General features: G+C 62.7%; 53 protein-coding genes and 1 pseudogene (2 of these 54 cut by a window edge). 33 read left to right on the top strand and 21 right to left on the bottom strand.

Annotation, left to right across the window (positions count from 1 at the left end; genetic code table 11):
• On the bottom strand, window positions 1-698 hold the 5' portion of the coding sequence (tpiA, locus tag H7R73_RS12750; RefSeq protein WP_029314576.1) for a triose-phosphate isomerase. Its footprint begins 58 nt before the window's first position; the window shows 698 of its 756 coding nt (coding positions 1-698); it begins with the start codon at window positions 696-698; the stop codon falls past the left edge of the window.
• A 135-nt stretch (window positions 699-833) separates the two neighbouring features.
• Entirely contained in the window at window positions 834-1,619 is a 786-nt protein-coding gene (gene elyC, locus H7R73_RS12745) for an envelope biogenesis factor ElyC (RefSeq protein WP_103260207.1), read from the bottom strand.
• 128 nt (window positions 1,620-1,747) lie between these two features.
• Between elyC and cmoM the strand changes: the two genes are divergently transcribed.
• The 10 genes and pseudogenes from cmoM (at window position 1,748) to H7R73_RS12695 (ending at window position 13,543) form a co-directional block, all read left to right on the top strand.
• Window positions 1,748-2,524, top strand: a complete 777-nt coding sequence (gene cmoM, locus H7R73_RS12740) for a tRNA uridine 5-oxyacetic acid(34) methyltransferase CmoM (RefSeq protein WP_039040723.1) — start codon at window positions 1,748-1,750, stop codon at window positions 2,522-2,524.
• Between the two features lie 114 nt (window positions 2,525-2,638).
• Window positions 2,639-3,958: a chromosome partition protein MukF gene (mukF, locus tag H7R73_RS12735; protein ID WP_042863922.1), complete on the top strand. Its 1,320-nt coding sequence runs from the start codon at window positions 2,639-2,641 to the stop codon at window positions 3,956-3,958.
• Complete coding sequence (gene mukE, locus H7R73_RS12730; protein WP_029314572.1) at window positions 3,939-4,676, top strand: chromosome partition protein MukE; 738 nt, start codon at window positions 3,939-3,941, stop codon at window positions 4,674-4,676. The genes mukF and mukE overlap by 20 nt, the downstream gene beginning before the upstream one ends.
• 45 nt (window positions 4,677-4,721) lie before the next feature.
• Window positions 4,722-9,149, top strand: a complete 4,428-nt coding sequence (gene mukB, locus H7R73_RS12725; protein WP_103260206.1) for a chromosome partition protein MukB — start codon at window positions 4,722-4,724, stop codon at window positions 9,147-9,149.
• Between the two features lie 438 nt (window positions 9,150-9,587).
• Window positions 9,588-10,004, top strand: a pseudogene (locus tag H7R73_RS12720) (septal ring lytic transglycosylase RlpA family protein).
• Between the two features lie 104 nt (window positions 10,005-10,108).
• Complete coding sequence (locus tag H7R73_RS12715) at window positions 10,109-10,699, top strand: hypothetical protein (RefSeq protein WP_103260205.1); 591 nt, start codon at window positions 10,109-10,111, stop codon at window positions 10,697-10,699.
• A 621-nt stretch (window positions 10,700-11,320) separates the two neighbouring features.
• Window positions 11,321-11,707: a septal ring lytic transglycosylase RlpA family protein gene (locus H7R73_RS12710; protein WP_042863918.1), complete on the top strand. Its 387-nt coding sequence runs from the start codon at window positions 11,321-11,323 to the stop codon at window positions 11,705-11,707.
• Between the two features lie 286 nt (window positions 11,708-11,993).
• Complete coding sequence (locus H7R73_RS12705; protein WP_039040728.1) at window positions 11,994-12,467, top strand: cupin domain-containing protein; 474 nt, start codon at window positions 11,994-11,996, stop codon at window positions 12,465-12,467.
• 17 nt (window positions 12,468-12,484) lie between these two features.
• Window positions 12,485-12,970: a GNAT family N-acetyltransferase gene (locus H7R73_RS12700; RefSeq protein WP_103243077.1), complete on the top strand. Its 486-nt coding sequence runs from the start codon at window positions 12,485-12,487 to the stop codon at window positions 12,968-12,970.
• Window positions 12,971-13,234: 264 nt separating this feature from the next.
• The gene (locus H7R73_RS12695; protein WP_039040730.1) at window positions 13,235-13,543 is read left to right on the top strand and encodes a putative quinol monooxygenase; all 309 of its coding nucleotides are present in this window, start codon (window positions 13,235-13,237) and stop codon (window positions 13,541-13,543) included.
• 45 nt (window positions 13,544-13,588) lie between these two features.
• Here H7R73_RS12695 and H7R73_RS12690 read toward each other — a convergent pair whose 3' ends face one another.
• Window positions 13,589-14,527: a LysR family transcriptional regulator gene (locus tag H7R73_RS12690; protein ID WP_042863915.1), complete on the bottom strand. Its 939-nt coding sequence runs from the start codon at window positions 14,525-14,527 to the stop codon at window positions 13,589-13,591.
• Between the two features lie 308 nt (window positions 14,528-14,835).
• Here H7R73_RS12690 and xapA point away from each other — a divergent pair, with 308 nt between their 5' ends.
• The 5 genes from xapA (at window position 14,836) to H7R73_RS12665 (ending at window position 19,309) form a co-directional block, all read left to right on the top strand.
• On the top strand, window positions 14,836-15,663 hold the full coding sequence (gene xapA / locus H7R73_RS12685; protein WP_103260204.1) for a xanthosine phosphorylase: 828 nt from the start codon (window positions 14,836-14,838) through the stop codon (window positions 15,661-15,663).
• A gap of 25 nt (window positions 15,664-15,688) precedes the next feature.
• On the top strand, window positions 15,689-16,948 hold the full coding sequence (locus H7R73_RS12680; RefSeq protein ID WP_103260203.1) for a NupC/NupG family nucleoside CNT transporter: 1,260 nt from the start codon (window positions 15,689-15,691) through the stop codon (window positions 16,946-16,948).
• A 62-nt stretch (window positions 16,949-17,010) separates the two neighbouring features.
• Window positions 17,011-17,817, top strand: a complete 807-nt coding sequence (gene deoC / locus H7R73_RS12675) for a deoxyribose-phosphate aldolase (protein ID WP_103260202.1) — start codon at window positions 17,011-17,013, stop codon at window positions 17,815-17,817.
• Window positions 17,818-17,864: 47 nt separating this feature from the next.
• The gene (locus H7R73_RS12670; RefSeq protein ID WP_048207779.1) at window positions 17,865-18,779 is read left to right on the top strand and encodes a DMT family transporter; all 915 of its coding nucleotides are present in this window, start codon (window positions 17,865-17,867) and stop codon (window positions 18,777-18,779) included.
• 38 nt (window positions 18,780-18,817) lie between these two features.
• Complete coding sequence (locus H7R73_RS12665) at window positions 18,818-19,309, top strand: SixA phosphatase family protein (RefSeq protein ID WP_103260201.1); 492 nt, start codon at window positions 18,818-18,820, stop codon at window positions 19,307-19,309.
• 66 nt (window positions 19,310-19,375) lie between these two features.
• Here H7R73_RS12665 and H7R73_RS12660 read toward each other — a convergent pair whose 3' ends face one another.
• The 4 genes from H7R73_RS12660 to H7R73_RS12645 form a co-directional block, all read right to left on the bottom strand.
• On the bottom strand, window positions 19,376-19,966 hold the full coding sequence (locus H7R73_RS12660; RefSeq protein WP_103261136.1) for a hypothetical protein: 591 nt from the start codon (window positions 19,964-19,966) through the stop codon (window positions 19,376-19,378).
• 121 nt (window positions 19,967-20,087) lie between these two features.
• Window positions 20,088-20,291, bottom strand: coding sequence for a hypothetical protein (locus H7R73_RS12655; protein WP_039040737.1), 204 nt, complete (start codon window positions 20,289-20,291; stop codon window positions 20,088-20,090).
• 123 nt (window positions 20,292-20,414) lie between these two features.
• Window positions 20,415-21,050 carry a LysE family translocator gene (locus tag H7R73_RS12650; RefSeq protein WP_041215106.1) on the bottom strand — a complete coding sequence of 212 codons (636 nt, stop codon included), beginning with the start codon at window positions 21,048-21,050 and terminating at the stop codon, window positions 20,415-20,417.
• A 522-nt stretch (window positions 21,051-21,572) separates the two neighbouring features.
• Window positions 21,573-22,151 carry a PhnA domain-containing protein gene (locus H7R73_RS12645; RefSeq protein ID WP_042017138.1) on the bottom strand — a complete coding sequence of 193 codons (579 nt, stop codon included), beginning with the start codon at window positions 22,149-22,151 and terminating at the stop codon, window positions 21,573-21,575.
• A 179-nt stretch (window positions 22,152-22,330) separates the two neighbouring features.
• On the opposite strand from H7R73_RS12645, the gene H7R73_RS12640 reads away from it, so the two are divergent.
• The 6 genes from H7R73_RS12640 (at window position 22,331) to H7R73_RS12615 (ending at window position 26,954) form a co-directional block, all read left to right on the top strand.
• Entirely contained in the window at window positions 22,331-23,524 is a 1,194-nt protein-coding gene (locus tag H7R73_RS12640; RefSeq protein ID WP_042017137.1) for a methyltransferase, read from the top strand.
• Window positions 23,525-23,712: 188 nt separating this feature from the next.
• Complete coding sequence (locus tag H7R73_RS12635) at window positions 23,713-25,158, top strand: chitinase (RefSeq protein WP_103260200.1); 1,446 nt, start codon at window positions 23,713-23,715, stop codon at window positions 25,156-25,158.
• 122 nt (window positions 25,159-25,280) lie between these two features.
• Window positions 25,281-25,646: a VOC family protein gene (locus H7R73_RS12630; RefSeq protein WP_103260199.1), complete on the top strand. Its 366-nt coding sequence runs from the start codon at window positions 25,281-25,283 to the stop codon at window positions 25,644-25,646.
• A 207-nt stretch (window positions 25,647-25,853) separates the two neighbouring features.
• Window positions 25,854-26,252, top strand: coding sequence for a GFA family protein (locus tag H7R73_RS12625; protein WP_010674834.1), 399 nt, complete (start codon window positions 25,854-25,856; stop codon window positions 26,250-26,252).
• A gap of 29 nt (window positions 26,253-26,281) precedes the next feature.
• On the top strand, window positions 26,282-26,509 hold the full coding sequence (locus H7R73_RS12620; protein ID WP_042863908.1) for a DUF4287 domain-containing protein: 228 nt from the start codon (window positions 26,282-26,284) through the stop codon (window positions 26,507-26,509).
• Between the two features lie 34 nt (window positions 26,510-26,543).
• Window positions 26,544-26,954 (top strand): SRPBCC domain-containing protein, encoded by a 411-nt coding sequence (locus H7R73_RS12615; protein WP_042881036.1) that lies wholly within the window; start codon window positions 26,544-26,546, stop codon window positions 26,952-26,954.
• A gap of 90 nt (window positions 26,955-27,044) precedes the next feature.
• Here H7R73_RS12615 and smrB read toward each other — a convergent pair whose 3' ends face one another.
• Window positions 27,045-27,569 carry an endonuclease SmrB gene (smrB, locus tag H7R73_RS12610; protein ID WP_041211465.1) on the bottom strand — a complete coding sequence of 175 codons (525 nt, stop codon included), beginning with the start codon at window positions 27,567-27,569 and terminating at the stop codon, window positions 27,045-27,047.
• A gap of 65 nt (window positions 27,570-27,634) precedes the next feature.
• On the opposite strand from smrB, the gene prmB reads away from it, so the two are divergent.
• Window positions 27,635-28,570 carry a 50S ribosomal protein L3 N(5)-glutamine methyltransferase gene (gene prmB, locus H7R73_RS12605; RefSeq protein WP_039040745.1) on the top strand — a complete coding sequence of 312 codons (936 nt, stop codon included), beginning with the start codon at window positions 27,635-27,637 and terminating at the stop codon, window positions 28,568-28,570.
• 16 nt (window positions 28,571-28,586) lie between these two features.
• The gene (gene aroC / locus H7R73_RS12600) at window positions 28,587-29,675 is read left to right on the top strand and encodes a chorismate synthase (protein WP_010674829.1); all 1,089 of its coding nucleotides are present in this window, start codon (window positions 28,587-28,589) and stop codon (window positions 29,673-29,675) included.
• An 87-nt stretch (window positions 29,676-29,762) separates the two neighbouring features.
• On the opposite strand, the gene H7R73_RS12595 is transcribed toward aroC, so the two are convergent.
• The gene (locus tag H7R73_RS12595; RefSeq protein WP_103260198.1) at window positions 29,763-30,581 is read right to left on the bottom strand and encodes a substrate-binding periplasmic protein; all 819 of its coding nucleotides are present in this window, start codon (window positions 30,579-30,581) and stop codon (window positions 29,763-29,765) included.
• A gap of 305 nt (window positions 30,582-30,886) precedes the next feature.
• Here H7R73_RS12595 and H7R73_RS12590 point away from each other — a divergent pair, with 305 nt between their 5' ends.
• Entirely contained in the window at window positions 30,887-32,293 is a 1,407-nt protein-coding gene (locus H7R73_RS12590) for a DEAD/DEAH box helicase (protein WP_103260197.1), read from the top strand.
• An 86-nt stretch (window positions 32,294-32,379) separates the two neighbouring features.
• On the opposite strand, the gene H7R73_RS12585 is transcribed toward H7R73_RS12590, so the two are convergent.
• From H7R73_RS12585 to cra, 4 genes are all read right to left on the bottom strand, one after another.
• The gene (locus H7R73_RS12585) at window positions 32,380-33,069 is read right to left on the bottom strand and encodes an RES family NAD+ phosphorylase (RefSeq protein WP_103260196.1); all 690 of its coding nucleotides are present in this window, start codon (window positions 33,067-33,069) and stop codon (window positions 32,380-32,382) included.
• Complete coding sequence (locus H7R73_RS12580) at window positions 33,069-33,473, bottom strand: antitoxin Xre-like helix-turn-helix domain-containing protein (RefSeq protein ID WP_041211580.1); 405 nt, start codon at window positions 33,471-33,473, stop codon at window positions 33,069-33,071. The genes H7R73_RS12585 and H7R73_RS12580 overlap by 1 nt, the downstream gene beginning before the upstream one ends.
• Before the next feature lie 243 nt (window positions 33,474-33,716).
• Complete coding sequence (locus H7R73_RS12575) at window positions 33,717-34,910, bottom strand: aromatic amino acid transport family protein (protein ID WP_103260195.1); 1,194 nt, start codon at window positions 34,908-34,910, stop codon at window positions 33,717-33,719.
• Window positions 34,911-35,216: 306 nt separating this feature from the next.
• Entirely contained in the window at window positions 35,217-36,203 is a 987-nt protein-coding gene (cra, locus tag H7R73_RS12570; RefSeq protein ID WP_048207771.1) for a catabolite repressor/activator, read from the bottom strand.
• A gap of 307 nt (window positions 36,204-36,510) precedes the next feature.
• Here cra and fruB point away from each other — a divergent pair, with 307 nt between their 5' ends.
• From fruB to fruA, 3 genes are read left to right on the top strand one after another with little or no spacing between them, the layout of a single operon-like run.
• Window positions 36,511-37,611, top strand: a complete 1,101-nt coding sequence (gene fruB / locus H7R73_RS12565) for a fused PTS fructose transporter subunit IIA/HPr protein (protein ID WP_045524909.1) — start codon at window positions 36,511-36,513, stop codon at window positions 37,609-37,611.
• Window positions 37,611-38,600 (top strand): 1-phosphofructokinase, encoded by a 990-nt coding sequence (pfkB, locus tag H7R73_RS12560; RefSeq protein ID WP_103260194.1) that lies wholly within the window; start codon window positions 37,611-37,613, stop codon window positions 38,598-38,600. Before fruB ends, pfkB begins: the two co-directional genes overlap by 1 nt.
• Window positions 38,597-40,321 carry a PTS fructose transporter subunit IIBC gene (fruA, locus tag H7R73_RS12555; RefSeq protein WP_048207769.1) on the top strand — a complete coding sequence of 575 codons (1,725 nt, stop codon included), beginning with the start codon at window positions 38,597-38,599 and terminating at the stop codon, window positions 40,319-40,321. Before pfkB ends, fruA begins: the two co-directional genes overlap by 4 nt.
• A gap of 82 nt (window positions 40,322-40,403) precedes the next feature.
• Here the strand turns inward: fruA and H7R73_RS12550 are convergent, their stop codons facing one another.
• Window positions 40,404-40,655 carry a DUF1289 domain-containing protein gene (locus H7R73_RS12550; protein ID WP_039040754.1) on the bottom strand — a complete coding sequence of 84 codons (252 nt, stop codon included), beginning with the start codon at window positions 40,653-40,655 and terminating at the stop codon, window positions 40,404-40,406.
• A 150-nt stretch (window positions 40,656-40,805) separates the two neighbouring features.
• On the opposite strand from H7R73_RS12550, the gene mltA reads away from it, so the two are divergent.
• The gene (gene mltA / locus H7R73_RS12545; RefSeq protein ID WP_029314565.1) at window positions 40,806-41,957 is read left to right on the top strand and encodes a murein transglycosylase A; all 1,152 of its coding nucleotides are present in this window, start codon (window positions 40,806-40,808) and stop codon (window positions 41,955-41,957) included.
• 116 nt (window positions 41,958-42,073) lie between these two features.
• Here mltA and yfaE read toward each other — a convergent pair whose 3' ends face one another.
• The 5 genes from yfaE to ubiG form a co-directional block, all read right to left on the bottom strand.
• Window positions 42,074-42,394: a class I ribonucleotide reductase maintenance protein YfaE gene (gene yfaE / locus H7R73_RS12540; protein WP_406568563.1), complete on the bottom strand. Its 321-nt coding sequence runs from the start codon at window positions 42,392-42,394 to the stop codon at window positions 42,074-42,076.
• A gap of 48 nt (window positions 42,395-42,442) precedes the next feature.
• The gene (gene nrdB, locus H7R73_RS12535; RefSeq protein WP_042017109.1) at window positions 42,443-43,576 is read right to left on the bottom strand and encodes a class Ia ribonucleoside-diphosphate reductase subunit beta; all 1,134 of its coding nucleotides are present in this window, start codon (window positions 43,574-43,576) and stop codon (window positions 42,443-42,445) included.
• 79 nt (window positions 43,577-43,655) lie between these two features.
• The gene (gene nrdA / locus H7R73_RS12530) at window positions 43,656-45,923 is read right to left on the bottom strand and encodes a class 1a ribonucleoside-diphosphate reductase subunit alpha (RefSeq protein ID WP_010674815.1); all 2,268 of its coding nucleotides are present in this window, start codon (window positions 45,921-45,923) and stop codon (window positions 43,656-43,658) included.
• 587 nt (window positions 45,924-46,510) lie between these two features.
• On the bottom strand, window positions 46,511-47,197 hold the full coding sequence (locus H7R73_RS12525) for an HAD family hydrolase (RefSeq protein WP_029314563.1): 687 nt from the start codon (window positions 47,195-47,197) through the stop codon (window positions 46,511-46,513).
• The gene (gene ubiG / locus H7R73_RS12520) at window positions 47,197-47,913 is read right to left on the bottom strand and encodes a bifunctional 2-polyprenyl-6-hydroxyphenol methylase/3-demethylubiquinol 3-O-methyltransferase UbiG (protein WP_182951157.1); all 717 of its coding nucleotides are present in this window, start codon (window positions 47,911-47,913) and stop codon (window positions 47,197-47,199) included. The genes H7R73_RS12525 and ubiG overlap by 1 nt, the downstream gene beginning before the upstream one ends.
• Before the next feature lie 199 nt (window positions 47,914-48,112).
• Between ubiG and gyrA the strand changes: the two genes are divergently transcribed.
• Both gyrA and H7R73_RS12510 read left to right on the top strand, forming a co-directional pair.
• On the top strand, window positions 48,113-50,860 hold the full coding sequence (gyrA, locus tag H7R73_RS12515; RefSeq protein ID WP_103260192.1) for a DNA topoisomerase (ATP-hydrolyzing) subunit A: 2,748 nt from the start codon (window positions 48,113-48,115) through the stop codon (window positions 50,858-50,860).
• 304 nt (window positions 50,861-51,164) lie between these two features.
• Window positions 51,165-51,338, top strand: a complete 174-nt coding sequence (locus H7R73_RS12510; RefSeq protein ID WP_182951156.1) for a hypothetical protein — start codon at window positions 51,165-51,167, stop codon at window positions 51,336-51,338.
• A 6-nt stretch (window positions 51,339-51,344) separates the two neighbouring features.
• Here H7R73_RS12510 and H7R73_RS12505 read toward each other — a convergent pair whose 3' ends face one another.
• Window positions 51,345-52,400, bottom strand: a complete 1,056-nt coding sequence (locus tag H7R73_RS12505) for a PA0069 family radical SAM protein (RefSeq protein WP_103260191.1) — start codon at window positions 52,398-52,400, stop codon at window positions 51,345-51,347.
• A gap of 174 nt (window positions 52,401-52,574) precedes the next feature.
• Between H7R73_RS12505 and H7R73_RS12500 the strand changes: the two genes are divergently transcribed.
• Window positions 52,575-53,165 carry a tetratricopeptide repeat protein gene (locus H7R73_RS12500; RefSeq protein ID WP_164882852.1) on the top strand — a complete coding sequence of 197 codons (591 nt, stop codon included), beginning with the start codon at window positions 52,575-52,577 and terminating at the stop codon, window positions 53,163-53,165.
• A gap of 3 nt (window positions 53,166-53,168) precedes the next feature.
• On the opposite strand, the gene H7R73_RS12495 is transcribed toward H7R73_RS12500, so the two are convergent.
• The gene (locus H7R73_RS12495; protein WP_124245003.1) at window positions 53,169-53,384 is read right to left on the bottom strand and encodes a hypothetical protein; all 216 of its coding nucleotides are present in this window, start codon (window positions 53,382-53,384) and stop codon (window positions 53,169-53,171) included.
• 322 nt (window positions 53,385-53,706) lie between these two features.
• Here H7R73_RS12495 and thrS point away from each other — a divergent pair, with 322 nt between their 5' ends.
• Window positions 53,707-55,635: a threonine--tRNA ligase gene (gene thrS, locus H7R73_RS12490; protein ID WP_010674801.1), complete on the top strand. Its 1,929-nt coding sequence runs from the start codon at window positions 53,707-53,709 to the stop codon at window positions 55,633-55,635.
• A gap of 3 nt (window positions 55,636-55,638) precedes the next feature.
• Window positions 55,639-55,743 carry the start of a translation initiation factor IF-3 gene (infC, locus tag H7R73_RS12485; protein WP_026139078.1) on the top strand. 444 nt of this gene lie beyond the right edge of the window, so only the first 105 of its 549 coding nucleotides appear in the window; its start codon is at window positions 55,639-55,641; its stop codon lies off the right edge, out of view.

Genomic DNA, 55,743 nt, shown 5'->3' with positions numbered 1-55,743 from the left:
CCCACCAGGCCACCGTCGATGTCCGGCTGGCCGAACAGGTCGGCAGCGGTGGCGCCAGTCACGGAGCCGCCGTACAGGATCTGTACCTTGGCAGCCACGGCTGCATCAAAACCGGCCAGGTATTGACGGATGTGAGCATGCACGGATTGTGCGATCTCCGGGGTGGCGGTCTTGCCGGTGCCGATGGCCCATACCGGCTCGTAAGCGATGACGGCGTTCTCGAAGGAGGCGATGCCGCAGCGATCGATCACGGCCTTGAGCTGGGTCTCGACCACCTGGTTGGTGGTACCGGCTTCAAACTGGGCCAGGGTTTCACCGATGCACAGCACGGGGATCAGGCCGCCCTTCTGGATGGCTTCGTACTTGGCAGCCACCACGTCGTCGGTCTCTGCGTGCAGGGTACGACGCTCGCTGTGGCCGACCAGGGAGTAGGTGCAGCCGAAGGCTTTGAGCATGGAGGGGGCGTTTTCGCCGGTGAAGGCGCCGGACTCGTGAACGTCGGCGTTCTGGGCACCGTAGGCGATCTTGCTGCCAGCGGTCAGCTGTTCAACCAGACCCAAAAAGATAACCGGCGGGCAGACGGCCACTTGCACGGAAGGATGAGCGGCAGCGGCCGGGGTCAGTCCTTTGATCAGGGCTTCTACAGAAGCCTTGGTGCCGTTCAGTTTCCAGTTACCCATTACCAGGTGCTGTCTCATCTTCTATATCTCCTAGGCATTTGATTGCGCAACATTATATGAATTGAACCGAGCCCAAGATAGCTGACCCGGCGGCAAATGACGTAATTTTTTTTCGCTTTCCTGATCCAAATCAGGAATGCAAGGCGCGATTGCTCACTCGGTGACCTGCCCACGCAAACGGGCCCACCATACCCCAATCCACTCGTGAATGGCAGCCTCGGAATACATCAGATAACGCCCTTTGGGGAGGTAGCTGTAGAGGGGTTGTGGCTCCTGACTCTGCTTGGCGGTGTAATCGGTGGGAGCCGGCACCGCATCGAGTCCCTGACTGCGATAGAGGGCCATGGCCCGGGGCAGGTGGGTGGCCGAACTCACCAGCGCCACCCGCTTGCCGTTGAGGTGGGCGGCGATGCTGACCGCCTCGTCATGGGTGTCTTTGTTGTTTTCAAACAACGTCATGCGCGCTCGCGGGATGCCAAGGTTGGCCGCCATGCGGGCGTTGACCTCGGCGTTCGACAAGGGATCCCCGGCCACGGCACCGGAGAAGACCAGCTCGGCCTCTGGATAGGCCAGGGCCAGGCGAACTCCTTCCAGGGTGCGCGCCAGGGAGATGTTGTTTTGCCAGGCGCGCTCTGGGATGGCCGGATCGCTCACATGACCGTTGCCCAGCACGACGATGGCCTGGATGTCCGGATGCAGGCTCACCTCGAAGGGGGGATAGGTCTGCTCCAGGCTGCGGGCCAGCTCGTAGCTCACCGGCCGCGTCCCCATCAGGGCGATGATCACCAAGGAGAGGGTCGCCAGCAGCCTGCCGCTTTTTTGAAAGCGGGTGAACCAGAGCAGCACGAGCGCCAGCACCAACAAGGAGAGAGAGAAGGGGAGCGGCATCAGCAGATGGCCCAGCCATTTCTTGATGACAAAGAAGTTGAGCTCGAACACGACAGACACGTCCTTGAGTTTTCAGCAAATTCGGGATGTGACAGAATACCCCTCTTTTTTCCTGTGGCCCAATCCTGTGTGGTTCCTCCTGCGGCCCTCATGGCGGGGCGGTCGAAGATGAGTGTGTCTTGAAGCAAGATCAGAGTTTTGACGGGCGCGCGGACAAGTTCGCTCGCAACATTTACGACTCCACCAAGGGGCGCATTCGCACCACCATTGTCTGGAGTGACATCGAAGCCTGCCTGGCGCGCCTGGGCAACCGGCCGCTACGCATCCTGGATGCCGGCGGCGGCTTTGGCTACTTCGCCCAGAAACTGGCGGCCATGGGCCATCAGGTGGAGCTGTGCGATTTGTCGGCAGAAATGCTGGATCTGGCCCGGGAGCAGATCGCCCAGAAGGGCTTGGAAGACAGAATTCGTCTCATCCATTGCCCCATTCAGGATCTCAAGCACCAGGTGACCGGCACCTTCGATCTGGTGCTCTGTCATGCGGTACTGGAGTGGCTCGCCGAGCCGCGCCAGACCTTGCTGGGTCTGTTCCCTTTCGTCAAGGCTGGGGGCATACTGTCGCTGCTTTTTTACAATCGTCACGGCCTCCTGTTCCAGAGCCTGGTGGTGGGTAATTTCGACTATGTGCGCCTGGGCCTTCGCAAGAAACGCCAGACAGCCCTGACTCCCACCAACCCTCAGTTGCCGGAGCAGGTCTATGACTGGATAGGCCGGGGGGGATTGCGGATCATCGGCAAGACCGGGGTGCGCGTCATCCACGACTACATGCGCCACAAGCAGGATCAGGTCGAGAAGTTCGAGGACCTGCTGGCCATGGAGCAGCAATATTGCCGCCAGGAGCCCTTTGTTTCCCTGGGGCGCTACATCCATGTGATGGCCCAGAAACCGGCCGGTTGAGACACACCGGCGTGAATACGATGCGGGATCCAGCCGCCGGGGCGCCACCGACCCCGGCCTATATCACCACGGCGGGCGAAGACCTGCCGACTATAACAACGAGATGATAACGTCATGATGAGTACATCCCGTACCCTGCCAGAGACGGTGGGATGGGTCAGACAGGAGGGGTTGGCGCTGAACCTCCCCACCGACAGGCTGGCCTTTCTGATAGCGATCAAGACGCTCTCCGAGGACGAGTCTGATCTCTCGGAGGCCGCGCTGCACGATGCCTTTGGCTATGTCAGCAGTGCCTTCGGCCAGATGGACGAGACCCTCACCGGTCGCGCCAACAACGCCATCAACGATCTCATTCGCCAGCAACTGCTGTCGCGTTTCACCACCGACATGGTGGCGGGGGAGAGCCTCTACCGCCTGTCGCGCCTTGGCATGAGCATTGTCGATTTCTTCATGGATCAGCGCCAGGTGGACTCCATCAAGCTCTCCATCCTGCTCGAGCACCTGGCGGCCGAGCTCGACACCGCCCGCAAGGCGGCGCTCGAGACCAACACCCGGGAGCAGTGGGACGCCGAGGTGCTGCCGCGCCTCTCCTTCTCCCTGGAAGAGACGCTCGGGCGCATCGATCTCACCCAGCGCGCCATGGACGAGCAGCAAAACCAGGTCAAGAGCGAGATCGCGGCCCTGCTGACCCAGAACTGGGTCGATGCCATCCACAGCTGCGAGAAGCTCCTGCACGAGACCGGCCAGACCCTGCGCGAGTTGCAGGACACCCTGGACGCCGCCGGCCACCGCCTGCAGGCGGGGCTGCTCAACATTCAGGAAGCGGCCCAGGGGCGTGAGGATCTGTTCCACGTCGAGGAGCTGACCCACGCCCTGCAGGGGCGTCTGGACGTCATCACCGCCTGGGGCCAGCAGTGCATCGAGCTCTGGTCCCGTTATGACAGGCACGTCCACAAGTTCATCCGCAACGCCATCGACATGGACAAGAACCGCGCCTTCAGCCAGCGGTTGCGGGAATCCATCCGCAACTTCGAGCAGCACAGCTGGTTGTTGCGGGTGGCCGAAGAGCCCCGTTTGCTGGAACTGCGGGATGAAACCATCGCCATCCACGACGAGGAGGTGACCGGCGAGGTGCCCCTCGAGATGGAGTACGTGGAGATGGTGGACATCAACCAGGAGCTGGCGGAGCGCATCGAGCGCTACCTGGCCCGCTACCCGGAGCAGGGAGATCGGCTGGATCTTGCCGACGTGCTGCGGGAATACCTGCTGGACTACCCGGCTCATGCCCACTTCGACGTGGCGCGCCTCCTGATCGATCAGGCCGTGCGTCTCGGCCATGCCAGCGGTGAGCGCGAGCACCACCGCCAACCCGCATGGAAACCCATCAACCAAGCTGGATCCAAGGTTCAGGCCTATGTCATCGATCAATACTGAATTCCCCTTGCCCCTGCGCCTCGCAGAGGCCATCGCCAACCCCTTGTTTCCGCGTATCGACACCGCCCTGCGCTCCGGTCGCCACATCAGTGCCGACGAATTCGAGCAGCACTCTGCCCTGGTGGAGTACCACCAGGAGCTGGAGATCTTCTACGGCCGCTATCAGGTGGAACTCATCAAGGCGCCGGAAGGCTTCTTCTACCTGCGTCCGCGCCCGAGCGCCGACATCGGTACAACAGTGTTATCTGAGCTCGATATGCTGGTGGGCAAGGTGCTCTGCTACCTGTTCCTGAGCCCGGACCGCCTCGCCTCGGAAGGGGTGTTCGCCATGGGCGAGCTGCAAGAAGAGGTGCTGAGTCTGGCGGACGAGAAGCAACTGCTGCGGATGGTCAACAGCCGCTCCGGCGGCACGGATCTGGACAAGAAGAAACTCCTCGAGAAAATCCGCACCTCCATGCGTCGCCTCAAACGCCTCGGGATGATCACCCCCCTTGGCAACAGCGACAAATTCCGGGTCAACGAGTCCGTGTTCCGCTTCGCCGCCGATGTGCGCTCCGACGAGGATCCCCGCGCGGTGCAACTGCGGATGATCCAGGAAGGGGAGGCCATTTTCCACGACGACGAGATGCCGAGCAGCGATTCCCTGTTCGAGGATATCGAAGAGGATCTGGACGAAGAGCAGCTGGAGCTGGAGGTGGAAGATGATCTGCAACGTTAATGTGCCGGCACTGATGGAGTCGGCCGGTTTGATGGAGAGTGTGGCGTGAGAGGCAAATTCAAATCCCTGACCATGGTCAACTGGAACGGCTTCTTCGCCCGCACCTTCGATCTCGACCAGCTGGTCACGACCCTGTCCGGCGGCAACGGCGCGGGCAAGTCCACCACCATGGCGGCCTTTATCGCGGCCCTCATTCCCGACCAGTCACTGCTTCACTTCCGTAACACCACGGAGGCGGGCTCCTCCAGCGCGTCCCGCGACAAGGGGCTCTACGGCAAGCTGCAGCGCGGCCACTGCTATTCGTTGCTGGAAGTGATGAACAGCCGAGAGCAGCGGATCTGGGTTGGCGTCCACCTCGAACAGGTGGCCAACCGTGACAACAAGGTCAACATCACCCCGTTCGCCCTGGTGGATGTGCCCGAGCACCTGGCGCCCACGGATCTGCTGCTGGAGAAGCTCGACGACGGCAAGGGCCGGGTACGTGCCTTCGCCGATCTGAAGGGGGCGGCAGCGGAGCTTGGCGCCATCAAGGTCGCCAAGTTCAATACGGTGACCGATTATCACAACTTCATGTTCGAGTTCGGCATCACCCCGAAGAAGCTGCGGGATCAAAAGGATCGCGGCAAGTTCTATCGCCTGATCGAAGCCTCCCTCTACGGCGGTATTTCGTCTTCCATCAGCCGCTCCTTGCGTGAATACCTGCTGCCGGAGAACTCCGGGGTACGCAAGGCGTTCCAGGACATGGAGGCGGCCATCTACGAGAACCGCCGCACCCTGGAAGCCATCAAGGAGACCCAGGGTCAGCGGGATCTCTTCAAGAACCTGATCACCGAGACCACCCACTATGTGGCCGCGGAGTATGTGCGGGGCGCTGCCGAGAAGAGCCGCCTCTCCGAGCTGGCCCTCAAGGCACGCTCTGAGCTCGCCGGCAAACGCCGTCTGCTGGCCGAGGAGAAGCAGCGCGCCATCTATCTGGCGGACGAGGTGGATCAGCTCACCAACCGCGAGAAGCTCCTGACCGACGAGCTGGAGTCCGCCGCCGAGCACCTGGCCAAGGTGATGGCGGCCGTGGCGCTGCAAAAGAAGATTGCCCTCTATCGCGCCGATCTGGCGGAGCTCAACGACAAGCTGGAGCAGCAGCAGGCGGTGGTGGAAGAGATCCACGGCCAGTTGCTGGAGGTGGAAGAGCGCAAGGAGCTGGCCCAGGCAGAGGTAGACAGCCTCAAGACCCAGCTCGCCGACTACCAGCAGGCGCTCGATATCCAGCAGACCCGCGCCATCCAGTACCGTCAGGCGGTGCAGGCCCTGGAAAACGCCCGCGAGCAGTGCGAGTTGCCGGGGCTCGAGCCTGCGCAGGCGAGCGACACCCTGCATCAGTTCCGCGCAGCCGAGCAGAGCTTGACCAGCCGGGTGCTGGGGGCCGAGCAGCAGCTGGCGCTGGCCAAGGCGGCGGTGGCCGAGCACGAAGCGGCGTTGGCGCTGCTGCTCAGCATCGTCCCCGAGACAGTGCGCGAGGCCGCCTGGCCCACGGCGCAGGCGCTGCTCAAGCGCCACATCGAAGACAAGGCCCGCATTGCCCAGGGCCAGGGTCTGCGCGCCGCCCTGGCTCGCCTCGAGAAAGAGAGCGAGAGCCAGAAGACCCTCTTGCGGCTGCGAGACGAGCTGGCCCAGGCGTCTGGTCAGCACATTGCCAGCCAGGACGAGCTGGAGATCTTCCTCGAAGCCCAGCGCACCCGCCAGGAGGAGCTCGCCGAGCAGCAGGCAGAGGCCAATCAGCGCCGCGCCAGCCTCGAGCATCAGGGCACTCAGCTGGGCCGCGATATCGCGGAACTGACCAAGCTGGCGCCGCGCTGGCTCAAATCCTTTGAAAAACTCGAGCAACTGCGCGAGCAGAGTGGCTTGGACTTGGCCACCGCCGAAGAACTCTCTTCCGGCATGCAGAGCGTGCTCGACAAGGAGCGGGAGTTCGAGCAGGAGAGCAACCGCATTCAGGGCCAGAAACAGGCGCTGGAGATGCAAATTCGCAACCTGCAGCTGGGTGCCGGCGAGGCGGATCCCCGTCTTGCCCGCATCGCCGAGCAGGTGGGGGGCGTGCTGCTCTCGGATGTCTATGACGACATCTCCATCGATGATGCCCCTTACTACTCCGCGCTCTACGGCCCGGCTCGCAGCGCCCTGGTGGTGCTCGACCTCGAAGGCGCCATCGAGCGGCTGAAAAAGCTGGAAGATTGCCCGGAAGATATCTACCTCATTCAGGGCAACCCCGACTCCTTTGACGAGGATCTGGTGGAAGCGGACGAGCTGGGGGACGCCGTGCTGGTGCGCACCAGCAAGCGTCAGGTGCGCTTCTCCCGCTACCCCGAGCTGCCGCTCTTTGGCCGCGCCGCCCGGGAAAAACGGATCGAGCAGCTCGATCTTGAGCGGGAAAACCTCATCGAGGGCTACGCCAAGGCCGCCTTCGAGCAGCAGAAGTACCACCGCCTCTACGGTCACTTCCGCGACTTTATCGGCCAGCATCTGGATATCGCCTTCCGCCCGGACCCCGAAGCCGAGGTGCAGGCCAAACAGGCCGAGCAGCGCAAGCTGCAAGAAACCATCGCCGAGTGCGACAAGCAGCTGAGTGATGCCAAAGCCGCCGCCGCCCAGCTGACCCGCCATATCCAGCTGGTGCAGGGGATGCTGCCCTTTGCCCACCTGTTTGCCGAGGCAGACCTGGCGGCCCGCCTCGAGGCGGCTCACGCCGACGTGGAGGCGCTTAAAACAGCCGAAGCCTTTATCGCCAAACACGGCAAGGCGCTGGAAAAACTGGAAACCATGGTGCAGGTGCTGCGCCAGGATCCCCAGGATCTGGCGGCCCTGCAGGCGGCCTTTGACGAGGTGAGTGACCTGCTGGCCGAGCAGAAGCGCCGCTGCTACGCCCTCGATCAGCTGGTGGCCCGTCTGCCGCACTTTGCCTATCAGGATGCGCAAGACCTGCTGGGCAAGGCCTCCGAGATGAGCGAGCGACTCAAAGAGAAGCTCAAGGCGGCGGAGCTTGCCGCCCGCACCGCCGGTGAGCAGCACAAGCAGATCACCCAGCGCCACACCGAGGCGCTGCAACTGCGCACGGCGCTCGATTCCAGCGCCTCGGCCAAGGGGCAGACCCTGGCGGAGTTCGAGCAGGAGCTGGCGGCCATGGGGCTGACCCTGTCGGATGACATGGAAGAGAAGGCCCGTGCCCACAAGAAAGAGATTGAAGAGCTGCTTATCCGCACCCGGACCCGCCGCACCAGCGCCGAGGCCCAGCTGCAGGTGTGCAAGCGCGAAATCGAATCCCTTGGCGGTCGTCTCAAGCTCGAAGGCAAGGATTACTACAGCGCCCGCAAATCCCTGGTGGGTCACAAGGCGAGCTGGTCGCGGGTGGTGCGTCTGGCACGGGAGACCGACGTCGAGAAGCGTCTGAACAAGCGCGAGCTGGCTTATCTTGACAGCGACGAGCTGCGCTCCATGTCGGACAAGGCCCTCGGCGCCCTGCGGGTGGCGGTGGCCCACGACGAGGCCCTGCGCGATGCGCTGCGTCTGTCGGAAGGCAACCGCAGCACCGAGCAGAAGGTCGCCTTCTATGTGCAGGTCTACCGTTACCTGAAAGATCGCATCCGCAACGACATCATCCGCTCGGATGATCCGGTGGAAGCCATCGAGGAGATGGAGATCGAGCTGGCGCGCCTCGCCGACGAGCTCAAGCAGCGGGAAACCCATCTGTCCCTCTCCTCCCACGAGGTGGCGGCCAAGATCACCAACATCATCCGCCGGGAGCAGAACCGCATCCGGGTATTGAACCAGGGCCTGCAGAACATCGCCTTCGGTCTGGTGCGCGGGGTGCGTCTCAACGTCAATATCCGCGAGGCCCACACTCGCCTCCTGACGGCGCTGGCCGATCAGAGCGCCATGCACAACGATCTGTTCGCCGACAAGGAGCTCAGCTTCTCCGAGGCCATGGCCAAGCTCTTCCAGCGTCTCAACCCGCAGGTGGAGCAGGGGGAGCGCAACTATCAGGTGATGGGGGACGTGCTGCTGGATTATCGCAACTACCTGGAGCTGGAGATCGAGGTGCAGCGCGGGGCCGACGGCTGGCTGCGGGCCGAGAGCGGCGCCCTCTCCACCGGCGAGGCGATCGGCACCGGTCAGGCCATCCTCTTGATGGTGCTCATCAGCTGGGAGGAGGAGTCCCGCCGTCTGCGCGGCAAGGACATCGCTCCCTGCCGCCTGTTGTTCCTGGACGAAGCGGCGCGGCTTGATGGCAAATCCATCGCCACCCTGTTCGAGCTGTGCGAGCGCCAGGACATGCAGCTCCTTATCGCGGCGCCGGAGAACATCAGCCCCGAGAAGGGCACCACCTACAAGCTCATCCGCAAGGTGCAGGGCAAGCACGAACATGTGCATGTGGTGGGGCTGCGCGGCTTTGGCTTCGCCGACGACAAGCTCATCGCCTGACTCTGATGGGCAAATAGCAAGAGAAAAGGGAGGCATTCGCCTCCCTTTTTATTGGAAAAATATGGCAAAGTAGCGGCGCTGCCTGTGATGGGATAAGGCTACGGATGAACGGGTTTGCCCGGTTCTGGTTAATAAGTATCCCTCTTGTTGTGCTGGGTTGCGGACGCAGATCGGAGGGTGTTTGTGTGCGCGAGTTGGCAAACGCGAGCAGAGAAGTGGCACCTTGATTGTCTCTTGGGTGTAACAGTGGTGATTTAAAGCCTATGTTTATTGCAACAATCGCGGCGACCACTGCGTTGGCAACTGGGCTGGGCCCCATGATGGCAAGGGGCCGCCTACATTGCGGTGGCTTGCCGGTATGGGGAGAATCTACCCGTTACTGCGACGCGATATGATCAGCCGGGCTATCTATCCGGCAAGGTGAGCGAGGAGAAGTAGATGCGCGGCATCGGGAGAGAAGGAGTGGTGCAATCGGCCTGCAAAGGGGGGCTGTTGCTTGTCTGCCTGCTGCTGGCAGCCTGTAGCAGCCGTTATGACGAGAGCCACGGCGGCAGCTGGCGCGGCTAAAGCGAGACCGGTTACGCCAGCTATTATGCCGACCGTTATCACGGTAAAAAGACCGCCAGCGGCTAGAGCTATCTCAATAACCTCAGTAGCGCTGCCCATATGGAATTGCCCTTTGGCTCCATGGTGCGACGGGTCACCAACCTCGCCAACGGCAAGAGCGTAGTGGTCAAGGTCAATGATCGCGGCGCCTTTAAAAGCGTGCGAATTATCGATCTCTCCAAATCCGCCTTCGGCTCCATCGGCAATATTCGCGAAGGTGTTATCAAGGTAAATGTTGAGGTGTTGTGACCACTTACGATGTCGCAGAGTCTGGTGGAATATGGTGGGCTCTGCAGATCGTAATGTCCTTGCAGCAGATGGCAGCTGGAAACATACACAGGGATGAATAAAGCATGGCTATGGACACTTTCGCGTTTCGCAAACAATGGCGCATGACGAAGGCGCGCATTCAAGCCACCTGGTTCTGGCGTGTGTTCGGCATCCGTGCCATGCAAAAGGGGTGGACCAAGTTTCTGGTGGCGGTAGCCATCATGGCCGGCTTCTGGAGCGTGTTTTTTTACGTTGAATTGCTTAACCCCATCCTGCCGCTGGAACAGTTGACGAAAAATGAGGGGGTGCTTGTGCAGGTTTATAAGCCCCTCCGTACTGCACATAACTCCGCGATCAGGATCCTGACGGACCCGGGAGAGGAAATAGCCTATCGAGGTAGTATCTATAACAAAGCAGCGTTGCTTGCCGCAAAAGGAAAACGGGTCACGGTCTGGAGTCAGCCTTATTACAGATTTTGGTGGCCCTTTTATTTCGAACAGGCGTGGCAGGTGCAGGAAGGTGAGCAGGTCTTGATAAGTTATGAAAATACGTACAAAAGCCTACTGCGTTATAAGCCAAGCGACGAATGGCTGGCCCAGCACTTGTTGATATTGACCATCCTCTCCTTAGCTATTGTGGCTTTGGCTTGCCACAAGGGAGCGACAGCAGAGTAATTGTTATTTTTAAATCGTTCATCGCCAGTGATGGGGAAATGATCTCTATGAATCACACAATGCCGGGTGAATTTATCCAGTTTTACGGGTAACCAGAGGACGGTGCAGTTTTATGAGCGCCTTGGTTACAAGGTGGAGGAGGGGGATCAGGGATAAATACAGTATGACTATGGAATTTTTTGAATTACGCAAACAATGGCGCATGACGAAGGCGCGCATTCAAGCCACCTGGTTCTGGCGTGTGTTCGGTGTCCGTGCCATGTAAAAGGGGTGGACCAAGTTTCTGGTGGCGGTAGCCATCGTGGCTGGCTTCTGGAGCCTTTTTTCATACGTTCAATCACTTAACCCAGCCTTACCGCTGGAACAGTTGACGAAAAATGAAGGGCTGATTGTGCATGTTTACCAGCCCCTTCGTACTGCACACGGCTCCACGATCAGGATCCTAGCGGACTCAGGAGAGGTGTACAGATCTAGTTATCACCTGACAGGGGCTGACGGGTGAACACACAAACGGGAGGCCTGGGCCTCCCGTTTTCCATGGAAAATATGAGAGAGTAGGCCCCTGTTAACGGAAGCCTGACTGGCGATGCTGGTCGCTCTGTCCCATCGAGGAAGCAACGCATGACGACGCGACAAAAAGGGCTGCTGGCCTCCCTGTGCCTGCTGCTGGCGGCCTGCAGCAGCCAGCCTGATGCAGGCAGTGCGGGCAACTGGCGAGGCTATAGCGAGACGGGGCTCGCCTCCTATTACGCCGATCGCTACCACAACAAGCGTACCGCCAGCGGGGAGCCTTACCAGCGCCACGCCAACACCGCCGCCCACATGACACTGCCCTTCGGCGCCCTGGTGAGGGTCACCAACCTGGCCAACGACAAGAGCGTGGTGGTGCGGGTCAACGACAGGGGCAATTTCCCCCGCGGACGCATCATCGATCTCTCCAAAGCGGCGTTCAGCGCCATCGGCAATCCCCGATCCGGGCTTATCAAGGTCAGGATTGAGGTGCTCTAGTCGCCGGTTCTGCATGTGCCCGAGCCCCTCCATACCCGGGCCGCTGGAAGAGGATGCTTCCCAGTGATCGCGGGCCATCTTCTTCATTCCATTGGTGAGGTTGCCGACGCGGCTTCCCATTTTCCGGTGTGCCATTAAGATAGCCAAACGAAAAACAGGGTGTCTTTGCCATCTGGCGGCAACCGGGCATGACATGGTGTGTGAGACCCCCTTCAACCCCTGCCCATGTTTCGCCGCTAAGGAGCAGGCTATAAAGTGAGACGTCATTCACAGGGAGGATCAGAACATGACTGACAAACGCGCCATTCAGGCAACGGCCATCCCCGAGCACAAGGCAAAGTCCCTCTATCCGGAGCCCTTTGCCTCCCTGGTCAAGCACCGCACCCGGCGCAGGCTGGGGGATCATTTCGGCCTCGCCAATTTCGGGGTCAATCTGACGACCCTGGCACCGGGAGCCATCTCGGCGCTCAAGCACCATCACGGCCTGCAGGACGAGTTCGTCTATGTGCTCTCGGGCAATCCCACCCTGCGCCACGGGGAGGAGGAGTACCGGATGTCGCCGGGGGAGTGCATCGGCTTCAAGGGGGGCAGCGGCCTGGCCCACCAGTTGCTCAACCACGGTGAGGTGGACGCCGTCTATCTCGAGGTGGGGGACAGGCTGCCAGGGGACACCGTCGACTATCCCGATGACGATCTGGCCCTGGTACAGGGGGCCGATGGCGCCTGGTCAGCCAGACACAAGGATGGCAGCCCCTACTAGGGGCGCCTCTTCGCGCAATGAGAGAGACCTCCATGGTGTTCAGCCCCTTTTCTGCTGTCAGGGCAGAGGATTTTCTGCCGCTGCTCAACGACGAGACGCTGCGAAAGCACCTGATCCCTCACCCGCTTTTCGATGTGGCCGGGGTGCGCGACTGGATGGCGCACAAGCTGGGAGTCGACGCCCGGCCAGGTTGCCGCGTGCGCGCCATCTTCCTCGACGGCACCCTGGCGGGGTGGTGCGGCATCCAGCCCGATGACGAGGGAGTGGAGCTTGCCATTGTGCTCGCCAGGGGCGGCTGGGGAAGCGGCGTGGCGATTTTCAACGAGATGATGGGATGGGCGAGGGAGCTTGGCCATCGGACGATCCTCTTTCACTTGCTGGATACCCGCCCGCCTTATCGATCCCTCGCCAGACGGGCCATCTGGGTGAGGAAAACGCGCCTGGGCGAACACCCTTTCACCACCTATTGCCTTGACGTTGAGCGCTGGTCTGCAGGCCCTTAGCCTGGACCAGGGGGCAGCAAGCCGTGCCGCCTCCTGGCGGGTCCCGTTGCCACCCTTTGCGCCATGATCCCTCCCGCTCGTTTGTTCCTCTGTGCACGGCGTGGTTATCCACCCCGTTGAACACAGTGTTCATTCTGCCCCCCTATATGGCCTCCACCGTCCTGCCTACACTGGGCAACGTCTGATGGGGGGCATCCGGCAGTATAAATCGCTGTCCAGGTTGCACTCTCTGGCGTGTTGACGATGTACAACGGAGAAAACTGGATGAAAAAAGAGACAGACAAACTGGTATCGATCGCGGTGCTCAAGGCCCGTGACGGCATGGGAGAGCGCCTTCGCGATGCCCTGCTTGCCTTGATTGACCCCACTCGCCAGGAGCCGGGCAACCTCGATTACGTACTGTTCGAGTTGAAGGATGAACCCGGCACCTTCTACATGCGGGAAGCCTTCGTGAGTCAGGCCGCCCTGGATGCCCACTGTGAGACCGCGTATTTCCAGGCTTTCGCTCGCCAGGCGGACGAGCTGCTGGCCGAACCCCTTCGGCTTGTCTTCATGGAAGAAGTGAGCCCCTGATCCTTGCCGCAGAGCCCGATGATCCCCTCATCGGGCTTTTTGCCTTCAGCCTCGCTCCGGCAGGTTCATCTGCTCGCTCATGGTGTCGATGAAGTGGCGGATGGCGGTGGTCGTCGGCTGCCCGGCTAGGGGCGGAGCATGGAGCACGCAGAGATCGGCGGGGATCCCCTGCTCGAGGCGGATGAAGCGCACGTGGGGCCACTTCTGGCGGGCGTAGCTCGCGGGCACAAGGGCCACCTGCTGGCTGGTGGCCACCACGGCCATCAGGGTATTGGGCTCCACCACCTCCTGACGCAGGCGGGGGTAAAAACCCTCCACCAGGCAGGCGTTGATGATGAGATCCGTGGAGGCGGAGTTGGCGCGGCTCATCAGCACGAAGGGCTCTGCGGCGAGCTCAGGGAGGGAGACCCGCTTGCGATCCCGCAGGGGATGCTCGTCCGATACCACCAGCACCATGGACTCCCGATAGACAGTCTCGGCCTGCAGCGGGTGGATGTTGAGGGTGTCGGCGAAGCGGGCGAGGCCGATGTCTATCTCCTTGCTGGCCAGCGCCTGCTTCTGGCGCTCGGGGGAGAGCTCGGTGAAGGAGATCTCGCACTCGGGGTGGCGCTGGTGACACTGGCGGATCACCTCGCCAAAACCGGCCCAGAAGATGGAGCTGACCAGCCCGATGCGGATCTGGTTGCGCTCCATGCGCCCTGCCTGCACCACCCGGTTGAGGCCGCTCTCCAGCACGTCGAACAGGCGATCGCATTCGGCCTGCAACAGGCGCCCTGTGGGGGTCAGGTTCACCTGGCGGGTGTGGCGCTCAAACAGGGTCACCCCCAGCAGGGATTCGAGTTCCTTTATCTGGGCGCTGAGCGGCGATTTGGAGACATTGAGCCGTAGGGCGGCCCGGCTGAAGTGGCCCTGGCTGGCCACTTCATGGAAGTAACGCAACATCTTGAGGGTGACGCGATCGCGCCATTGGGTGTCCGGGAACATGGTCTCTCCAGGCTTGAGGGGTGAGATCGCCGTCAAAGTTCGGGCACGGGAATGGCGGGGCAGGGAGGCGGGTCCCTCCTGACACCGCGATCCGCATCACATCGGTTTTCCCCCTCCGGCGACCCGTTTGACGGAGAAATGGCATGAAGCAGCGGTTTTTGGGCCATTTCGGGTGCGTCATTACCCCATTACGCCGGTCATTGTGTTGTATATCGGGATAATCAGGCCGATTTTAGCGATTTTTGTCGTCCAATGCCTCCCCTAGAGTGAGCGTCATGTCTCATTCACAGCCTCAAGAGGTACAACTCATGCAACACGATCCCGTACTCAACGCCGTCGCCACCATTCTTGTCCGCAAGCCGGGGTTTGCCCCCCGCGTCGCCATGATCCTGGGCTCCGGCCTCGGCGTGCTGGCCGATGCGCTGGAAGAGAAGGTCACCATTCCCTACGAGGAGCTGGACGGCTTCCCGGTCAGCACGGTGGCCGGTCACAGCGGCGAGCTGGTGCTCGGCAAGCTGCACGGGGTGGACGTGGTCTGCATGAAGGGGCGCGGCCACTACTACGAACACGAAACCATGAAGGTGATGACTACCCCGGTGCGCACCTTCAAGCGCCTGGGCTGCGAGCTGCTGCTGGTAACCAATGCGGCCGGCTCGCTGCGCCCGGAGCGCATCGGGGTCGGCTCCCTGGTCATCTTCAACGATCACATCAACACCATGCCGGGCACCCCCATGACGGGCGCCAATGACGAGGCCTACGGCCCGCGCTTCTTCAGCCTGGCCAATGCCTATGACAAGGGGTTGCGCAGCGAGGCGCTGGCGCTGGCCGAGCGGGAGGGGATCGCCGTCAATCAGGGGGTGTTCGTCTCCTACAGCGGCCCCTGTTTCGAGACCGCCGCCGAGATCCGCATGATGCAGATCATCGGGGGCGACGTGGTGGGGATGTCGGTGGTGCCCGAGGTGGTCAGCGCCGCCCACTGCTCGCTGCCGGTGCTGGCCATCTGCGCCATCACCAACATGGCGGAGGGGCTCGGTGACGTGCAGCTCTCCCACGAGCAGACCCTCAAGTGCGCCAAGCTGGCGGAAGCGGACTTCATCCGCCTCATCAACGCCTTCATCCAGCACCACTTCCAGTAAGCAGGGAACGACCAGGAGGTCAGATATGTTTGCAGCAGGATTTCTCGGTATGGCGGCGCTGCTCCTCATCGCCGTGTTCGCATCGACCAACCGCAGGGCCATTCGCCTGCGCACCGTGGGGCTGGCGCTGGCCTTGCAGGTCGCCATCGGCGCTCTGGTGCTCTATGTACCGCTGGGGCGCCGGGCGCTGGAGGGGATGGCCCACGGGGTCGACGCCGTGCTGGCAAGCGGCAAGGCGGGTATCCACTTCCTGTTTGGCAACCTGGTCAACTTCTCGGTGGATGGCATCGGCTTCGTGTTTGCCCTCAACGTGCTGCCCCTGGTGGTCTTCTTCTCGGCGCTCATCGCCGTGCTCTACTACCTCGGCATCATGCAGGTGGTGATCCGCATCATCGGTGGCGCCATGGCGCGGCTGCTTGGCACCTCCCAGACCGAATCCATGTCGGCGGTGGCCAACGTCTTCGTCGGTCAGAGCGAGGCGCCGCTGGTGGTCAAACCCTACATGCCCAAGATGAGCGATTCGGAGTTTTTCGCCGTCATGTGCGGCGGCATGGCCTCGGTCTCCGGTACCGTGCTGGCGGGCTACGCCATGATGGGGGTGGACATGCAGTACCTGCTGGCCGCCTCCTTCATGGCGGCACCGGGCGGGATCCTGTTCGCCAAGCTGATCATCCCCGAAACCAGCCAGCCGGACTATGTGTTCGACAACAGCATCCAGTTTGATGGCAAGAAGCCGGAGAACGTGCTGGCGGCGGCAGGCGAGGGGGCCAGCAGCGGCCTCAAGCTGGCGGCGGCCATCGGCGCCATGCTGATCGCCATGATTGGTCTGGTGACCCTGGTCAACACCCTGCTGGGCGGGGTGGGGGAGATGGTGGGCATGCCGCTCTCCCTCGAGCTCATCCTGGGCTGGATCTTCTCGCCGCTCGCCTTCCTGCTCGGGGTACCGCTGGCGGACATCGGCATCGCCGGCGCCATGATCGGCAAGAAGCTGGTGGTGAACGAGTTCGTGGCCTACAGCGATCTGGCGCCCTACCTGAAAGACGCCAGCACGGTCACCGCTGCCGGTCTGCAGGTGCTGGAGGAGAAGTCCAAGGTGATCATCAGCTTCGCTCTGTGCGGCTTCGCCAACCTGGCCTCCATGGGGATCCTGATCGGTGGCCTCGGCACCCTCTGCCCGTCGCGCACCGACTTCATCGCCCGCTACGGTCTGCGTACCGTGCTGGCGGCCACCTGCTCCAACCTGATGAGCGCCGCCATCGCCGGTGTCTTCTTCTCCCTCGCCTGAGTCTCTCACCCTTTGTTTCGGGGCGCTGCGGCGCCCCTCTCTTATCCCGACAGGAGCTATTTATGAACGACGTGACTGCTTTTGAACCTGCCTGCGCCACCACAGAGGCGGCCATCCGGGCCATCCGCTTGATGGATCTCACCAGCCTCAACGACGATGACCACGATGCGCGCATCATCGCCCTCTGCCATCAGGCCCGGACCTCTGTCGGCACCACCGCTGCGGTGTGCATCTACCCGCGCTTCGTGGGGCTGGCCAGGCTCACCCTGGCGGCTCAGGGCACCCCCGAGATCAAGGTTGCCACCGTGGTCAACTTCCCCCACGGCGACGATGATCTGGCAACCGTGTTGGCCGAGACCCGCGCCGCCCTCGCGGATGGCGCCGACGAGATCGATCTGGTGATCCCCTGGCGTGCCTTGATGGCCGGGGACGAGGCCCCCGCCCGGGCGCTGGTGCGCGGCTGCAAGGCGTTGTGCGGCGCCCGGGTGCTCAAGGTGATCATCGAATCCGGCGAGCTGCAGGAGCCTGCGCTTATCCGCGCGGCCTCCCTGCTTGCCATCGAGGAGGGTGCCGACTTCATCAAGACTTCCACCGGCAAGGTGGCGGTCAATGCCACCCCGGCGGCGTGCCGCACCATGCTGGCGGCCATCGCCGAGTGCGGTGCGCAGGATCGGGTGGGGTTCAAGGCGGCGGGCGGGGTGAAAAGCGCACGGGAGGCGGCGGAGTATCTCGCCATGGCGGCCGCACTCTTTGGCGAGGAGTGGCTGGTGGCCGAGCGGTTTCGTTTCGGTGCTTCCAGCCTGCTTGGCCAGTTGCTGGCAACCCTGGGTGAGGGCAAGCTGTCCCCTGCGACCGACCACGGTTATTGATCTCTTCCGTCGGCGCCTGCGGGCGCCCTTGCTGACAGGTGTATCCCATGTCTTCACGTCCCCATGTTGCAAAGGCCCACGGCAAGGTGTTGCTGTTCACCCTGCTCATCAGCCTCTCGTTTCCCATCGGCAGCGCCCTCACCGCGGTGCTGGACCCGCTGGTGGTCACCTGGGCGCGCTACCTGCTGGCCTCCCTCATTTTCGTCGGGGTGCTGGGGTATCAGGGGGGGCTGGTGCAGCCTTCCCTGCGGGATCTGGGGCGCTACACCCTCATTTCGCTGCCAGCCCTCTGCTACTTCGTCGCCATGTTCGTGGCATTGCAGGAGACCAGTGCCCTCGATGCCAGCGCACTCTACACCACGGTGCCGCTGATCAGCGCCCTGGCCGGCATGGTGATCTTGCGCCGCGCCATCGGCTGGGGAATGGGGCTGGCCCTGCTGGGGGGCATGGTGGCTGCGGCCCTCATCATCTTTCGCGGCGATCTGGGATTGGTGGCGAACCTCAGCCTCACTCCCGGCAATCGCATCTACCTGCTCGGCTGCGTGGCCATGGCCCTCAACCCCATCCTGATCAAGCGCTGCTACCGGGGGGAGTCCTTCCTCCACCTGACCGGCTGGACCCTCATCTGCGCCACTGTGCTGCTCACCCCGGTGGCGCTGCCCGGATTGCTTGAAACCGACTGGAGCCGGGTCTCCCTGCCGGTGGGGCTGGGACTTGGCTATCTGGCTCTCTTTGCCACGGCGCTGAGCTTCTTGTTGTTCCAGCAGGGAAGCGTGGCGCTGCAACCGGAACAGGTGTCAGCCTATACCTACCTCATCCCGGTGATGGTGCTGCTCACCGGCATGCTGACCGGGGAGACAGTACACTGGGAACAGGTAGGCTGGGGGGTAGGGGGTGTGCTGCTGACCATGGTGGTCATGGTGCTGCTGCCCCTTCATGCTGGCAAACGGGGGGCGGTCTGAGGGGCTGCCTGTCGCCCTTATCAACCAGAGAGTGCGTCATGAGAAGAACCCTGATCCTGGTACGTCATGGCAAGTCGAGCTGGGAGGACGCATCTTTGTCTGACCGCGCTCGTCCGCTGGCGGCGCGCGGGCTGCGCGATGCGCCCCTGATGGGGGCTCGCCTGGCGTACCTGGGGGTGAAGCCCGATCTCATCCTCTCGAGCCCCGCCAGCCGGGCTCTGACGACCGCCCGGCTGCTTGCCGCAGAGTTGGGTTATTCACCAAACCACATCGCCATCGACGAGGGCCTCTACGAGAGCGATGCCGGGGCCCTTCTCGGGGTGGTGGGGGCGCTTTCAGATGATCTCGCCTGCGTGCTGCTGGTGGGCCATGATCCTGCCTTAACCGACCTGGCCCATGGTTTTTCCTCCGGTATCACTCGTATGCCGACCTGCGCCGTCGCCCGCTTTATCTTCGACGCCCCCTCCTGGTCGGCGCTCCCGTTCTGCTCGCCGGTGGTGGCCGTGCTGGACTTCCCGAAGAAAGGGTAGAGGGGGGGCAAGCAGGCAGAAACGACAAGGGGAGCCTCGGCTCCCCTTGTCGTGATGGTGACGGGGTCATTTGGCCGCGATGGGCCCCTTGGTGCCCGCGTCGTTGTCGACCCAGCCATCTTCTCCCTTGAGGCGGCGATCCCCCTGGATGGTGTAGATGACCATGCCCTCCTTGAACACCAGGGCCCCGTCGGATTTCCTGGCACTGACCTGCTTGTCGTTGACCCACACCTGATCCTTGTCATCGATACGGATGTTCGCGACCGTGGCGCCCGTCTCGGGGAAGGTGGCGACCCAGTTGCCGGCGTAGGGGCTGGCGCTGGCCGCTGCGGGGGCGGCGCCAAATCCGGCGGCGGCGTTCTCGGCCTTGCTCTTGTTGATGTCACAGCCGCTGAGTTCGCTCACCTGGGTACAGCCTGAGCGCTCCAGCTTCTGCTCATAGCTCATGTTCAATCCGCCGTCGGCGGCCGGGGCGGCGGTGCCAAATCCTGCCTTGGCGTTTTCCGCCTTGCTCTTGTGAATATCGCAGCCCTGGGCTTCGGTCACCTGGGTGCAGCCGGAGCGTTCCAGCTGCTCGGCGTATTTGTGGTTGATGGCGTGAACCTGGGCGCTGCCCAACAGGGTGAGGGTCAGGATAAGCGCGGTCTGTCTGAACATGATCAATACCTCTGGCAATGGGTCATTCGGGCTTGCTGCTCCCTGGGCGGCAAGTGGCTTGCGCTGGCGAGCTGCAGCCCTCTCTCACCATAGCAGGAGGGAGCGAAAGACGATGCCTGTATCAGCTCTGGGGGATGCGGACCCCCTTGTCGAGGTAGAGGCTGCTGTAGTGGGCGCGGTGGGTGACGAACATCACCTGATGGCGACTGCCATCGGAGAGAATGATGAAATCACCGGCCTGTGCCGGGCTTTGCAGGCGGATCTCGTGTTCGGGGGCCGTCAGCTTGTCGGCCTCCTCCCGGAAGGTAAGGGTGTAGGAATACATATGGCGCTCCACCGCAGGCTCATATACAGACACGCCTACAACTCTAGCCCCGGTGGCCGGGATCCGCGGCGCCCAAGCGGCGCCGATGGTGCAGATAATGTCAGCAGCGGTGAGGCACGGGGATCAGGGACGACCACTGAGCAGGATGGCGCCGCCCAGGGTGATGAAGAGCCCGCCGGTGATGCGGCCAACGAGGCGCTCGCCGCGACCTGGCTTGAAGTAGCGACCGGCGCGCCTGGCCAGGGCGACATAGCACAGATGCACCAGGCTGACGATGGCGCAGATGGTCAGGTACATGGTGATGAACTGCAGCGTCAGCGGACTCTGGTGATCGAGGAACTGGGGCAGCAGGGCGCAGAGGAAGACGATGGTCTTGGGGTTGCTGGCGGAGACCAGAAAGGCTTCTCGCAACAAGGAGAGGGTGGTTCTGGTGCGTCCCCGAGCGGTGGAGGGAGAGAGCCCTTGGCCACCGGTATTGGCCGCGCGCAGCGCCTTGTAGCCCAGATACACCAGGTAGCCACCCCCCGCCAGCTTGAGGGCGACAAAGAGGGGAGGCAGGGTTTGCAGCAGGGCCCCCACCCCCATGGCGACCAGACCGATGAGGATGGCCTGGCACCCCAGGTTGCCGAGGATGCTGACAAGGGCGGCGCGCCAGCCGTGTTGCAGACCGTTCTTGACCACCAGCAGCACATTGGGGCCAGGGGTCAGGGTCGCCAGCAGATAGGCCAGCGCAAACAGCATCCAGGTATTGGGGTTCATGAGCACATCCTTGGCGTCAAAGCAGGCATGATGCCAGCCTCTTTGACGAGTCGTCCAGCGGCGTCTCTCCCGGCCCCGAAGAGGAACCATACGAGAGCAATCCGGTGCAGCATGGTCTGCGGCAGGAAGTGCAATAGGCAAGGATGTGTATAAAAAAACCGCCATCAGGCGGTTTTAATGGTTGTCAGCCCCTATTTCAGGGCTTTTTTCAGCTTTTTGATCTTGCCTTCGTGCTTGGCGATTTTCGCCTGGCGGGCGGCGATCTTCTTCTTGATCTCTTTCTTGCTGGCCATGGGGCGGCTCCTTGTCTCGTGGGCGCCATGGGGATCAGGGTGCCCGGGGTCTTTCCATGCGTGCCGGGAAGGCCCTCTCCGTTGGCGCACTGGCGGCCAGGGGAGGGGGCATACCGCGGAACTGGTTTGCAGAATAGTCCAGTTTCTCGCGGGTGCCACCCGAACGGCAGGAAACAGGGGTAACAAAAAAGCGCCCCCGGGGGGCGCTTCTGGCTTGAAGGGGTCGGTATCAGGCCTTTTTCAGGTAGGCGGCCACCAGCACGATCTGCATGCCGTTGACCTTGCCCTCGATGTGCAGCGGGTTGTTGGTCAGGCGAATGCCCTTGACCAGGGTGCCGCGCTTGGCGGTGAAGCCGGCGCCCTTGACGTCCAGATCCTTGATCAGGGTGACGGAGTCCCCTTCCACCAGCACGGCGCCATTGGAGTCGACGGTCGGTACGCTGTCGTCATCGTCGCTGGTCACGCCGGCGTCTGCCCAGGCCTTGACCTCGTCTTCCATGTACATCATGTCCAGCATGTCCTGGGCCCAGAGCTCGCCCCGGGCGACGAGGGTCTTCAACTGGCGCCAGGCCATCACCTGCACCGCCGGCACCTGGCTCCACATGCTGTCACCCAGGCAGCGCCAGTGGTTCACCTCCGTGGTGTCCGGCTGCTCCAGCTGGCCGCGGCAGGTGGCGCAGAGGGCCACGCTGTGGTCGTCGTCGCTGGCGGGGGAGTGCGGCACCGGGAAGGCAGTCAGCGCATGTTCTGCGCCACACAGCTCGCATTTGGCGTTTGCACGGGCTTGCAGGATGGCATTGATGGTCATGATTGGGTTCCGTTTATAGGGGTAAAGCGGCTCGCCGTGGCGGGCTGCGCGAATGAGGGGGCGGAATATAGCACAAATCCCTGCTTTTTGTCAGGCTACCAGAGGCGCCCAGGCGAGTGCTTTTTGACGGCAGATCGCTAGAATGAGCCTCCCTTCTTGCGCCAAAGGACAGGTTCACCGTGCTGGCCCACCGTTTTCGACAACTGGACTGCTTGCTCACCGCCGAGCGACGCTGGTGGCAATACCAGCCCTATCACCACCTGGGGATCGCCTTTGCCCACGAGGCGCCAGCCCTTGCGAAGTGCCTGGCAGCCCTGACTCTTGACGAGATAGCGCACCTCGACGGGGACATGGATGCGCTCTGCACCCTGCTCGCCCCCTGGATCCCGGTGGGGGCCGAGTTGCAGGCCCTCGGCGAGCTTGCCCCTTTCGCCCCCGAGCCCGTCCAGTGCGCCAGGGCCATGGCGATGTACATGCCGGGACGCAAGCAGGGGCAGATAGAGGCCTTCACCGGCTGCCTGCCCCCCCACCAAGGACCCTATCTGGAGTGGTGCGCCGGCAAGGGGCATCTGGGGCGCCTGGTGTCGCTGCACCGTGGCGCCGAGATCCTGAGCCTGGAGTGGCAGGGGGCGCTCTGCGAGGAGGGGCGGCGGCTCGCCGCGCGCGACGGCGCCAACATGCGGTTCGTGGAGGCGGATGCCTTTGCCGCCGAGTCCGGGGCCCTCATCGCCCCGCACCATCACGCCATGGCGCTCCATGCCTGCGGCGATCTGCACACCCATCTGCTGACGCGGGTGGCCGAGGGGCGTGCCCAGGGGGTGACCCTCTCCCCGTGTTGCTACCACCTCATCAGGGGAGAGCACTATGCGCCCCTCTCCCGGGCCGCCAGGGCCAGTGCCCTGCGCCTTGGCAAGAGCGATTTGAAGCTGCCGCTGCAGGAGACGGTGACCGGCGGCGCCCGCATCGCCCGGTTGCGGGAGCGGGAGGTGGTGTGGCGCCTCGCCTTTGACTGCCTGCAGCGCCAGGTGCGCGGGGTGGATGAGTACCTGCCGGTGCCCAACCTGCAAAAGAGCCTGCTGACCGGGGACTTCGAGGATTTCTGCCACTGGGCCGCCGAGCGCAAGGGGATGGGCTTGCCCGCGGGGCTCGACTACGCCGCCTTGCTGGCACAGGGGGAGCGGCGTTTTGGCGATGTCGCCCGCATGGAGCTGGTGCGCCACCTGTTTCGCCGCCCCCTGGAAATCTGGCTGCTGCTCGATCGCGCCCTCTTCCTCGAGGAGCAGGGCTACCGGGTGGAGGTGGGCACCTTCTGCCCCAAACCCATGACCCCGCGCAATCTGCTGATCCGGGCGGTGCGCGCAGGGGGGATCTGAACAAGCGTCCGCACAGGTCGGATGGCTGCGCCAACAAGGCCAGGGGCTGGATCCCCCTGCAAACGAGCGCCATCTGAGTGCAGGGAGGCGTGGCTCACAATTTCGCCAAATTCTTAATTCTTGTCGTGAATTTAGTTGTCAGGATGCCTATGCTCGCCCTGACATTTTCAAGACAAGGATGGTTACCCATGTTCATGCTCACGCGCACCGCCTGCCTGGTTGCCCTCGTCTGGGCACTGCCCGGCCAGAGCGCCATGACAATCCAGCCCGATCCCCAGAACAGCGGCGGCTATGTGATGGCGGCGGCGGATCTTGCCAGTGCGGCCCAGGCCAAGACCGCCAACCCCATGTACGGGATCTGGTCCCACGCCCTGGCCACCCGGCCCAATTCGGTGGTGGAGGCCATCGTGGCACGCGCCCCCGGCAACCCGGACAACGTCAAGCGGGTCGAGCGGGTCTTCACCGAATCGGACTGGGAGTTCCTGACCCAGATGGCCGCCCCGGAGTACACCTACGAGCGCTTCCTGCGGGCGGTGGGCAAGTTCCCCGCCTTCTGCGGCGACTACACGGACGGGCGCAATGCGGACGCCATCTGCAAGAAGTCCATCATCACCGCCTTCGCCCACTTTGCCCAGGAGACCGGCGGCCACATCGCCAAGGAGAATGTCTCCGACAACCCCCTGGGGCTGGAGGAGTGGCAACAGGCCCTGGTGCACGTGCGGGAGATGGGCTGGTCTGAGGGGCAGAGCGGCTACACCACGGGGTGTGGTCAGAGTGACTGGCAGAACCGGCGCTGGCCCTGCAGCACCGGTCAGGGCTATTTCGGTCGCGGCGCCAAGCAGCTCTCCTACCACTTCAACTACGGCGCCTTCTCCGAGGCCATGTTCGACGGCGACGCCTCTGTGCTCCTCAACAACCCCGGGCTGGTGGCGGACTCCTGGCTCAACCTCGCCTCCGCCATCTGGTTCTTCCTGACGCCCCAGGCTCCCAAACCCGCCATGCTGCACGTCATCGATCGGACCTGGGTGCCCTCCCAGCGTGAGCTGGCGGCGGGCATCGGCTACGGCTTTGGCACCACCATCAACATCATCAACGGTGGCATCGAGTGCGGCGAGCAGAACAAGAACAAGGGCCAGCCGGTCAACCGCATCCGCTATTGGGAGGGGCTCGCGGCCCACTACGGGATCCCGCTGCTGGCGGACGAGAAGAACACCTGCTGGCAGCAGACCCCCTATGGCAGCCTCAACCTCAACGGCGCCACCGACGTGCTCTACACCAACTGGGACGGCAACTGGAAATACTACCCGGACAGACCCGGCGGCTACTCCTTCGAGTGCGATCTGGTGGGGTACCAGACCGCCTATTCGGCCCTGGTGCCGGGGGATTACGAGAAGTGCGTGACCAACTTCTACGGCTCCCACGCCAGCTGGCCCAAGATACGGGTGGTGGCCACGCTGGATCCGGCCCCGGTCGACCCCGGCACGCCGCCGGTGGACGGGGTACCGGCCTGGGAGGCAGGCAAGGTCTACACCGCGGGTAACAAGGTGAGCCACAAGGGGGTCATCTATCAGGCCAAGTGGTGGACCCAGGGCAACGAGCCGGGCAAGGGGGACCCCTGGGCTCCGGTGACCTGAGAGTCAGTACAAGCGCAAGCACCCCGGGGAGGCCGCGCGCCTCCCTTGTTGATCGCCGCGCTGGCTTGCTGCGCCTCTTTTGGCACTGATAGAGTGCGGATTCACACCGAGGGAGGATAACCATGAACATCGCCATTCATTTTGAAATTCCGGTACAGGATATGGAGAGAGCCATCCGCTTCTATGAGGGGGTCTTCGAGACGGTGCTGGAGCGGGTGCAGATCGATGGCAACGAGATGGCGCTATTTCCCCTGGAAGGTGGCACGGCGGGCTGCTCCGGCGCCTTGGCGAAGGGGGATAGCTATGTGCCGAGCCTGGATGGCACCCGGATCTATCTGCGGGTGCCTGACATCGAGGGGACCATGGCCCGGGCACTGGCATCGGGCGGAGCCTGTCTCTATCCCGTCACCCGGGTCGGGGAGGGCCTCCGGGTGGCGGAGTGTCGGGATTGCGAGGGGAATCGCATCGCCTTGCAGGAGGGAACCTGACCATTATTTATCCGGTGCATGGGGTGTGTTGAATCATTCACGCGATGAATAAAGAGGGGAATCTTCCCGCTCCGGGAGCCTCAGCCCCGCGGTGAGGCCCCGGAATGGTCAGTTGCCGCCCCCCGGATCCCGTGCTACTTCATCTGGTGCGGCAAGAAGGCGAGCACCCGTTCGCCCGGTCTGTCGCCCCAACTCTCAGGAGGCATCATGGAAGGACATTGTCTGTGTGGCGGGATCACCGTGTCGAGCGGCGATCACAAGGAGGTCAACCTGTGTCACTGCGCCATGTGCCGGCGCTGGTCAGGGGGGCCCATGTTCGCGGTGCACGGGGGCAAGGGCGTGCGGTTCACCGGGATGACCCCGGTGGCCTACCGCTCGTCGGAGTGGGCGGAGCGCGGATTCTGCCCCACCTGCGGCACCCATCTTTTCTACCATCTGTTGCCGACGGACGAGTACATCCTCTCTGCCGGCCTGTTTCAGGATCAGGGGTTCGAGCTCACCGGGCAGATTTTCATCGACGAGAAACCCGACTTCTATGCCCTCAAGAACGACACCCCGACCCTGACCGGGCAGCAGGTGTTCGAGCAGTTCGCCCCCAAACCCTGAGCCTGTACTCACCCCGAGGAGAAGCCATCATGGATGAACAACCGAAGGTGAAGGGGCCTGCCTCCTATTTTCCCGCCATCGAGCAGAAATACGGCCAGCCCATCGTCCACTGGCTGACCCTGCTGGCAGGGCGGGAGGAGCGCAAACACATGGCCCTGGTGGCCTGGCTCAAGGACGAACACGCCATGGGTCACGGCCATGCCAATGCCCTGGTGGCCCACTTTTTGGCGCAGCCCGATGCGCCCGGCGTGGCATGACAGTGCCACAGTGCAAAACCAGAGGAGCAGAGAGATGAAGATAAGCGTCAGCGTCTGGGTTGCCAGGCCGATTGCCGATGTGTGGCAGGGCTGGAACACCCCCGCCAGCATCATGGCGTGGAACGCCGCCTCCCCGCAGTGGCACTGCCCCCAAAGCCGGGTGGACCTGCGGGTGGGTGGGCGTTTTTGCCACCACATGGCGGCGCGGGATGGCAGCACGGGGTTTGATTTCGAGGGGACCTTCACCGAGGTCACCGCGCCGACGGGGCTCGGCTACGTCATGGACGATGGCCGCGAGGTGAGCGTGCGGTTCGTGGCAGAGCAGGGGGGCACCCGGGTGGAGGAGCGGTTCGATGCCGAGTCCCTGCACAGCGGCGAACAGCAGCGGGCGGGGTGGCAGAGCATCCTGGATAACTTCAAGCGCCATATGGAGGCCGCCGGCTGACCCCTGTGGGGCGCCAAGAAAAAACCACCGCAAGCTGGCGGTGGTTTTTTTATGGCGTTCGCCCGGAGCAAGGCGGGGCGGGGAAGGGGGTCACTCCTCGATGTCCAGCAGCACCAGGATGGCGCTCTCGCCCCCCCACTCCCGCGGCGCCTGGTGAAAGGCGCGCACAGCGGGGTGCTGGGCCAGCCAGCTCGGGATGCGCTGCTTGAGGATGTGCTTGCCGATGCCGTGCATCACCGAGGCGACGTGGATGTTCTCTTTTCGGCACAGGGTGAGCAGGGCCGCCAGCTCCTGCTTGGCCTGGTGCTGGTTCATGCCGTGCAGATCCAGATAAATCTCCGGCGGGTAGCTGCCGCGCTTGAGCTTTTTCAGCTCGAATTTTGACACGTCGTCGCGCACGTAACGGGTCGGCCCGTCCGCCTCGAGATGGGGCTGGTACTCGTCGCTGAAAAAGTGGTCAACCCCAAGCTTTTCGCGGCTCTCGCGCACTTCGCGTTTCTGCTTGACCGGGCTTGAGGAGGCCCTTATGGTATCTTGCTTAATTTTCCGGGTACCTTTGACAGCATCACGAAACAGCAGGCTTTCCTCGTCTGTGAGTGAGGGCGTTTTTTTCATCAGGTACTCGTCTTGCTCGCTGTATAAAATTCTCGGGCCGGATATTACTCGACTTGGAGGTGGATTTGGACAAGATATTTATCGATGAGGTGGTTGCCGAAATGCACACCATCCAGGACATGTTGCGCTGGGCCATGAGTCGTTTCAACGACGCCGGGATCTTCTACGGACATGGTACCGACAACGCCTGGGATGAGGCCGTGCAACTGGTGCTGCCCGCGTTACATCTGCCGCCGGACGTGGATCCCGCCATGCGCCACTCCCGCCTGACCACCAGCGAGCGCCACCGCATCGCCGAGCTCATCATCCGCCGCGTGCAGGAGCGCATTCCGGCACCCTACCTGACCAACAAGGCCTGGTATGCGGGCTGGGAGTTCTACGTGGACGAGCGGGTGCTCATTCCGCGCTCCCCCATCGCCGAGATGGTGGCCAACCGCTTCGCCCCCTTCCTGAAAGACGAACCGACCCGGATCATGGACTTGTGCACCGGCTCCGGCTGCATCGCCATCATCATGGCCCATGAGTTCCCCCATGCGGAAGTGGATGCCATCGACATCAGCGTCGATGCCCTCAACGTGGCCGAGCGCAACATCAACGATCACGGGCTGGAGCAGCAGGTCATCCCCATTCGCTCCGATCTGTTCCGGGATCTGCCGGCCGGTGACAAGTACGATCTCATCGTCTCCAACCCGCCCTATGTGGACTCCGAGGACATGTCGGATCTGCCGGAGGAGTTTCGCCACGAGCCGGAGCTGGCCCTGGCATCTGGCTCCGACGGCCTCAAGCTCACCAAGCGCCTGCTGGCCAATGCCGCCGACTTCCTGAAAGAGGATGGGGTGCTGGTGGTCGAGGTGGGCAACAGCATGATCCACCTGGAAGCCCAGTTCCCCGAGGTGCCCTTCACCTGGGTCGAGTTCGAAAACGGCGGCCACGGCGTCTTTGTGATGACCCGCGCAGAGCTCGAGCAGTACCAGGCCCATTTCGCCATTTACAAGAACTAAGCAGCAAGGAGCATCCATGGCAGGGAACAGTTTCGGCCAACTCTTTCGGGTCACCACCTTCGGCGAGAGCCACGGTCTGGCGCTGGGCGCCGTGGTCGACGGCTGCCCGCCGGGGCTGGAGATAAGCGAAGACGATTTGCAGGGGGATCTGGACAGGCGCAAGCCCGGCACCTCCCGCTACACCACCCAGCGCCGCGAGGCGGACGAGGTGAAGATCCTCTCCGGGGTGTTCGAGGGCAAGACCACGGGCACCTCCATCGGGCTGCTCATCGAGAACACCGATCAGCGCTCCAAGGACTACTCCGAGATCAAGGATCTGTTCCGTCCGGGGCACGCCGACTACACCTATCACCAGAAGTACGGCCAGCGTGACTACCGTGGCGGCGGCCGCTCCTCGGCCCGCGAGACCGCCATGCGGGTCGCGGCGGGGGCCATCGCCAAGAAGTACCTGAAACAGGTGCACGGCATCGAGATCGTGGGTTTTCTCTCCCAGCTCGGCCCCATCAAGGCGGAAGGGTTCGACGAGAGCCAGATCGAGCAGAACCCCTTCTTCTTCCCCGATGCGGGCAAGCTGGAGGCGCTGGATGAATACATGCGTGCCCTCAAGAAAGAGGGCAACAGCGTGGGGGCCAAGGTGTGCGTCGTGGCGCGCAACGTGCCGGTGGGCCTGGGGGAGCCGGTGTTCGACCGCCTCGACGCCGACATCGCCCACGCCATGATGGGCATCAACGCGGTGAAAGGGGTGGAGATCGGTGACGGCTTCGCGGTGGTGGAGCAAAAAGGCTCGGAGCACCGGGACGAGATGACTCCGGCCGGCTTTGCCAGCAATCATGCGGGGGGCATCCTGGGGGGCATTTCGTCGGGTCAGGAGATCGTGGTGAGCATGGCCCTCAAGCCTACCTCCAGCATCACGGTGCCGGGCAAGACCATCACCACCAGCGGTGAGGCCACCGAGATGATCACCAAGGGTCGTCACGACCCCTGCGTCGGCATCCGTGCCGTGCCCATCGCCGAGGCCATGCTGGCCCTGGTGCTGATGGATCACCTGCTGCGCCACCGCGCCCAGAACCAGGGCGTGCACACCCAGACCCCGCAACTGCGCTGATCATGCTGCGGGCAGGGTGAGTGATCACCAGGAACGACAAGGCGACCCCAGGGTCGCCTTTTTCATGGATTTTTTCCGGCGTCGGCGTCAGGGGGCCGATGGCGTCGAGAGCGATGGGGTCCGGGTTGCATCCAGGCGGCAGCGGGGCGGCGCAAAGGCGGGATCCGGTGAGGGCAGGGCGGCGATGGCGGCATCGATGCGGGCGAGCGCCTCATCGTTCACGGCCTCTTTGGCAAACATCAGGCGCACCGGCTGCTGGTGCAAGAGCACCTCACACTGTATGACGTCGCTCGCCCCGAGCTGGCCGAGCCGGTAGCGGGCGTATTGCCACTCCATGATGACGCCGTCGAGGCGACGCGCCAGCAAGAGGGTGAGCAGCCTGTCATCGCTGTTGTATTCGCTCGCCTGCCCGAGGGCTGGGCACTCCTCGCTCATCGGCAGGGGGCGGGTGCCCCGCAGCTTGCCAAGGCGCAGCCCCTTGGCCTGGCACAGGGTTGCCAGCTCCGTGATCTCTCGCCAGCCCTCGGGCTCCCCGGCCTGCGGGCGCTGGCTCAGCAGCACGAAGCTGGCGCGCCGATAGGGGGCGGAGAAGCGGGCGAACCGCTCCCGCTCGGGGGTTTTCAGGGCGCCCATGGCCACGTCCAGCTGCTGGCGCTCCATGAGGTAGAGGGCCCGGGCCCAGGGGAGATTGCGAAAGGCGGGCTCCACGCCTGCCTTGCCCAGGATCTGGCGGGTCAGGGTCACGTCCAGTCCGCCGAGGGTGCCGTCGGCAGCGATTTGACTGAAGGGGGGCCAGTGGCTCCAGGCCACCGACAGGGTCTCCCTGGCGACGAGGGGCTGGGCGAAGAGCAGGGGCAAGACGAGGCCCAGCATGCGCCGGGCGGTGGGGGTGAACTTCCGTTTCAATCAAAACCTCCTGTTCCGTGTATCGCGCCGTCCCCGGCAGGCTGTGCAGGGGTGTTGATACATACGGTGATTCGGGCCATTTTGTCCTGCCTTTGTCGCTATTTCCAGCCGTGCTGGGAGGCGCATCACATTTTCCTCGTCTAAGTGCGCCAACTCCGTTAGACTGCGCCTCTATTCTTTCCCCTTTGCTCTGCTCCCCGGGGAAATCGTTGTTTTCTCTATAGGCCCGGATCCTGTGAGATGGCATCGGCTCAGCAGAGGAGCCCCACCACGATCTTTGGCGCCCCTATCCCTAGCAGGTAACTATGAGTTTTACTTCCCTCGGTCTGGCCGAACCCTTGTTGCGTGCCGTTGCCGAGCAAGGCTACGACACCCCGTCTCCCATTCAGCAACAAGCGATCCCGGCGGTACTGGCTGGCCGTGATCTGATGGCCGCCGCCCAGACCGGGACCGGCAAGACCGCAGGTTTCACCCTGCCGATGCTGCAGCGTCTGACTGAAAGCAAGCGCAAGGTCTCCCCGAACCGCATCCGCGCCCTGGTGCTGACCCCGACCCGCGAGCTGGCCGCCCAGGTGGGCGAGAGCGTGCGCAACTACGGCAAGCACCTGCCGATCCGCAGCCACGTGGTATTCGGCGGCGTGAGCATCAACCCCCAGATGATGGCGACCCGCCGTGGTCTGGACGTGCTGGTGGCCTGCCCGGGCCGCCTGATGGATCTCTACAACCAGAACGCCGTCAAGTTCGACGAAGTGGAGATCCTGGTACTGGACGAAGCGGATCGCATGCTCGACATGGGCTTTATCCGCGACATCCGCCGCATCCTGGCCCTGCTGCCGAAGAAACGCCAGAACCTGCTCTTCTCCGCCACCTTCGCCGACGAAATTCGCGAGCTGGCCACCGGTCTGCTGGACAACCCGGCGGTGATCGAAGTGACCCCGCGCAACAGCACCGCCGAGCGCATCGAGCAGCTGGTGCACCCCTGCGACAAGGCCAACAAGATTGCCCTGCTGAGCCATCTGGTCACCAGCAACGACTGGCAGCAGGTGCTGGTGTTCACCCGTACCAAGCACATGGCCAACCGCGTTGCCGAGACCCTCGACAAGAACGGCGTCAGCGCCGCCGCCATCCACGGCAACAAGAGCCAGGGTGCCCGTACCCGTGCCCTGGCCGGTTTCAAGGATGGCAGCGTCAAGGTGCTGGTGGCGACCGACATCGCCGCCCGCGGCCTGGACATCGACAAACTGCCCCAGGTGGTCAACTTCGAGCTGCCGAACGTGGCGGAAGATTACGTGCACCGTATCGGCCGTACCGGCCGTGCCGGCGCGGCCGGTCACGCCATCTCCCTGGTGGCCGCCGATGAGGGCAAGCTCATCAAGGCCATCGAGCGGCTGACCAAGCAGAGCATCCCCTGCGAGCAGGTGGCCGGTTTTGAAGCCTCCCGCGAGACCCTCGACAACATCGCCCGTGGCATCGGCGCGCCGCTTCGCAAAGAGCCGCGGGATCCGAGCGAGCAGCGCCGTGCGCCGCGTCCGCAAGGCCAGGGCCAGCGTCAGGGGGCCGGTCGCTCCGGCAATGGCGCCGGTGGTAACGGCGGTGGCAATCGCACTGGCAACGGCGGCAAGCCCAAGCCTCAGGGCGGCCAGCGTCCGGCCGATGGTGCCGGCAAACCGGCCCAGGCCCGTCGTCCCCGTCGCGCCAGCCACAACCAGTAAGCGGTCAGGGAGCCAGGCTTCCCCACTGTTCGGTTGATGTAAAAAGCCCCGCCAATCTGGCGGGGCTTTTTTTGTCCTGGTAGACGCTATTCACCGTAGAGGCGGATCTCCAGCACATGGGTGATGGCCTCGCCGCTCCAGTGGTACTCCAGATGACGGGCGTGGTCCACCCGGCTGACCAGACGGGGGCGATAGAGCACGTGACAGTCGTGACCGGGGTGGCGCACCGAGCGGTAGTGGATGCCGTCCGCCCCGGCAACCTTCTGCTCCCGGGCGAAGGCCTGGGCGGGGCCGTAATCGGTGGCGTGATAGAGGGGGCCTGGCAGAAACGCCGGGCCCGTGATGTCGATGAGGCTGGCGCTGAACTGCGCCTGGATCACCCGCATCTGCACCTTCTGGGCCGGCTCCCGGGTGTACCCGAAGATCCGCTCCCTGTGGTAGACCGTCTCCTTGATGCCGGTGTCGAGGGAGGGGGCACAATAGTAGCCGCCAAAGTCCCCCGTGGTGAAACGGGCACCCTCGGGATTGAGGTGGGTGAAGGCGGCCATCACATAGCTGCCGCCGGGCAGCCCCACCAGCCAGTCTTCCCTGGGCACCCGCATCAGCTCGCCCGCCTCTTCCCTCAGCCTGTCGTTGGTCAGGGCCTCGACGGCCCAGACCGCCTCCAGCTCGTCGGCGGTAGCGACGTCTTCATAGAGGCAGATGGGGGGAAAGCGGCTCGGAATGATGCGATAGGCGCAGGCATTGTGGAAGGCGCGCAAGGGCGGGGAGGACATCAGGCCATCTCCCCGCGCCAGGCGTGCAGCCGGGTGGCCACTTCGTAGAGATCGGCCACCCGCCCACCCTGCATGACCTCCATGGCGCTGCGCCCGGCGAAGAAGGGGTGGCTGTTGGGTTTGCGCACCCAGCCATAGATGCTCTCATCCAGGCTGAACAGTAGCCGCAGGCTCTTGTGGATGTTGAGCAAATAGCTCATCCGCTCCTGGAGATCGGCGCTCAGCCGAATGCCGCCGCTGGCCTCCTTGTACTTGTTCAGGGTGGAGCGGGAGGTAATGCCAAGCAGCCTGAGCTGTTCATCCGTGCTGCACTGCCATTTGTCCAGGATGCGAAACACCACGGGCAGGGCCTTGCTGGGATCGACGGCGGGCTGTTGTCGGGGAAGAGATGCGGTGGCGACCATGTTGCCTCCCGGGTTGGCGTGCCAGACGGGCACGGGATCATGGGTTGTCTGCTAAGCAGTGTAGGGCAGGGGCGCAGTCATGTACATATCTATACATGGTTGCACTCAAATGTTCATTATTGGATGGATTTCGCGCTGAGTGGTGTGGGTCGGCCAAGTGAGCCCGTGCCAATGAAACGCCCCGCCAACTGGGTTGGCGGGGCGTGTCTCTTTGCGGCGTTTCTGCTTGTCGGGTCGGGGAAATCAGAGGGCGGGCAGCAGTCCCATGCTGACGCTGACCTGTACCCCGACGATCAGTACCCCCATGGCACCGGCCAGACCCAGGGCCAGTACGCCACCCGGGGCGCGGTAGTGGTGCGCCTCGGCCTGCTTGCGGCTCTGCCACACCAAGGCCACCGGCAGCAGCACCGCCAGCACCGCCAGCGCAATGGCGGCGTAACCGAGCGCCATGATGAAGCCTTGCGGGAAGTAGAGGGCGAACAGCAGGGGCGGCACGAAGGTGATGAGGCCGGTCTGGGTGCGCCCCTGCCAGTTGTCCTTGCGACGGGTCACCTTGGCCATGAAGTCGAACAGTCCCAGGGTCACTCCGAGGAAGGAGGTGGCGAGCGCGAGATCCGCAAACAGATGCATCGCCTGGTTGAAGGCGGGCCAGCTCACCAGGCCGCCGACGTTGGCCAGCAGGCTGTCCAGGGCGCCGCCGGTCTGGATCAGGGATTGCTGGCCCAGCAGCCCCAGAATGGCGACCTGCCACAGCACGTAGAGCACGAGTGGCAAGGCGGAGCCCCACACGAAGACCCGGCGTAACTGCCTGGGGTTGTCCCCGAGGTAGAGCATGACGCTCGGGATGGAGCCGTGGAAGCCGAAAGAGGTGAAGATGACCGGCAGGCCCGCCAGCAGCAAGCCTTCCCCGAGGGGCATGGAGAGCAGGTGCTGCCCCTGGGCGCGGGGCAGCAGCAGTGCCAGCACCGCCACCATGATCACCAGCTTCACGGTGAACATCAGGCGGTTGAGGTAATCCACCTGCCTGGTGCCGATGCACACCATGCCGCCAAACAGCAGGGTAAAGACCCAGGCCGCCTGCTCCTGGCCGAGGGGAAGGCCGGCATCGGCCAATGCCTGGGCCAGCAGGCTGCTGCCGCCGCTGATGTAGGCGGAGGCCAGGGCGTAGAACAGCATCAGGATGCAGAAGGAGGCGATGCCCTTGCCCCAGGGGCCGAGCAGGTGATCCGCCAGCTGGTGCAGGTACCACTTGCCGGTGCTGAGGCTGGCTTCCACCTGCAGCATGGCGGTGAAGGCCATCAGGGCCCAGAGGCCGATCATCAGCATCAGGGTGGCGGGGCCGCCCAGGGACGAGGAGGCCAGCGGCAGGGCCAGCATGCCGGCGCCTATGGTGGTGCCGGCAATCAACAGGGTACAACCCAGGGTCTTGGTATTCATGTCATCCATCCGAAAGTGAGGGCGCTGTTGCAAACAAGAGAGAGCCAGTTGGCTGTGTCGGGAGACGCCTCCGGGGAAAAGCCGGAGGCTAGCAATATCGGAGTGGAGACATCGTTACGAACAGCCGCAGGTTGTAAAACAGGGTTGCCACGTTAGCCGATTAAAATATCGAAAACAAGCGGGAGTGAGCGAAGGTTCTACTGTGAAAGGCGCTTGTGTGGAAATAAATGATGACAGTTGTCTGGAGTGGATGGCGTAAAAACACGCAAAGGCGACCGTGGTCGCCTTCGGCACGTCCGTTTCGCGTCAGCGGCGGCGTTTGAGGGTGCGGCTCACATAGTGCAAGCCGCTCTGGTAGTCGCCATTGACCGCCTTGAGGGCCAGCGCCAGGGCCTGGCTTGCCAGGGCGTCGTGCTGCTGGGGCAGGGAGTTGATGCCAAAGGGGAGGAAATCGAGCAGGCGGTCATCCCCGAAGGTGGCCATGGCGAGCTGGCTCATGTCGGCCTCCTGCTCCAGCAGGTAGTCGAGCACCCCCTCCATCAGGATGTAGGAGGTGGTGATCAGCGCCTCGGGCAGTTGGCCGAGCTGTTGATGGAGCGTCTTGATCAGGCGATACCCTTCGGTGCGCGAGAAGTGGGCCCCTTCACACAGGTGGCGGGTCGCACTGTGACTGGCAATGGCCTGCTCGAAGCCCGCTTTCCGCTCCTGGCTGATCGTCAGTTCCGGCAGAGCAGTGATCAAGGCGATATGACCGATGGCCGGGGTGAGCAGGGAGGCGGTGAGGTCCAGGCTCGCCTTCTGGTTTTCACTCGCCACGGTGACGAAATGCTCGGTGGCCATGGCACGGTCGATGGCGAGGATCTGCACGCCCCGGGACTGCTGCTCCAGATAGAAGGGATCCGCCGGGGGGAGGCAGCTTGCCACCAGGAGCGCGTCCACATGGCGGCTCACCAGCATCCGGGCCAGCTCCTTTTCGGTGTCCGGATCGTCCTCCGAGCATACGATGAGCAACTGATATCCCTGGGTGCGGGCCCCTTGCTCCAGGCGCTTGGCGAGCTTGGCGTAACTGGCGTTTTCGAGGTCGGGCAGGATGAAGCCGAGGGTGCGGGTCTGGCCGCCGCGCAGGGAAGCGGCGCGGCTGTCCGGCTGATAGTTGTGGGCATGGACCACGGCCATCACCTTGTCGCGGGTTGCCTGGCTGATGCGGTATTGATCGGCCTTGCCATTGATCACATAGCTGGCGGTGGTGCGAGAGACACCGGCCAGCGCGGCGATTTCATCCAGTTTCATCATGTTGGCTCTGTTTGAGTTGCAAGGCCCGCGCCGGTTCCTGGTTGGGGCGCCGAAAAGTGTGCGCGGGATCATATCATTGAAACGTACTTTCTGCGGGATCTTGAACAATGCGCTGAAACGATTCAGTCTGAGTGTAAGTGAAACGATTCAGCTTGTCAGTAACGGATGATTATCTGCACTTGGAAATGGGTTCCGGCTCACCAAAGCGAGAGATCACCGTCTATTGTCAGCAGGCAAGTTACCCAAAAATCGAGTTGAGTTGAGCCGGTACGCCGCGAGGCGAAGCCGGACCTGATGGAGAATCTCTATGTTGAAGTTGGCGCGACAGCAAATCCTGCTGGGACAATCGGTGACGACCAAGGCGGACGCCATCGCCCTGCTGGCAAGCAAACTGACCGACGCCGGTCTGGTTGAAGCAGGTTACGTGGACGGCATGCTGGCGCGGGAAGCGCAGCACGCCACCTATCTTGGCAGCGGTATCGCCATTCCCCACGGCACCACGGACACCCGTCATCTGGTGAAGAGCACCGGCGTCATGGTGGCCCAGTTCCCCCACGGCATCGAGTGGGACGAGGGGCAGATTGCCTACGTCGCCATCGGCATCGCCGCCAAGTCCGATGAGCACCTGGGGATCTTGCGCCAGCTCACCCACGTGCTGGGTGACGAGCAGGCCGCAGCCCAGCTCAAGGGGGCGACCGACGAAGAGACCATCATCAATATTCTGACTGGCGCGACTGGCGCCAAAGAGGTGCAATACCTGACCCTGGCGGACTTCCCGGCCGACGACCAGGACCAGTTGCTGCTGGGGGCTGCGGCCCGCGCCAAATCCGCAGGCTGGGGAGACGCCGCCATGGTGAGCGCCCTCCTGGCCAGTCAGCCTGTTCACCTGGGGGAGGGCATCTGGCTGGCCCGTGCGCAAGCGGCCCAGACCGGTTGGGTGCTGGCCACTCCGAGCACCCCGCTGAACGTCGGTGAATTGCCGGTCAGCGCCCTGCTGCTGCTGTGTGCCGCAGATAGCGGCCATTTGCCGCAACTCGAGAATCTGGCCAAGCTGGCCGCAGCCGGCCAGCTGGCCACCCTCTCTGGCAACGACGGTCTTGCCATGTTGCAGGCGGGTCCGGCGAGCGGGCTGTCCGAGACCTTCACCATCATCAACCCCCACGGTCTGCACGCCCGTCCGGGCGCCATGCTGGTCAAGGTGGCCAAGGAGTATGAATCCGACATCCGCGTCGCCAACCTCGATGGCAGCGGTGAAGCCGTCTCTGCCAAGAGCCTGATGAAGGTGATCGGGCTTGGGGTCAAGTGCGGTCATCGTCTGGCGTTTCGCGCCGAAGGAGCGGATGCCGAAGCAGCCCTCAAGGGCATTGGCGAAGCCATTGCCGCCGGCTTGGGCGAGGGGGCGCACTGATGGACATCGTCACCATCACCCTCAATCCCGCGCTCGATCTCACCACCCGTCTGGAGGTCATGCACCCTGGCGAGGTCAATCTGGTGAGTGAGGCCAACTTGCGCGCCGCGGGCAAGGGGATCAACGTCGCCATGGTCTTGAAAGATCTCGGCCGTGACGTAGGCCTGACCGGCTGGCTCGGTGAGGGCAACCAGCAGAGCTTTGTCTCCCTGTTCGAGGAACGTGCCCTTGCCGATCACTTCGTGCGCGTGGCGGGCGACACCCGGATCAACGTCAAGATCTCCGAACAATCCGGCCGGGTGACCGATCTCAATCTGCCGGGACTCGCCGTGCAGGAAGGCGATGTCAGCGCCCTGGAAGCGGCGCTGGAGCGACTGGCTCCCCACACCGACTGGTTCGTGCTGGCGGGCAGCCTGTCCAAAGGGGTGGCCCCCGATTACTGCGCGCGCCTCATTCGCCTGCTCAAGGCCAAGGGCAAGCAGGTGATCTTCGATTGCAGCGGCGCGGCGTTGAGCGAAGGGATCAAGGCGGCGCCGACCCTGGTCAAACCCAACCTGGAAGAGCTGAGCCAGTGGGCGGGTCGCCCCGTGAAGACCCTGAGCGAGCAGGCCGAGTGCGCCCGCGCGCTGCAGGCCAGCGGGATCCCCAACGTGGTGATCTCCAATGGTGCCGACGGCCTCATCTGGTTTGCACCGGATGCCACCTGGCAGGCGATTCCGCCGCGCATGGAGGTGGTCAGCACCGTGGGTGCCGGCGACTCCCTGGTGGCGGGCCTGGTCCATGGCATGAGCCTGGACTGGACGCCGGAGCAGACCCTGCGTCTGGCCACCGCCGTCTCGGCACTGGCGGTGAGCCAGGTCGCGGTCGGCTTCAACGATATCAATGTGCTCAAACCGTTACTCGAGCAGGTGCGCGTACAGCGTCTGGATGATCTGGCACCGACTCAACCCCAACCCCATTTGATGGCTAACTCAGGAGATGCCCAATGAAAGCAATTCTGGTTACGGCTTGCCCGGCGGGCATTGCCACCAGCTTTCTCGCTGCAAAACGGATAGAACAGCAGGCCAAACTGGCTGGCTGGGAGCTCACCCTCGACGTCGACTCCAGCGTGCAGCCCCGTCAGGTTCCCTCGAAAGAGCAGATTGCCGCCGCCGACCTGGTGCTGGTCGTTGCCAGCGCACCGGTGGATCTGGCCGCCTATGACGGCAAGTCGCTCTATCGGGGCGACATGGATCTGGCGCTCCAGGATCCCGCTGCCCTGCTGGAAGCCGCGCGAAGCGGTGCCAGCGTCTATCGCCATGAGGCGGCACCTGTGGTTGCCAAACCGGCCAGCGGTGCCAAGCGCATCGTGGCGGTGACGGCCTGTCCGACCGGGGTGGCCCACACCTTCATGTCGGCCGAGGCCCTGGAGACCATGGCCAAGCAGCTGGGTCACCAGATCCGCGTCGAAACCCAGGGCTCGGTCGGTGCCCAGAATGCCTTGACGGCGGACGAGATTGCCGCCGCCGATCTGGTGTTCCTCGCCACTGACATTGAGGTGGACATGGCGCGCTTTGATGGCAAGCCGGTCTATCGCACCAGCACGGGGGCTGCCCTGAAGAAAACCCGGGCCGAGCTCGACAAGGCCTGGACCGAGGCGAAGGTCTATCGCCACAGCGGCGCGGCTGCGGTCAAGAAAGAGGAAAAGGCGGGCCCCTACAAGCACCTGCTGACCGGTGTCTCCTTCATGCTGCCCATGGTGGTGGCGGGGGGCCTTATCATCGCGCTCTCCTTCATCTTCGGCATTGAAGCGTTCAAGGAAGAGGGGACGCTGGCCGCGGCCCTGATGAAGATCGGTGGCGGCTCCGCCTTCGCCCTGATGATCCCGGTGCTGGCAGGCTACATCGCCTACTCCATCGCCGACCGTCCGGGTCTGGCGCCCGGCATGATCGCCGGTATGCTGGCAAGCTCGCTCGGCGCCGGTTTCCTTGGCGGCATCGTCGGCGGCTTCCTCGCCGGTTACAGCGCCAAGTTCCTGAGCGACAAGGTGCGCCTGCCGGTCACCCTGGAAGCCCTCAAGCCCATCCTCATCATTCCGCTCTTTGCCAGCCTGTTCACCGGTCTGGTGATGATCTACGTGGTAGGTGGCCCGGTGGCGGGCATCATGAATGCCATGACCGAGTTCCTCAACAACATGGGCTCTGCCAACGCCGTGCTGCTGGGTGTCATCATCGGCGCCATGATGTGCTTCGACATGGGTGGCCCGGTCAACAAGGCGGCCTATGCCTTCGGTGTCGGCCTGCTCGCCTCCAAGACCTATGCCCCCATGGCAGCGGTCATGGCCGCCGGCATGGTGCCTGCACTGGGGATGGGGATCGCGACCTTCCTGGCCAGCAGAAAGTTCATCAAGGCGGAGCAGGAAGCGGGCAAGGCCTCCTTCGTGCTGGGTCTGTGCTTCATCTCCGAGGGGGCCATCCCGTTTGCCGCCAAGGACCCCATGCGCGTCATCCCGGCCTGCATGGCGGGCGGCGCCCTGACCGGTGCGCTCTCCATGCTGTTCGGCTGCGAGCTGGTGGCACCCCACGGCGGTCTGTTCGTGCTCTTCATCCCGAACGCCATCAGCCATGTGATGATGTACATCCTGGCGATCGCGGCCGGTTCTCTGGTGACCGGGGTGGCCTACGCCATGCTCAAGCGTGGCGAGGAGCAGGCCAAGCTGGCGACCGCCTGAGGAGATCACGGCGTGACACACCCTTCATTACAAGGCGGCCCTGGGGCCGCCTTTCTTGTTGAGGGGAGGGGCAAAGGGGGATTTAAAAATCCCAGCCCGGCGGGGGCGGCGGATCGGCCGCCTCTGCGGCCTGCGCCTTGCGGCGAGCGGCCTCGACCCTGGCCTTGCGGCTGCGGCACAGGCGCATCACCTCCTGCTGCTGGGCAGGGGTCATGGCAAGCCAGTTGAAACGCTCCTCGCGGCTTCGCAGGCATCCCTTGCAATACCCCTTGTTGTTCAGTTCGCAGACCCCGACACAGGGGCTCTGGAGCGGGAAGATTTCGAGCTGTTCCATCCATGACCTCTCACACCTTGTCACCTTGTTATAACCCAGAAGATCACGGCAGGAGAAATCCGTCGTCAGGGGCGTGAAGGCGTTTGCTTTCCCCGGGCAATTTTGGCATCTTCCCCGCCGTGCAAGACACTCGGTGTTATATGAGGACATATGAATAGACATGCGTACTGGTTGGCCGCCGCCGTGGTGGGGCTGGCCGGTTGTGCGGGCAACCCTGAACCGGTCAAGGTGCCCCAGAAGAAGGCGGAATCCGGATGTTTTCTGAACTGCGAGATCCCTGTGAATCTGGGCAAGCAGTATCTGGATGGTGCCCTGCCGGGGGATCTGGTGCGGGTGGAGCGGGTCAACAGCCGCGCCCGCGCCGATTACAGCAAGTTCGGTCCCCAGAGCCGGATGGTGATGGAACGCTCCGGCCGTATGGCGAGCCGCTATGGGGAGCTCTACCGTCAACTCTCACGCTGGGTCGCCAATGGGGGCAATCCCGCCCATATCACCCAGTACGGCATCAGCCTGGCGCAGCTTGGCGGTGCCGACCGCATGGGCAACGTGCTCTTCACCGGCTACTACTCGCCGGTGCTGGAGGTGCGCCATCGCCCGGACGCCCAGTACAAGTATCCCATCTATGCCATGCCCAACTGCGGCGGTCGCTGCCCGAGCCGGGCCGAGATCCACCGAGGGGCGCTGGCCAACCGGGGGCTGGAGCTGGGCTACAGCAAATCCCTCATCGACAACTTCCTGATGGACGTGCAGGGTTCCGGCTTTGTTCACTACGGCGATGACGACCGGTTGCAGTACCTCGGCTACAGCGGCAAGAACGGCCACGGCTATGTCAGCATTGGCCGGGTGCTCATCGACCGTGGTGAAGTACCCAAGGAGCAGATGTCCATGAAGGCCATCAAGGAGTGGGCCAATCGTCAGCCGGAAGAGAGCGTGAAGGAGCTGGTGGAGCAGAACCCCTCCTATGTCTTCTTCGAGCGCCGTCCCACCAACGACGTGGTGGGGGCCGCCGGCATTCCGCTCTTGCCGATGGCGGCGGTGGCTGCCGACAAGACTCTGCTGCCCATGGGCACGCCGATCCTGGCGGAAGTACCGCTGCTGGACAAAGAGGGCAACTGGACCGGCAAGCACCAGCTGCGGCTGCTGATTGCGCTGGATGTGGGGGGCGCGGTGAAGAAGGGCCACCTCGATCTCTACCACGGTATGGGTGAGAAGGCCGGTGTCGCGGCCGGTCACTATAAGCACTTCGGCCGGGTCTGGAAGCTGGGTCTGCACCACGGGCCGACTGCCGCCCCCTGGTTGTAACGCAAGAGGGTCATGGCCCCTCATTTCCCTCAAGAGACGGGACATTCCCATGAAAAAAGCCGCCGGAGCAATCCGGCGGCTTTTTGTTTGCGGGGCAGATCTGGCGACAAGGGCCGTCAGCCCTTTCGGATATCGAGCTTGATGGCGCCCACCGGCTGGCAGCAGCAGGGGAGGCACTCCCCCTGGGAGACAAAGGCGAGCGGGACGGCGGCGTAGTGCACCTTGCCCGCCAGCAGCGGGGTGCGGCAGGCGCCGCAATAGCCGCTGCGGCACTGGAACTCCACGTGATGGCCGTGGCGCTCCAGGGTCTCCAGCACGCTTTCGCCGGGATGGGGGTGCAGCACACCGTCCAGGGTCTGTACCTGGGGGGTTTGCCCCTCCGGCGCCGTGGTGGCGGTATGCAGGGGGGCGTTCAGGGTGGCGGTGGCGTCACTCACGGACGTCGCTCTCCCGCATCATGGTCTGCCAGCAGAGGTCGCCTTGCATCACAGCTCGAAGTCACCCAGATCGTCGGCGTGCACTTCACTGTCGATCTGACCCACCAGATAGGAGCTTACTTCCACTTCCTGGGGCGCCACCTGCACGTTGTCGGAGGAGAGCCAGGTGTTGATCCAGGGGATGGGGTTCTGCTTGGTGCCGGCAAAGGCCGGTTGCAGGCCGACGGCCGCCATGCGCAGGTTGGTGATGTATTCCACGTACTGGCAGAGGATGTCCTTGTTCAGGCCGATCATGGAGCCGTCCTGGAACAGGTACTCGGCCCACTCCTTCTCTTGCAGGGCCGCTTCCTTGAACAGCTCGAAGCAGGCCTGCTCGCACTCGACGGCGATCTCCGCCATCTCGGGGTCGTCGTTGCCGCTGCGCATCAGGTTCAGCATGTGCTGGGTGCCGGTCAGGTGCAGCGCTTCGTCACGGGCGATCATCTTGATGATCTTGGCATTGCCCTCCATCAGCTCACGCTCGGCGAAGGCGAAGGAGCAGGCGAAGCTGACGTAGAAGCGGATCGCTTCGAGGGCGTTGACGCTCATCAGGCACAGGTAGAGCTTCTTCTTGAGCTCCCGCAGGCTGATGGTGACTTCGCGATCCCCGATCCGGTGGGTCCCCTCACCGTGCAGGTGATAGACGGAGGTGGCCTCGATGAGATCGTCATAGAAGTGGCTGATGGAGCCGGCGCGCTTCAAGATCTGCTCGTTGGTCACAATGTCGTCGAACACCTGGCCCGGGTTGTTGACGATGTTGCGGATGATGTGGGTGTAGGAGCGAGAGTGGATGGTCTCGGAGAAGGCCCAGGTCTCGATCCAGGTCTCCAGCTCCGGGATGGAGACCAGGGGCAGCAGGGCCACGTTGGGGCTGCGGCCCTGAATGGAATCCAGCAGGGTCTGGTACTTCAGGTTGGAGATGAAGATGTGCTGCTCGTGGGGCGGCAGAGCCTGGAAGTCGATGCGGTCGTGGGAGACGTCCACCTCTTCCGGGCGCCAGAAGAAGGAGAGCTGCTTCTCGATCAGCCGCTCGAAGATGTCGTGCTTTTGCTGATCATAACGGGCCACGTTGACCGACTGGCCGAAGAACATCGGCTCCTTGAGCTGATCGTTTTGGGTCTGGCAAAAAGTAGAGTAAGCCATGGTTCGAATGCCGTGAAATAGGGAAAACAGGAGGGCGGGAGCTTGATGCTCCCGCCCGGTTTATCAGTGCGTTTCGCGGTTAGATCTTGCAAGCCCCGCCAGCGCAGCCGTCATCTTGCAGATCGGTCTGGGTGTCGTCGGCACCATCACGGGTGTTGTGATAGTAGAGGGTCTTGAGACCGTATTTGTAGGCGGTCAGCAAGTCTTTGAGCAACTGCTTCATCGGCACCTTGTTGCCTTCGAAGCGGGCCGGGTCGTAGTTGGTGTTGGCGGAGATCGCCTGATCCACGAACTTCTGCATGATGCCGACCAGCTGCAGGTAACCGTCGACGCTCGGCTGTTTCCACAGCAGTTCGTACTGATCCTTCAGGCGGTGGTACTCCGGCACCACCTGCTTGAGGATGCCGTCCTTGGAGGCTTTCACCGACACCAGGCCGCGGGGCGGCTCGATGCCGTTGGTGGCGTTGGAGATCTGGCTGGAGGTCTCGCTCGGCATCAGGGCGGTCAGGGTGGAGTTGCGCAGACCCACGGTCTTGATCTCTTCGCGCAAGGTTTCCCAGTCCAGGTGCAGGGGTTCATTGCACAGGGTGTCCAGATCCTTTTTATAGGTATCGATGGGCAGGATACCCTGGGCATAGGTGGTCTCGTTGAAGGCCGGGCAGGGGCCGAACTCGCGGGCCAGTTGCACGGAGGCCTTCAGCAGATAGTACTGGATCGCCTCGAAGGTGCGGTGGGTCAGGGCCAGACCGGAACCATCGGAGTAGCGGGCACCGTTTTTCGCCAGGTAGTAGGCGTAGTTGATGACGCCGATCCCCAGAGTACGGCGGTTCATGCTGCCCTTCTTGGCGGCCTTGAGCGGGTAGTCCTGATAGTCGAGCAGGGCGTCCAGAGCGCGCACGGCCAGCTCGGCCATCTCTTCCAGATCTTCCAGCTTCTCGATGGCGCCCAGGTTGAAGGCGGAGAGAGTGCACAGGGCAATCTCGCCGTCCTCGTCATCCACGTTGTTGAGCGGCTTGGTGGGCAGCGCAATCTCGAGGCAGAGGTTGGACTGGCGAACCGGTGCCACGGAGGGGTCGAACGGGCTGTGGGTGTTGCAGTGATCCACGTTCTGGATGTAGATGCGACCGGTACCGGCGCGCTCCTGCATCATCAGGGAGAAGAGATCCACCGCCTTCAGGGTCTTCTTGCGAATGGCCGGATCCTGCTCGTACTTGACGTAGAGCGCTTCAAACTTGTCCTGGTCCGCGAAGAAGGCGTCATAGAGGCCGGGTGCATCGGACGGGGAGAACAAGGTGATATCGCCGCCCTTGATGAGGCGCTGGTACATCAGCTTGTTGATCTGCACGCCGTAGTCCATGTGACGGACCCGGTTCTCTTCCACGCCGCGGTTGTTCTTCAGTACCAGCAGGCTCTCCACCTCGGTGTGCCACAGCGGGTAGAACAGGGTGGCCGCACCGCCGCGCACGCCGCCCTGGGAGCAGCACTTCACCGCAGTCTGGAAGTATTTGTAGAAGGGGATGCAGCCGGTGTGGAAGGCTTCGCCGCCACGGATGGGGCTGCCCAGACCACGGATGCGACCAGCGTTGATGCCGATGCCGGCGCGCTGGGAAACGTAACGCACGATGGCGCTGGCGGTGGCATTGATGGAATCCAGGCTGTCGTCACACTCGATCAGCACGCAGGAGCTGAACTGGCGGGTCGGGGTGCGCACGCCGCTCATGATCGGGGTCGGCAGGGAGATCTTGAAGGTCGAGACCGCATCATAGAAGCGCTTGATGTAGTCCAGACGGGTATCTTTCGGATACTTGGAGAAGAGGCAGGCCGCTACCAGGATGTAGAGGAACTGCGGGCTCTCGTAGATCTCGCCGGTGACGCGGTTCTGTACCAGGTACTTGCCTTCGAGCTGCTTGACCGCCGCGTAGGAGAAGTCCATGTCGCGCCAGTGATCGAGGTAGCCGTTCAGCTCCTCAAATTCCGCCTGGGTGTAGTCTTCCAGCAGGTGCTTGTCGTACTTGCCCATGTCCACCAGTCTGGCGACGTGCTGATACAGGTGGGGCGGCTCGAACTGGCCGTAGGCCTTCTTGCGCAGGTGGAAGATGGCCAGACGGGCAGCCATGTACTGGTAGTCCGGGCTTTGCTCGGAGATGAGGTCAGCAGCAGCCTTGATGATGGTCTCGTGGATGTCGGCGGTACGGATACCGTCATAGAACTGGATGTGGGACTTGAGCTCCACCTGGGAGACCGACACGTTGTCGAGCTTCTCGGCAGCCCAGTCGAGCACACGGTGAATTTTATCCAGATCGATGGGTTCTTTGTGTCCGTTACGCTTCGTCACAAACAAGTTCATTGGCTGATGACCCCTTTCATTGATACCTGCCGGTATCGGTTGATTCCCGAAAAGCCATCGCACAATGGCGCAACCCGGCTCCGTCTGTCGAGGGAAACTGGGCAGGGATTGTGCGATGAATCACAAGATGTAGTGTTATTTTTAATGCGAACTACAAGATAGTGAGGTCGATGCGGTAATGCAATCTGTGGATAACGCATTAGCTGTGGATAAATTGTGGGTGTCGGGACGGGAGTTAGTGGACGCTCACAGCGAACGGGTTTTCATCCGTCCGATCCGTCAAATGCAAGTCCGGCGATCGAAGATGGAAAATTAAAATAACTTTTTTTGCTTGCGAAAGCAGGGTGTTTTTACTAGCAAATCCGGCCTGCTCATCCCTTGTGCAGTCAGGGTCAAAAGGTGTCCTGTTACGCCGTTCGGGGGGTTGCCAAGCCTGTAAAAAGAGGGATTGTCCGGGATCCCTCTGGTGTGCTGCGGGGGAGCTGCGCGTCGGGGCAGATGCCCACACTGCCATCGGGACAACATCAAAGTTGCCCCGCAGATCCACCTCTATCCGGATGCCTTGTCGGTCATGGGCAATGAACGTGTCAGCTCAGCTCGTAACGCAGCCAGTGGTGCAGGGCCTGCACGGTATCAAAGTGAAGATCGGCGCCCCAGAGGGCCGGATCCTCGTCATCATTGAGATAACCCCAGCCAGCCACCGCGGTACGCATGCCGGCATTGCGGCCAGCCTCAATGTCGCGCACGTGATCCCCCACATAGAGACACTGGCTCGCCGCGATGCCGAGCCGCTCGCAGGCAAAGAACATGGGGGCGGGGTCGGGCTTGCGCACCGGCAAGGTGTCGGCGCTCACCGTCACGCCGCAACTGGCGAGTTCGGGCAGGGCTGCCAGGAGCGGTTCGGTGAGAAAGCCCGGCTTGTTGGTGACAATGCCCCAGGGCAGCTTTTTCTCGTCGAGCCACTCGATGAGATCCACCATGCCTTCATAGGGGCGGGTGCCGACGCAGAGGTTGGCGGCGTAGTAGTCGAGCAGGGCGGTGCGAAGGCGGGTAGCCCCCAGCTCCTCGAGCAGCTCGTCCCCAAGACCGGCCCTGAGCAGCCCGAGGGCCCCGTGGGAGGTGGTCTGACGGATGATGTCGTCAGAGAGCGGGGCAAAGCCTTCGCTTATCAGCACATGGTTGACGGCGGCGCCAAGGTCTGGGGCGGTGTCGAGCAGGGTGCCGTCCAGATCAAACAGCACGCAGCCAAGGGGCATCGGGTGAGGTGTGCTCATCAGCCTTGCTCCGGGCGCTCGAACGCCACCATGTAGTTGACGTCGACATTCTTGCCGAGCTTGAAGCTGTTGGAGAGCGGGGCGTAGTGAACGCCGCTCATGTCCCGCACCAGGAGGCCCGAGGCTTCCCCCATGCGACAGAGTTCGGCGGGGGTGATGAACTTCTTGTGATCGTGAGTGCCCTTGGGGACCATCTTCAATAGGTACTCGGCGCCGAGGATCATCATCAGATAGGCTTTGGGGTTGCGGTTGATGGTGGAGACGAACACCTTGCCCCCCGGCCGTACCAGGGTGGCGATGGCGCGCAGCACCGAGGCCGGGTCCGGCACGTGCTCCAGCATCTCCATGCAGGTGACCACGTCATACTGGCCCGGCGCTTCATCGGCGTGGGCTTCGGCGGTGATCTGGCGGTACTCGAGCTCCACACCTTGTTCCAGCGCGTGCAGGCGGGCGACCCCGAGGGGCTCCTTGCCCATGTCGATGCCGGTGACCCGGGCCCCCCGGCGGGCCATGCTCTCGGAGAGGATGCCGCCACCGCAGCCGATGTCGAGCACGCGCTTGCCAAACAGGCCGCCGCTCTTGTCGGTGATCCAGTCAAGGCGCACCGGGTTGATTTGATGCAGTGGCCTGAATTCGCCCTCCATGTCCCACCAGCGGGAGGCGATGGCTTCAAATTTGGCGATTTCTGTCAGATCGACATTGGCATCACTATTCATGTTTTGATGATCCTGTGGCAAGGCGCGCAGCGGGCTGGGCGCGCGCAATCTATTGTCCTGGCGCGCATTATAACGGACCGACCTCGTCGCACCAGCCCGATGTGCTCATCGGATTTGTGGCTTAATGTATTTGGCTCAGTGTGTTACCATGTCGCGCTGTTTAAGCCAAAGAACAACTAATTAGGGATTAAGGCTTTCTATGAGCGATCTGGCCAGAGAGATCACGCCGGTCAACATCGAAGAAGAGCTCAAGAGTTCCTATCTGGATTACGCCATGAGCGTGATCGTAGGACGAGCTCTGCCGGATGTGCGTGATGGCTTGAAACCGGTTCACCGCCGCGTTCTGTATGCAATGAACGAGCTGGGGAACGACTGGAACAAGCCCTATAAAAAATCGGCCCGTGTGGTCGGTGACGTAATCGGTAAATATCACCCGCATGGCGACCGCGCCGTGTATGACACCATCGTCCGGATGGCGCAGGATTTCTCCATGCGCTACATGCTGGTCGACGGTCAGGGCAACTTCGGTTCGGTGGACGGCGACAACGCCGCGGCCATGCGTTACACCGAAGTGCGGATGGCGCGCATCTCCCACGAGCTGCTGGCCGATCTGGACAAAGAGACCGTGGACTGGGTGCCGAACTACGACGGCACCGAGATGATCCCGGCTGTCATGCCCACCAAGGTCCCCACCTTGCTGGTCAACGGCTCCTCCGGTATCGCGGTGGGCATGGCGACCAACATCCCGCCTCACAACCTCACCGAGATTGTCAACGGTTGCCTGGCGCTGATCGAAAACGGCGACCTCACCATTGACGAGCTGATGACCCATGTCACCGGCCCGGATTTCCCCACCGGCGGCATCATCAACGGCCGTTCCGGCATCGTGCAGGCGTACCGTACCGGTCGCGGCTCCGTCTATGTGCGGGCCAAGGCCGAGGTGGAGGTGGACGAGAAGACCAGTCGCGAGACCATCATCGTCCACGAGATCCCCTATCAGGTGAACAAGGCTCGCCTGATCGAGAAGATCGCCGAGCTGGTCAAAGAGAAGAAGATCGAGGGCATCAGCGCCCTGCGCGATGAGTCCGACAAGGACGGCATGCGCATCGTCATCGAGATCAAGCGCGGCGAGTCCGGCGAGATTGTGCTGAACAATCTCTACAAGCACACCCAGATGCAGACCACGTTCGGCATCAACATGGTGGCGCTGGACAACAACCAGCCCAAGGTGATGAACCTCAAAGAGATCCTGGACGCCTTCCTGCTGCACCGCCGTGAAGTGGTGACTCGCCGGACCGTGTTCGAGCTGCGCAAGGCGCGGGATCGGGCGCACATCCTGGAAGGGTTGGCGGTGGCATTGGCCAACATCGACCCCATCATCGAGCTCATTCGCCACAGTGCGACCCCGGCGGATGCGAAAGCCGCCCTGGTAGCCAAGGGCTGGGAGCTCGGCAACGTGGCCGCCATGCTGGAAAAAGCGGGCGACGACGCGGCTCGCCCCGAGTGGCTGGAGCCGGAGTTCGGCATCCGTGAAGGGCAGTACTTCCTGACCGAGATCCAGGCCCAGGCCATCCTTGACCTGCGTCTGCACAAGCTGACCGGCCTCGAGCACGAGAAGATCCTGGAAGAGTATCAATCTCTGCTGGATCTCATCGCCGAGCTGCTGCACATCCTGGCAAGCCCGGAACGCCTGATGGAAGTGATCCGTGACGAGCTGCTGGCCGTGCGCGAGCAGTACGGCGACGAGCGTCGCACCGAGATCAGCATGTCCAGTGCCGAGATCAACATCGAAGATCTGATCACCCCGGAAGACGTGGTCGTTACCTTGTCTCACCAGGGCTATGTGAAGTATCAGCCGCTCTCGGACTACGAGGCCCAACGCCGCGGTGGTCGTGGCAAGTCGGCCACCCGGATCAAGGAAGAGGACTTTGTGGAGCGTCTGCTGGTGGCCAACACCCACGACACCATTCTGTGCTTCTCCACCCGTGGCAAGGTCTACTGGCTCAAGGTGTATCAGCTGCCGGAAGCGTCCCGTGGCGCCCGCGGTCGTCCGATCATCAACCTGCTGCCGCTGGATGAGGGTGAGCGCATCACCGCCATCCTGCCGGTGAAAGAATATGACGCCGACAAGTATGTCTTCTTCGCTACCGCCAACGGCACCGTGAAGAAGACCAGCCTGTCTGACTTCAGCCGTCCGCTCTCCTCCGGTATCCGTGCCATCAACCTCAAAGAGGGTGATGAGCTGATCGGGGTGGACATCACCGATGGCAGCAACGAGATCATGCTGTTCTCCGATGCGGGCAAGGTGGTTCGCTTCGCGGAAGGCAGCGGTCGCGCCGATGCCGATGCCACTGACGAAGTCGACACCGACGACGACGCCGGCAACGATGATGATGGCAGTGACAACGGCGAAGGCACCGAAAGCAAGGGCACCTTCAAGGGCGTACGTCCCATGGGTCGTACCGCTGCTGGCGTGCGCGGCATCAAGCTGGGCGGCGGTGACAAGGTGGTCTCCCTCATCGTGCCCCGTGGCGATGGTGCCATCCTCACCGCCACCGAGAACGGTTACGGCAAGCGTACCGCGCTGGACGAGTACCCGACCAAGAGCCGTGGTACCCAGGGCGTCATCTCCATCAAGGTGGATGAGCGCAACGGCAAGGTAATCGATGCGATCCAGGTCGAAGATACCGACCAGATCATGCTGATCACCAACGGCGGTACTCTGGTTCGTACCCGGGTGTCCGAGGTGAGCGTCATCGGCCGCAACACCGGTGGTGTGCGTCTGATCCGTACCGGTGAAGACGAGACCGTGGTCGGCCTGCAGCGCGTTGCCGAGAGCGACGAAGAGGAAACCGAGGCCCTGGCTGTTGAAGGGGAGGTGTCTGAAGGCACCGACACCGCAGCGGACGCTGGCGCCGTCGATACCGGGGAGGCGGGCGACGAGTAATCGTCCCCCTTTGTCCGGTGCAAAAGAGCGACCTTGATGGTCGCTCTTTTTTTGTCTGCCTCACCGCAGGCTCTCCCCGTCCCTGTGCTTGCCCTGGCGCCCTCTTTTCTGCTGCGAGGCTCCGTCTGCCGTGCATGCAGCCCTGCCTGCCACGGCGTCATCTTCCTGATATGCAGGGTTGGTCCCATCGCATCAACACGATTCCTTCACTCGACTGTCATGGCCCTGTCATGACGGCCAGCCATGCTGCCTGCGTTGAATGAGGCCACCACAGAGGCAGGCATCGCTTGCCAGGAGCACTGTTATGACGAGCTGGGTAATGTGGGAGATCTGGTGGAGCCGGATGTGGGGAGGGCAGGAGAAGGTGCACCTTAGGGTGGATGAGGAGGAGGTGGCGCACGAGCCATCCCGCCTGCCTGCGGAGCTGATTGCACAGCGCCACCCAGCGGGGAGCTGCCCGCCGAGACCACGGGGCTGACGGTGCTCAGAACAGACGCAACTGCTCGCCCGGGCGGATGAAGGCGGCTGTATTGAGTGCTACATGGCGCTTGCCCAGTTGCAGCCGCCTGCTGATCAGGCGAAAGCGCTGGGCGAGCAGGTCGGCAAACTGTCCTTCACCTCGCATGCGGCTGCCAAAGGTGGCGCTGTTGAGTGCGCCACCCCGGCTTGCCCGCAGCTGGTTGAGGATCGCCTCTTTCTGGCCGGGATAGTGCGTATCGAGCCAGTCGCAAAAGAGGGTGGTGAGCTCGTGGGGCAATCGCAGCAAGATGTAATCCGCACAGCCCGCCCCGGCGTCGACGGCGGCCTTGATGATCTGTTCCAGTTCCGGCTCGTTGAGCCTGGGGATCATGGGGGCGGCGAGCACGCCGACCGGCACACCGGCCTTGGCCAGTCGTTCGATCACCTTGATCCGCCCAACCCCCGTGCTGGCCCTGGGCTCCAGCTGTCGCCTCAGCGTCTCATTGAGGGTGGTGACCGACACCATCACCTGGCATAACCCTTCCCGGGCCAGCTCGGTCAGCAGATCGAGGTCGCGCAGGATCATGGCGCTCTTGGTGATGAGCCCTACCGGATGGCGATGAGTCAGCATCACCGTCAGGAGTTCGCGAGTCAGGCGATAGTGGTGCTCGATGGGTTGATAGGGATCGGTATTGGCCCCCAGCACGATGGTTTGCGGCTGATAGGCTGGCTTGGCAAACTCCCGTCGCAGCAGCTCGGCAGCATTGATTTTGGCAAACAGCTTGCTCTCGAAATCCAGCCCGGGGGAGAGCTCAAGGTAGGCGTGGCTGGGTCTGGCATAGCAGTAGATGCAGCCATGCTCGCACCCCTGATAGGGATTGATGGAGCGACCGAAGGGAAGATCCGGCGAATCGTTGTAGCTGATGATGCTGCGGGCGCTGATCTCCGTCACCTCGGTGCGGGGAGCGCTGGCGGCAAATGCCGCGTCCCAGTCGCTCTGACTCGAGCCGTCGTCAACGGTTTCGATTTGCGGGCCGCTGAAGCGGTGCTCGACATTGTGGTTCGCGCCTCGTCCTGCCATCACATCACCAATGCACTGTTTATATATACAGTTATTTTGCTGTGTCGCCCGTCAAACTGCAAGTTCGCAAAGAGCGACCCCATGAAAGAGGGTGAACCCGGGTGATCTCCTGCTTGATCTGTTGCTACATTTCGTTTACATAGACGAAATGCGAACCAGATCACGGAAAATGTCATGCAACCTACTACTGCCCGCTGGCTCTTCATCGCCCTCATTGCGCTGGTCATCTGGCGTCTGATCCCGCTCTCCACCGATCAGGAGCTGGCGGCGGCCAACCGCGCCTGGCGGACAGGGCACTTTGATGAGGCGACCCGGATCTGGTCGCCCCTGGCGGAGCAGGGCCAGCCACGGGCACAGGCGCTGATGGGTTGGAGCCATGAAGTGGGGCAGGGGAGCGAGCAGGATATGGATCGCGCCATCCGACTCTATCGTCAGGCTGCGCAGGCGGGGGACGCTTTCGGCCAGTATCGGCTGGGAGAGGTCTATCTGCGCGGGGCCGGGGTGAAGCGGGATCTGCACGAGGCGTTTCGCTGGATGGAGCTGGCAGCCAGGAACGGTGATGTGCCCGCCATGCTGAAGGTGGGCATCCTGCACCTGATGGGGGTCAACGGGCGGGTTGAACTGGCCGAGGCGAAGCAGTGGCTCTATCAGGCCTCGCAAAAGGGCAACAAGATGGCACTCCAGGTGTTGCAGGAGATGGCGCTGGCCGAGGAGGGGCGCAGCGCCTTCGATTTCAATGGCCACTCTTTTCTGAACGCCGGTTAGGGATCAACGGCTGGCGGTGACTTTGCCGGGCGTCACGTCGGTGACATAGAGGGTACTGCGCTCGGCACTGTGGACGATGCTGCATACCTCCCGCTTGCTGCCATCACCCAGGATCACCAGCTCACCGATATGGACGGGACAGTGAGTCGTGAGAAGGTGATCCGGATGAACCAGCTTTTCTGCATGCTCCGGAAATGAAATGTCGTAGGTGTACATCATGCTCTCCTTGCTTTGGCTGACGCTTCAATCTGGTACAGGGTATGGCAGCAGAAGGGCGCCCTCGCAAGTACGACAGATTGACACCCGCGCTTAGGCGGTATGCAAAATCGCCAAGACAGCTTGTCTGGGTTGTCGCGTCTGATACAATCCCCCGCTGTACCTCTCAATGGATGGCCTTGCACACGCCATATGGTGTGCCACTGCCGTGTACCAACCGTATTGTGAACGGTGAAACTCGGGAGTGAACAGCTGGACATGAAAGGGTTTCTCCAACCTGCATGTGGCCTTTGGTAGGGGTCACCACTGTATAAGGAAACACCTAATGCCAATCATTACTCTGCCTGACGGCAGCCAACGTCAATTTGCCCACGCCGTTTCCGTCATGGATGTGGCCGCGGACATCGGTCCCGGTCTTGCCAAGGCGTGTATTGCCGGTCGGGTAAACGGTGAACTGGTGGATGCCTGCGAGCTGATCGAAGCCGATGCCTCCTTGGCCATCATCACCGCCAAAGACGAAGAAGGTCTGGACATTCTGCGCCACTCCTGTGCTCACCTGCTGGGTCATGCCATCAAGCAACTCTGGCCCCAGACCAAGATGGCCATCGGTCCCGTCATCGACAACGGTTTCTACTACGACATCGATCTCGACCGCACCCTGACCGACGAAGATCTGGCTGCCCTGGAAGAGCGCATGCTGGCGCTGGCCGCCAAGGATTACGACGTCATCAAGAAGAAGGTCTCCTGGCAGGAAGCGCGCGACGTGTTCGAAGCCCGTGGCGAGACCTACAAGGTCGAGATCCTGGATCAGAACATTGCCCGTGATGACCAGCCCGGTCTGTATCATCACGAAGAGTACATCGACATGTGTCGCGGCCCGCACGTGCCCAACATGCGTCATTGCCACCACTTCAAGTTGCAGAAGATGTCCGGCGCCTACTGGCGCGGCGACTCCAACAACAAGATGCTGCAGCGCATCTACGGCACCGCCTGGGCCGACAAGAAGCAGCTCAAGGCCTATTTGCAGCGTCTGGAAGAGGCCGCCAAGCGCGACCACCGCAAGATCGGCAAGCAGCTCGACCTGTACCACATGCAGGAAGAAGCGCCGGGCATGGTGTTCTGGCACAACGATGGTTGGACCATTTTCCGCGAGCTGGAAACCTTCATCCGTGGCAAGCTCAAAGAGTACGACTATCAGGAAGTGAAAGGCCCTTTCATGATGGATCGCGTGCTGTGGGAGCGTTCAGGTCACTGGGAGAAATACGCCCAGGCCATGTTCACCACCCAGTCCGAAAACCGCGAGTACGCCATCAAGCCGATGAACTGCCCGGGTCACGTGCAGATTTTCAACCAGGGTCTGAAATCCTACCGCGATCTGCCGTTGCGCATGGCCGAGTTCGGCTCCTGCCACCGCAACGAGCCGTCAGGCTCCCTGCACGGCCTGATGCGGGTACGGGGTTTCACCCAGGATGACGCCCACATCTTCTGTACCGAAGAGCAGATCATGGAAGAGGTGTCTGCGTGCATCCGCATGGTCTATGACGTCTACGGTACCTTCGGTTTCGAAAACATCGTGGTCAAGCTCTCGACCCGTCCGGAGCAGCGTATCGGCTCTGATGAAGCCTGGGATCGTGCCGAGGCCGCGCTGGCCGAGGCGCTGGAACTCAACGGCCTGAAGTACGACCTGCAACCGGGCGAGGGGGCTTTCTACGGTCCCAAGATCGAGTTCACCCTGCACGATTGCCTTGATCGTGCCTGGCAGTGTGGTACCGTGCAGCTCGACTTTGCCCTGCCGGGCCGTCTTGGCGCCACCTATGTGGGCGAAGACAACGAGCGCCACATCCCCGTGATGATCCACCGCGCCATTCTGGGCTCGCTGGAGCGCTTCATCGGGATCCTGACGGAAGAGTACGCCGGTCTGTTCCCGACCTGGCTGGCTCCGACCCAGGCCGTGGTCATGAATATCACGGATAACCAGGCCGATTATGCTGTGAAAGTTGCCAAGGCATTGAATGATGCGGGCCTTCGCGCAAAAGCGGACTTGAGAAATGAGAAGATTGGCTTTAAAATCCGCGAGCATACTTTGAAGCGAGTACCCTTCATGCTGGTCTGCGGCGACAAAGAAGTAGAAGCCGGCAAGATTGCAGTGCGTACTCGTAAAGGGGCTGACCTGGGCTCTTATCCTGTTGAAGAGCTGATTGCTCTGTTGACCCAGGAAGTTCAGACCCGCGGACAAAAGAAAGTGGAGGAATAAGCTATAAAAGGCGGAAAAAAACTGGGCAAGCAACCGCAAGCCCGCGCTCACCGGATCAATGAAGAGATCCGTCTGAAAGAAGTTCGTCTGACTGGTCTGGATGGTGAA

The organism is Aeromonas sp. WP2-W18-CRE-05 (assembly GCF_014168615.1).
GTDB lineage: Bacteria > Pseudomonadota > Gammaproteobacteria > Enterobacterales > Aeromonadaceae > Aeromonas > Aeromonas caviae.
Note: the sequence above shows the minus strand (reverse complement) of the source record. Positions and strands in the feature narration are given on the sequence as shown.

Excerpts from the sequence above, each read along its gene's own strand:
- mukF (WP_042863922.1), top strand. The coding sequence starts at position 2,639 with ATGATGAGTACATCCCGTACCCTGCCAGAGACGGTGGGATGGGTCAGA.
- mukE (WP_029314572.1), top strand. The coding sequence starts at position 3,939 with ATGTCATCGATCAATACTGAATTCCCCTTGCCCCTGCGCCTCGCAGAG.
- H7R73_RS12715 (WP_103260205.1), top strand. The coding sequence starts at position 10,109 with ATGGCTATGGACACTTTCGCGTTTCGCAAACAATGGCGCATGACGAAG.
- H7R73_RS12710 (WP_042863918.1), top strand. The coding sequence starts at position 11,321 with ATGACGACGCGACAAAAAGGGCTGCTGGCCTCCCTGTGCCTGCTGCTG.
- H7R73_RS12705 (WP_039040728.1), top strand. The coding sequence starts at position 11,994 with ATGACTGACAAACGCGCCATTCAGGCAACGGCCATCCCCGAGCACAAG.
- H7R73_RS12700 (WP_103243077.1), top strand. The coding sequence starts at position 12,485 with ATGAGAGAGACCTCCATGGTGTTCAGCCCCTTTTCTGCTGTCAGGGCA.
- H7R73_RS12695 (WP_039040730.1), top strand. The coding sequence starts at position 13,235 with ATGAAAAAAGAGACAGACAAACTGGTATCGATCGCGGTGCTCAAGGCC.
- H7R73_RS12690 (WP_042863915.1), bottom strand. The coding sequence starts at position 14,527 with ATGTTCCCGGACACCCAATGGCGCGATCGCGTCACCCTCAAGATGTTG.
- xapA (WP_103260204.1), top strand. The coding sequence starts at position 14,836 with ATGCAACACGATCCCGTACTCAACGCCGTCGCCACCATTCTTGTCCGC.
- H7R73_RS12680 (WP_103260203.1), top strand. The coding sequence starts at position 15,689 with ATGTTTGCAGCAGGATTTCTCGGTATGGCGGCGCTGCTCCTCATCGCC.
- deoC (WP_103260202.1), top strand. The coding sequence starts at position 17,011 with ATGAACGACGTGACTGCTTTTGAACCTGCCTGCGCCACCACAGAGGCG.
- H7R73_RS12670 (WP_048207779.1), top strand. The coding sequence starts at position 17,865 with ATGTCTTCACGTCCCCATGTTGCAAAGGCCCACGGCAAGGTGTTGCTG.
- H7R73_RS12665 (WP_103260201.1), top strand. The coding sequence starts at position 18,818 with ATGAGAAGAACCCTGATCCTGGTACGTCATGGCAAGTCGAGCTGGGAG.
- H7R73_RS12660 (WP_103261136.1), bottom strand. The coding sequence starts at position 19,966 with ATGTTCAGACAGACCGCGCTTATCCTGACCCTCACCCTGTTGGGCAGC.
- H7R73_RS12655 (WP_039040737.1), bottom strand. The coding sequence starts at position 20,291 with ATGTATTCCTACACCCTTACCTTCCGGGAGGAGGCCGACAAGCTGACG.
- H7R73_RS12650 (WP_041215106.1), bottom strand. The coding sequence starts at position 21,050 with ATGAACCCCAATACCTGGATGCTGTTTGCGCTGGCCTATCTGCTGGCG.
- H7R73_RS12645 (WP_042017138.1), bottom strand. The coding sequence starts at position 22,151 with ATGACCATCAATGCCATCCTGCAAGCCCGTGCAAACGCCAAATGCGAG.
- H7R73_RS12635 (WP_103260200.1), top strand. The coding sequence starts at position 23,713 with ATGTTCATGCTCACGCGCACCGCCTGCCTGGTTGCCCTCGTCTGGGCA.
- H7R73_RS12630 (WP_103260199.1), top strand. The coding sequence starts at position 25,281 with ATGAACATCGCCATTCATTTTGAAATTCCGGTACAGGATATGGAGAGA.
- H7R73_RS12625 (WP_010674834.1), top strand. The coding sequence starts at position 25,854 with ATGGAAGGACATTGTCTGTGTGGCGGGATCACCGTGTCGAGCGGCGAT.
- H7R73_RS12620 (WP_042863908.1), top strand. The coding sequence starts at position 26,282 with ATGGATGAACAACCGAAGGTGAAGGGGCCTGCCTCCTATTTTCCCGCC.
- H7R73_RS12615 (WP_042881036.1), top strand. The coding sequence starts at position 26,544 with ATGAAGATAAGCGTCAGCGTCTGGGTTGCCAGGCCGATTGCCGATGTG.
- smrB (WP_041211465.1), bottom strand. The coding sequence starts at position 27,569 with ATGAAAAAAACGCCCTCACTCACAGACGAGGAAAGCCTGCTGTTTCGT.
- aroC (WP_010674829.1), top strand. The coding sequence starts at position 28,587 with ATGGCAGGGAACAGTTTCGGCCAACTCTTTCGGGTCACCACCTTCGGC.
- H7R73_RS12590 (WP_103260197.1), top strand. The coding sequence starts at position 30,887 with ATGAGTTTTACTTCCCTCGGTCTGGCCGAACCCTTGTTGCGTGCCGTT.
- H7R73_RS12585 (WP_103260196.1), bottom strand. The coding sequence starts at position 33,069 with ATGTCCTCCCCGCCCTTGCGCGCCTTCCACAATGCCTGCGCCTATCGC.
- H7R73_RS12580 (WP_041211580.1), bottom strand. The coding sequence starts at position 33,473 with ATGGTCGCCACCGCATCTCTTCCCCGACAACAGCCCGCCGTCGATCCC.
- H7R73_RS12575 (WP_103260195.1), bottom strand. The coding sequence starts at position 34,910 with ATGAATACCAAGACCCTGGGTTGTACCCTGTTGATTGCCGGCACCACC.
- cra (WP_048207771.1), bottom strand. The coding sequence starts at position 36,203 with ATGATGAAACTGGATGAAATCGCCGCGCTGGCCGGTGTCTCTCGCACC.
- fruB (WP_045524909.1), top strand. The coding sequence starts at position 36,511 with ATGTTGAAGTTGGCGCGACAGCAAATCCTGCTGGGACAATCGGTGACG.
- pfkB (WP_103260194.1), top strand. The coding sequence starts at position 37,611 with ATGGACATCGTCACCATCACCCTCAATCCCGCGCTCGATCTCACCACC.
- fruA (WP_048207769.1), top strand. The coding sequence starts at position 38,597 with ATGAAAGCAATTCTGGTTACGGCTTGCCCGGCGGGCATTGCCACCAGC.
- H7R73_RS12550 (WP_039040754.1), bottom strand. The coding sequence starts at position 40,655 with ATGGAACAGCTCGAAATCTTCCCGCTCCAGAGCCCCTGTGTCGGGGTC.
- mltA (WP_029314565.1), top strand. The coding sequence starts at position 40,806 with ATGAATAGACATGCGTACTGGTTGGCCGCCGCCGTGGTGGGGCTGGCC.
- nrdB (WP_042017109.1), bottom strand. The coding sequence starts at position 43,576 with ATGGCTTACTCTACTTTTTGCCAGACCCAAAACGATCAGCTCAAGGAG.
- nrdA (WP_010674815.1), bottom strand. The coding sequence starts at position 45,923 with ATGAACTTGTTTGTGACGAAGCGTAACGGACACAAAGAACCCATCGAT.
- H7R73_RS12525 (WP_029314563.1), bottom strand. The coding sequence starts at position 47,197 with ATGAGCACACCTCACCCGATGCCCCTTGGCTGCGTGCTGTTTGATCTG.
- ubiG (WP_182951157.1), bottom strand. The coding sequence starts at position 47,913 with ATGAATAGTGATGCCAATGTCGATCTGACAGAAATCGCCAAATTTGAA.
- gyrA (WP_103260192.1), top strand. The coding sequence starts at position 48,113 with ATGAGCGATCTGGCCAGAGAGATCACGCCGGTCAACATCGAAGAAGAG.
- H7R73_RS12510 (WP_182951156.1), top strand. The coding sequence starts at position 51,165 with ATGACGAGCTGGGTAATGTGGGAGATCTGGTGGAGCCGGATGTGGGGA.
- H7R73_RS12505 (WP_103260191.1), bottom strand. The coding sequence starts at position 52,400 with ATGGCAGGACGAGGCGCGAACCACAATGTCGAGCACCGCTTCAGCGGC.
- H7R73_RS12500 (WP_164882852.1), top strand. The coding sequence starts at position 52,575 with ATGCAACCTACTACTGCCCGCTGGCTCTTCATCGCCCTCATTGCGCTG.
- H7R73_RS12495 (WP_124245003.1), bottom strand. The coding sequence starts at position 53,384 with ATGATGTACACCTACGACATTTCATTTCCGGAGCATGCAGAAAAGCTG.
- thrS (WP_010674801.1), top strand. The coding sequence starts at position 53,707 with ATGCCAATCATTACTCTGCCTGACGGCAGCCAACGTCAATTTGCCCAC.